The 46,158-nt window shown below is 68.9% G+C and carries 41 protein-coding genes (1 of these 41 running past the window's edge); 20 read left to right on the top strand and 21 right to left on the bottom strand.

Annotation, left to right across the window (positions count from 1 at the left end):
- From CDO46_RS17400 to recR, 3 genes are all read left to right on the top strand, one after another.
- The coding region (locus CDO46_RS17400; protein ID WP_303395836.1) for a DNA polymerase III subunit gamma/tau C-terminal domain-containing protein at window positions 1-702 on the top strand (702 nt) is incomplete at its 5' end.
- Window positions 699-1,025, top strand: a complete 327-nt coding sequence (locus CDO46_RS17395) for a YbaB/EbfC family nucleoid-associated protein (protein ID WP_087839737.1) — start codon at window positions 699-701, stop codon at window positions 1,023-1,025. The genes CDO46_RS17400 and CDO46_RS17395, both read left to right, overlap by 4 nt.
- Window positions 1,026-1,036: 11 nt before the next feature.
- Window positions 1,037-1,648: a recombination mediator RecR gene (gene recR / locus CDO46_RS17390; RefSeq protein ID WP_087839736.1), complete on the top strand. Its 612-nt coding sequence runs from the start codon at window positions 1,037-1,039 to the stop codon at window positions 1,646-1,648.
- Between the two features lie 19 nt (window positions 1,649-1,667).
- On the opposite strand, the gene CDO46_RS17385 is transcribed toward recR, so the two are convergent.
- The 3 genes from CDO46_RS17385 to CDO46_RS17375 are packed head-to-tail and all read right to left on the bottom strand — an operon-like array spanning window position 1,668 to window position 4,084.
- A complete protein-coding gene (locus CDO46_RS17385; protein WP_087839735.1) occupies window positions 1,668-1,880 on the bottom strand; it encodes a SlyX family protein in 213 nt (70 codons plus the stop codon).
- Window positions 1,881-1,891: 11 nt separating this feature from the next.
- Window positions 1,892-3,283 (bottom strand): undecaprenyl-phosphate glucose phosphotransferase, encoded by a 1,392-nt coding sequence (locus tag CDO46_RS17380; protein ID WP_254914623.1) that lies wholly within the window; start codon window positions 3,281-3,283, stop codon window positions 1,892-1,894.
- Window positions 3,284-3,295: 12 nt separating this feature from the next.
- Complete coding sequence (locus tag CDO46_RS17375; protein ID WP_087839734.1) at window positions 3,296-4,084, bottom strand: WecB/TagA/CpsF family glycosyltransferase; 789 nt, start codon at window positions 4,082-4,084, stop codon at window positions 3,296-3,298.
- 214 nt (window positions 4,085-4,298) lie between these two features.
- On the opposite strand from CDO46_RS17375, the gene CDO46_RS17370 reads away from it, so the two are divergent.
- From CDO46_RS17370 to CDO46_RS17350, 5 genes are read left to right on the top strand one after another with little or no spacing between them, the layout of a single operon-like run.
- On the top strand, window positions 4,299-5,180 hold the full coding sequence (locus tag CDO46_RS17370) for an SLBB domain-containing protein (protein ID WP_132979357.1): 882 nt from the start codon (window positions 4,299-4,301) through the stop codon (window positions 5,178-5,180).
- Between the two features lie 11 nt (window positions 5,181-5,191).
- The gene (locus CDO46_RS17365; protein ID WP_087839732.1) at window positions 5,192-6,670 is read left to right on the top strand and encodes a hypothetical protein; all 1,479 of its coding nucleotides are present in this window, start codon (window positions 5,192-5,194) and stop codon (window positions 6,668-6,670) included.
- A gap of 25 nt (window positions 6,671-6,695) precedes the next feature.
- Complete coding sequence (locus CDO46_RS17360; protein ID WP_087839731.1) at window positions 6,696-8,381, top strand: FAD-dependent oxidoreductase; 1,686 nt, start codon at window positions 6,696-6,698, stop codon at window positions 8,379-8,381.
- Window positions 8,378-9,346, top strand: a complete 969-nt coding sequence (locus CDO46_RS17355; protein WP_087839730.1) for an NAD(P)-dependent oxidoreductase — start codon at window positions 8,378-8,380, stop codon at window positions 9,344-9,346. Before CDO46_RS17360 ends, CDO46_RS17355 begins: the two co-directional genes overlap by 4 nt.
- Before the next feature lies 1 nt (window position 9,347).
- On the top strand, window positions 9,348-10,361 hold the full coding sequence (locus tag CDO46_RS17350) for a capsular biosynthesis protein (protein ID WP_087839729.1): 1,014 nt from the start codon (window positions 9,348-9,350) through the stop codon (window positions 10,359-10,361).
- Here the strand turns inward: CDO46_RS17350 and CDO46_RS17345 are convergent.
- From CDO46_RS17345 to tal, 12 genes are all read right to left on the bottom strand, one after another.
- A complete protein-coding gene (locus tag CDO46_RS17345) occupies window positions 10,348-11,388 on the bottom strand; it encodes an acyltransferase (RefSeq protein WP_087839728.1) in 1,041 nt (346 codons plus the stop codon). The genes CDO46_RS17350 and CDO46_RS17345 overlap by 14 nt on opposite strands.
- Before the next feature lie 2 nt (window positions 11,389-11,390).
- A complete protein-coding gene (locus tag CDO46_RS17340; protein ID WP_087839727.1) occupies window positions 11,391-12,464 on the bottom strand; it encodes an acyltransferase family protein in 1,074 nt (357 codons plus the stop codon).
- Window positions 12,457-13,224, bottom strand: a complete 768-nt coding sequence (locus CDO46_RS17335) for a polysaccharide deacetylase family protein (RefSeq protein ID WP_243724437.1) — start codon at window positions 13,222-13,224, stop codon at window positions 12,457-12,459. The genes CDO46_RS17340 and CDO46_RS17335 overlap by 8 nt, the downstream gene beginning before the upstream one ends.
- A complete protein-coding gene (locus CDO46_RS17330) occupies window positions 13,221-14,507 on the bottom strand; it encodes a lipopolysaccharide biosynthesis protein (RefSeq protein WP_176400774.1) in 1,287 nt (428 codons plus the stop codon). Before CDO46_RS17330 ends, CDO46_RS17335 begins: the two co-directional genes overlap by 4 nt.
- Window positions 14,504-15,685 (bottom strand): glycosyltransferase, encoded by a 1,182-nt coding sequence (locus tag CDO46_RS17325; protein ID WP_243724436.1) that lies wholly within the window; start codon window positions 15,683-15,685, stop codon window positions 14,504-14,506. Before CDO46_RS17325 ends, CDO46_RS17330 begins: the two co-directional genes overlap by 4 nt.
- 10 nt (window positions 15,686-15,695) lie before the next feature.
- A complete protein-coding gene (locus CDO46_RS17320) occupies window positions 15,696-16,619 on the bottom strand; it encodes a glycosyltransferase family 2 protein (protein ID WP_087839725.1) in 924 nt (307 codons plus the stop codon).
- Entirely contained in the window at window positions 16,612-17,655 is a 1,044-nt protein-coding gene (locus tag CDO46_RS17315) for an acyltransferase family protein (protein ID WP_087839724.1), read from the bottom strand. Before CDO46_RS17315 ends, CDO46_RS17320 begins: the two co-directional genes overlap by 8 nt.
- Entirely contained in the window at window positions 17,652-19,994 is a 2,343-nt protein-coding gene (locus CDO46_RS17310; protein ID WP_243724435.1) for a beta-galactosidase, read from the bottom strand. Before CDO46_RS17310 ends, CDO46_RS17315 begins: the two co-directional genes overlap by 4 nt.
- The gene (locus tag CDO46_RS17305; protein WP_087839723.1) at window positions 19,988-21,286 is read right to left on the bottom strand and encodes an O-antigen ligase; all 1,299 of its coding nucleotides are present in this window, start codon (window positions 21,284-21,286) and stop codon (window positions 19,988-19,990) included. Before CDO46_RS17305 ends, CDO46_RS17310 begins: the two co-directional genes overlap by 7 nt.
- A 1-nt stretch (window position 21,287) precedes the next feature.
- Window positions 21,288-22,190 carry a polysaccharide biosynthesis tyrosine autokinase gene (locus tag CDO46_RS17300; RefSeq protein WP_087839722.1) on the bottom strand — a complete coding sequence of 301 codons (903 nt, stop codon included), beginning with the start codon at window positions 22,188-22,190 and terminating at the stop codon, window positions 21,288-21,290.
- On the bottom strand, window positions 22,187-23,584 hold the full coding sequence (locus CDO46_RS17295; RefSeq protein WP_165963082.1) for a GumC family protein: 1,398 nt from the start codon (window positions 23,582-23,584) through the stop codon (window positions 22,187-22,189). Before CDO46_RS17295 ends, CDO46_RS17300 begins: the two co-directional genes overlap by 4 nt.
- A gap of 128 nt (window positions 23,585-23,712) precedes the next feature.
- On the bottom strand, window positions 23,713-24,657 hold the full coding sequence (tal, locus tag CDO46_RS17290; RefSeq protein WP_087839720.1) for a transaldolase: 945 nt from the start codon (window positions 24,655-24,657) through the stop codon (window positions 23,713-23,715).
- Window positions 24,658-25,003: 346 nt separating this feature from the next.
- On the opposite strand from tal, the gene carA reads away from it, so the two are divergent.
- Window positions 25,004-26,155, top strand: coding sequence for a glutamine-hydrolyzing carbamoyl-phosphate synthase small subunit (carA, locus tag CDO46_RS17285; RefSeq protein WP_087839719.1), 1,152 nt, complete (start codon window positions 25,004-25,006; stop codon window positions 26,153-26,155).
- Window positions 26,156-26,163: 8 nt separating this feature from the next.
- On the top strand, window positions 26,164-29,400 hold the full coding sequence (gene carB / locus CDO46_RS17280) for a carbamoyl-phosphate synthase large subunit (RefSeq protein WP_087839718.1): 3,237 nt from the start codon (window positions 26,164-26,166) through the stop codon (window positions 29,398-29,400).
- 102 nt (window positions 29,401-29,502) lie between these two features.
- Here carB and CDO46_RS17275 read toward each other — a convergent pair whose 3' ends face one another.
- On the bottom strand, window positions 29,503-29,916 hold the full coding sequence (locus CDO46_RS17275) for a MarR family winged helix-turn-helix transcriptional regulator (RefSeq protein ID WP_087839717.1): 414 nt from the start codon (window positions 29,914-29,916) through the stop codon (window positions 29,503-29,505).
- Here CDO46_RS17275 and CDO46_RS17270 point away from each other — a divergent pair.
- The 3 genes from CDO46_RS17270 (at window position 29,915) to CDO46_RS17260 (ending at window position 31,569) form a co-directional block, all read left to right on the top strand.
- Window positions 29,915-30,307 carry a hypothetical protein gene (locus CDO46_RS17270; RefSeq protein ID WP_087839716.1) on the top strand — a complete coding sequence of 131 codons (393 nt, stop codon included), beginning with the start codon at window positions 29,915-29,917 and terminating at the stop codon, window positions 30,305-30,307. The two genes, CDO46_RS17275 and CDO46_RS17270, sit on opposite strands and share 2 nt — an antisense overlap.
- Window positions 30,308-30,514: 207 nt before the next feature.
- Complete coding sequence (greA, locus tag CDO46_RS17265; protein ID WP_087839715.1) at window positions 30,515-30,991, top strand: transcription elongation factor GreA; 477 nt, start codon at window positions 30,515-30,517, stop codon at window positions 30,989-30,991.
- Window positions 30,992-31,143: 152 nt separating this feature from the next.
- Window positions 31,144-31,569, top strand: coding sequence for a DUF4149 domain-containing protein (locus CDO46_RS17260; protein ID WP_087839714.1), 426 nt, complete (start codon window positions 31,144-31,146; stop codon window positions 31,567-31,569).
- Here the strand turns inward: CDO46_RS17260 and CDO46_RS17255 are convergent.
- On the bottom strand, window positions 31,518-32,267 hold the full coding sequence (locus CDO46_RS17255; protein ID WP_087839713.1) for a YhbY family RNA-binding protein: 750 nt from the start codon (window positions 32,265-32,267) through the stop codon (window positions 31,518-31,520). The two genes, CDO46_RS17260 and CDO46_RS17255, sit on opposite strands and share 52 nt — an antisense overlap.
- A 117-nt stretch (window positions 32,268-32,384) precedes the next feature.
- Here CDO46_RS17255 and CDO46_RS17250 point away from each other — a divergent pair, with 117 nt between their 5' ends.
- From CDO46_RS17250 to CDO46_RS17225, 6 genes are all read left to right on the top strand, one after another.
- The gene (locus tag CDO46_RS17250) at window positions 32,385-33,035 is read left to right on the top strand and encodes an RlmE family RNA methyltransferase (RefSeq protein ID WP_087839712.1); all 651 of its coding nucleotides are present in this window, start codon (window positions 32,385-32,387) and stop codon (window positions 33,033-33,035) included.
- 79 nt (window positions 33,036-33,114) lie between these two features.
- Entirely contained in the window at window positions 33,115-35,001 is a 1,887-nt protein-coding gene (gene ftsH / locus CDO46_RS17245; RefSeq protein ID WP_087839711.1) for an ATP-dependent zinc metalloprotease FtsH, read from the top strand.
- A 138-nt stretch (window positions 35,002-35,139) separates the two neighbouring features.
- Window positions 35,140-36,006 carry a dihydropteroate synthase gene (gene folP, locus CDO46_RS17240; protein WP_087839710.1) on the top strand — a complete coding sequence of 289 codons (867 nt, stop codon included), beginning with the start codon at window positions 35,140-35,142 and terminating at the stop codon, window positions 36,004-36,006.
- 51 nt (window positions 36,007-36,057) lie between these two features.
- Entirely contained in the window at window positions 36,058-37,398 is a 1,341-nt protein-coding gene (gene glmM, locus CDO46_RS17235; protein WP_087839709.1) for a phosphoglucosamine mutase, read from the top strand.
- 72 nt (window positions 37,399-37,470) lie between these two features.
- Window positions 37,471-37,923: a histidine phosphatase family protein gene (locus CDO46_RS17230; RefSeq protein ID WP_087839708.1), complete on the top strand. Its 453-nt coding sequence runs from the start codon at window positions 37,471-37,473 to the stop codon at window positions 37,921-37,923.
- A 353-nt stretch (window positions 37,924-38,276) separates the two neighbouring features.
- Window positions 38,277-39,080, top strand: a complete 804-nt coding sequence (locus tag CDO46_RS17225) for a GNAT family N-acetyltransferase (RefSeq protein WP_087839707.1) — start codon at window positions 38,277-38,279, stop codon at window positions 39,078-39,080.
- A 140-nt stretch (window positions 39,081-39,220) separates the two neighbouring features.
- Here CDO46_RS17225 and ppx read toward each other — a convergent pair whose 3' ends face one another.
- Window positions 39,221-40,711, bottom strand: a complete 1,491-nt coding sequence (ppx, locus tag CDO46_RS17220) for an exopolyphosphatase (RefSeq protein ID WP_087839706.1) — start codon at window positions 40,709-40,711, stop codon at window positions 39,221-39,223.
- 135 nt (window positions 40,712-40,846) lie between these two features.
- Between ppx and ppk1 the strand changes: the two genes are divergently transcribed.
- Complete coding sequence (ppk1, locus tag CDO46_RS17215) at window positions 40,847-42,940, top strand: polyphosphate kinase 1 (protein WP_087839705.1); 2,094 nt, start codon at window positions 40,847-40,849, stop codon at window positions 42,938-42,940.
- On the opposite strand, the gene CDO46_RS17210 is transcribed toward ppk1, so the two are convergent.
- The 3 genes in view from CDO46_RS17210 to CDO46_RS17200 are tightly spaced (at most 1 nt apart) and all read right to left on the bottom strand, a layout consistent with a single transcriptional unit that may run on beyond the window.
- Window positions 42,937-44,178: a RhtX/FptX family siderophore transporter gene (locus CDO46_RS17210; protein ID WP_087839704.1), complete on the bottom strand. Its 1,242-nt coding sequence runs from the start codon at window positions 44,176-44,178 to the stop codon at window positions 42,937-42,939. The genes ppk1 and CDO46_RS17210 overlap by 4 nt on opposite strands.
- A 1-nt stretch (window position 44,179) precedes the next feature.
- Window positions 44,180-44,620, bottom strand: coding sequence for a cupin domain-containing protein (locus tag CDO46_RS17205; RefSeq protein WP_087839703.1), 441 nt, complete (start codon window positions 44,618-44,620; stop codon window positions 44,180-44,182).
- A protein-coding gene (locus CDO46_RS17200) for a PepSY domain-containing protein (RefSeq protein ID WP_087839702.1) crosses the window boundary here: on the bottom strand, window positions 44,617-46,158 show its 3' portion. 138 nt of this gene lie beyond the right edge of the window; the window shows 1,542 of its 1,680 coding nt (coding positions 139-1,680); the start codon falls outside the window, past its right edge — the gene reads right to left on this strand; it ends in the stop codon at window positions 44,617-44,619. Before CDO46_RS17200 ends, CDO46_RS17205 begins: the two co-directional genes overlap by 4 nt.

Genomic DNA, 46,158 nt, shown 5'->3' with positions numbered 1-46,158 from the left:
CTGGCCGCGGCCCGCAACATGTCGATGGCCGGCAACAAGCGTGCGCCGGCCTCGGCGCCTGCCCGGCCGGCCGGCAATACGGCGCGGACCGCGCCGGCGGCTGCTCCGGCCTCGCCCCCGGAAGGGGCGGGGGCCGACGAAGACGGGCCGCCTGCCTGGCACTCGGAGATCGAGGCCGGGCTGCAGGAAGAGGCGCCGCCGGTGGAGCGGGAAGCTCCCGCCGCGCCGGTTCCCACCGTGGCCCGGGCCGAGCCCCCGCGCGGCGAAGACGCCGCGGGCGCGGCCAGCGGCCCGATTGCATTGAACGAGCCGTGGCCCGTGCTGGCGGCTCGGCTGCCCATCAAGGGCATCGCCGCCCAGCTCGCGCAGCAAAGCGAGTGGGTGGGCGTCGAAGGCGGTACCGTGGTGCTGCGGGTCGCGACCCGCGGATTGGCCGAAGGCGCGGGCGTCGAGCGCCTGCGCACAGTGCTCGAGCAGCATTTCGGCGTGCCCGTGCGGCTGCGCTTCGAGATCGGCCAGACCGGCGACGCCACCGCGTTCGCGGTGGCCGAGTCCGAGCGCCAGGCGCGCCAGGCCGAGGCCGAGCGCGCGATCATGGCCGATCCCTTCGTACGCGAATTGCTCGACAGTTTCGGCGGCCAGATCGTACCCGACTCGATCCGCCCGGTATCTTCCGAATCCAAACAAGGAACCCAGCCATGATGAAAGGACAGCTTGCCGGTCTGATGCGCCAGGCGCAGCAGATGCAGGAAAACATGAAGAAGGCCCAGGAAGCGCTGGCCGACATGCTCGTCGAGGGCGCCTCGGGCGGCGGCCTGGTCAAGGTGACCATGTCCTGCCGCAACGACGTCAAGCGCGTCGCCATCGATCCCAGCCTGCTGGCCGACGACAAGGACATGCTGGAGGACCTCGTGGCCGCCGCGTTCAACGACGCGCTGCGCAAGGCCGAGGCCACGAGCCAGGAAAAGATGTCCGCGCTGACCGCCGGCCTGCCCCTGCCTCCGGGCATGAAGCTGCCCTTTTAAGCGGGACGGGAATGGCAGGTGATCGATTCGTCGGGCCGGCGCCGCTGTCGGTGCTGGTCGATGCCCTCAAGCGCCTGCCGGGAGTGGGCGCCAAGTCGGCGCAGCGCATGGCCTACCACCTGCTGCAGCACGACCCGCACGGCGCCCGCATGCTGGGCCAGGCCCTGGGCGACGCCGTCGACCGGCTGCGCCATTGCGCGCGCTGCAATACCTTCACCGAATCCGAGATCTGCGAGACCTGCGCCAGTCCCCGCCGCGATGCCAGCCTGTTGTGCGTGGTCGAGACGCCGGCCGACCAGAACATGATCGAGGCCAGCCACAGCTACAACGGGCTGTATTTCGTCCTGATGGGCAGGCTGTCCCCGCTCGAGGGCGTGGGGCCGCACGAGATCGGCTTCGACCGCCTGCTCGAGCGCGCCGCCGACGGCCAGGTCAAGGAGGTCATCCTGGCCACCAATTTCACGACCGAAGGCGAGACCACCGCCCACTATCTTGCCGAGCTGCTGCGCGCGCAAGGGCTGGGCGTGACCCGGCTGGCGCGCGGGGTGCCCGCCGGCAGCGAGCTGGAATACGTCGATGCCGGCACCATTGCCTGGGCCCTGATGGACCGCCGCGCGCCATAGGCGCGCTTTTCCGTTCCTTTCAGTAGTGCGGAGGGATCTCGTCGCGCAGCGAGGCCGGCGCGGCCGGCCCCTGCGCGCTCTGTTCCCGGACCCTGGCCAGCTCGCGCGCCAGCGCATCAATCTGCTGCTGTTGCCGGAAGACGAGTTCGTTCAACTGCTCCACCAGGTCTTCCATGAAGGCGAGCTTGATCTCGACTTCCATCAGTCGCTGGGTGGCGGGGGTATCGGGCATGGAGGCTGTCGTCAGTAGGCCTTGCTGTCATGGACGACCAGGCGCAAGGTCATGAAAAGAATACGGATGTCCAGCCAGGGCGACCAGTGCTGGATGTAGTAGCGATCGTACTCCACCCGCTTCATCATCTTGTCCAGCGTGTCGGTCTCGCCGCGCAGGCCGTTGACCTGCGCCCAGCCGGTAATGCCCGGCTTGACGGTGTGGCGCAGCATGTAGCCGCGTATCTGCTGCCGGTAGAACTCGTTGTGTTCCGCGGCGTGCGGCCGCGGACCGACCAGGCTCATGCTGCCGTTGAAAACGTTGAACAACTGGGGCAGCTCGTCCAGCGACGTGCGGCGCAGGATCCTCCCCACGGGAGTGATGCGGGGATCGCCGCGCGTGGCCTGGCGGATCTTGCCCGGATCGGGCTGGTGGGTGTACATGGACCGGAACTTCATGACCTGGATCGGCTCGCCGGCCAGGCCGTAGCGCGTCTGGCGGAACAGCACGGGGCCGGGTGAACTCAGCCGCACGAGGGCCGCGATCGCCAGCATGGGGATGCCCGCCGCGAGCAGCATCAGGCTGGCGAACAGCAGGTCCATGCTGCGCTTGATGCCTCGCGCGATGCCCAGGATCTGCGTGTCGTGCAGGCGCAGCAGCGGCACGCCGGCCATGTTGCTGACGCTGACCTCGAAGTCGCCCAGCGCGGGAGATTCCGGGACCAGATAGATGGCCGACGTCGAGTCGCCCAACTGGTTCAGGATGGGCTGCGCGTACGGGGTCTTCATCAGCGTCATGCTGATGAAGGCGACGTTGGATTTCTGTTCCTTCAGGTGTTCGACGGCCTGGGGCAGGTCGCCCAGGTAGGGAAGCGACTCCAGCGGCTCGGGCCGCTCTGTGTCGTCGAAGTATCCATCCACCAGGATGCCCATGGCCGGCGAGCGGCGCAGCCGGATCGCCAGGGTCTGGGCCTGGAAGCCGGGCATGATGAAGATGGCGCGGCGCACGTACTGGCTCGCGCCGTAGAGGTGCTGCGCGCTGAGCCGCATCAGCGCCAGGCCCGGCAGCAGCGCCACCGGGGTCAGGAAGGCCCAGGCCTGCAGGATTTCCCGGCCCAGGTTGCGGTGCTCGATGGGCAGCAGGATGAAGGCGAGCAGCGTCACCATGACCACCTGCGACCAGGTCAGGATGGCGCGCCACAGCATGAAGGCCATGGTGCGGGTGCTGAGCAGTTGCTCGAAGCGGTAGTAGGCGATGCCGGTGGCCACCGCGATGACGAGCAGCAGCGACCCGTCCTCGTTCGAGGGCTGGCGCCCGAAATAGAGGCTGGTGGCGGCATGGCAGAGCAGCGCGATCGCGGCTGCTCCGATGGCGGCCATGCTGTAGAACATGCGCTGGTGGGAGGGAAGGCGGCTGGTGGCCATGGGGGTTTCCTGTCAGCGTCCGCGAACGCCGGAGCGATATTCCCGCCAGCAGATGGCGAAGAACCGGGGGTCTTCCTTCAGATAGCGTCGCCACAGCCGTCCGGGATTGCTGAGCAGCCGCCAAAGCCATTCCATGCCCATCCGCTGGACCAACCGGGGCGCGCGCCGCTGCAGGCCGATGGCGAACTCCATGGCGGCGCCCACGCACAGCACCAGTCCGTGAGGCAGGGTGGCGGCATAGCGGCCGGCCCAGATTTCCTGCTTGGGCATGCCCAGGCAGACGAAGACGAGGTCGGGAGCCAGGGCGCGGATGCGGTCCGCGGCTTCGCGGCCTTCGTCGCCCAGCGGGTCGAACCGCATCGACGGCGTCATCACCGTGACGTCGATGCCGGGGTAGGTGGCCGCGAACCGGCTTTCCAGCATGGGACCGTCCCCCGGCATGCCGCCCAGTATCGCGATCTTCCAGCCATGGGCGACCGCCTGCCGGCAGAGCGCCACGAACAGGTCCGAGCCCGTCACGCGCTCGGGCAGCGGCCGGCCCAGCAGTCGGCTGGCCCAGACGATGGGCATGCCGTCGGCGAACAGGTAGTCGGCCTGGCGGTAGATGGGCTGGAGATCGGGTTGCTTGTCCAGGCGCACCACGTGATCGACGTTGGGAGTCGACACGATGCCCGCCGGTCCGCGCCGGCTGGCGACGGCGTCGGTCAGGATCGCCACGGCCTCGGAAAACGACGCCGCGATGATGTCCAGGTCGAAAAGCCGCATCCGGACGATATCGGGCTGGGCAGGGTGTGTAGGCATGTCGATGTAAGGACGGGAGGTAAGCGCCGGGCTGAAGGGATGCGGGGAGAATGCTACAAAAAATTGCCGGCGTTATTTCCCGGCTTGGAGTTGTTTGCTGTTCCTTTGCCGCGCTGTTCTGCGAGAATGTCGCACCTGCGGTCCGTCCCTTATCCCCCCTCTATAATCGGCATGATGATTTTAGCGGGCGTTTCGCGACTTCAATGGAGTAGTTTTGAGGCAATTTCGTACATGTCTGCCCAAGGTGCTGGGTGCGCTGATGGCTTGGCTGGCGCTTGGCGCCGCCTACGCTGCCGATGAGATGCCTCATCCCGGACGCCTGGCGCCCGCGACCATCGTTCCCTCCGAGGTCGAGGGGGGCGCCGTCGCCACGGTGGGGCCCGGCGACACGCTGTACCTGACCGTGTATGGCCAGCCCGAACTGGCCGCCCAGGTCACCATCGACGTCCAGGGACATATCGTGGTGCCTTTCCTGGGCGACATGGCCGTCGGGGGCGAGGCGCCCTCGGCCATCGCCAAACGGATCGCCGACGGACTGAGGCAGCGTGGATACCTGAACGATCCCCAGGTGGCCATCGAGGTGCTGCGGATCCGCAGCCGGATGGCTTCCATTCTCGGCAGCGTCGCCAAGCCCGGCCGCTATCCCATCGAAGGCAGCCTGACGCTGCTGGAGCTGCTGGCCCAGGCCGGCGGCCTGAAGGACAACGCCGACGACGTGGCGGTCGTCCTGCGCAAGGACAGCCAGGCCCAGGGCGGCCAGCGCCGCATGGAGTTGCTCATCGGCAACAAGAGCCTGCCCGAGCGCCCCGTCGAAGACCTGCCGTTGCAGGCCGGCGACGTCGTTTACGTGCCACAGGCCAAGGTTTTCTACATCTACGGCGAAGTCACGCGGGCGGGCGCCTATCCCATGGAGCGGGGCCTGAACGTGATGCGCGCGCTGTCGCTGGCCGGAGGGCTGACGCAGCGGGCCTCCGAACGGCGCATCAGCATCAGCCGCCCGGATCCCGGCACGGGCGAGCAACGCAAGCAGCGCGTCAACCTGGACGATCCGGTCGCTCCCGGCGACGTCATCTACGTCGACGAACGCTTCTTCTAGCCGGAGCGGGCTTGCGCGCGCACCAGCGTTCCTCTGTCTGGCAACCGGCAATACCGCTGGCGGCGGCCGCGCTGCTGTGCGCCGCCCGGCCCGTGGGAGCGGAGCAGCCCGACGCCGATGCGGTGATCGACGCGGTCATCGCCAAGACCGTGGGCGCCGTGGCGCCCAAGGCGGTCGAGCCGCCCGTCTTGGTGGCGGCGCCGGCGCCTTCCCGCGGCGTGGGCGCGGACGGCGGCCAGGCGCCCTTGACGCGGCGCGGCCTGGGGGCGGGGGCGCCGGTCTTCCCCGAAGGGATCGAATACTCGGTCCAGATCTCGCGCCTGATCCAGCAGGTCAGCAACCCCTATCGCCTGCCTGACACGGCGGGGGACAGGCGGCACGGCGACCTCGCCGTGGGCGATGAAGTGCGCGCGGCCGCGATCATCCCCCTGGCGTCCGAACGCACGCGGCTCCTGGCCTCGGCGGCCTTCGGCAACGTCGACTACCGGGACCAGGGGCAGCTCGACCACCATCCCCACGCGTTCAAGACCACCTTGCAGTGGCGCGCGGGGGACCTGCTCCAGGGCAGCGCCTCGGTTTCCGACCGGGTGCGGCTCAACCGCTACATGGCCAGCAGCTGGCCCGAGCGCGACCTGCTCAAGCAGCGGGTATTCAATGCCGACATCGGCCTGCGCGTGACCGAGTCGCTGACCCTGCCGATCCTGAGCGTGTCGCGCACGTCCTCGCGCAACGAGTTCGCGCTGAACCAGCAGCTGTACAACCGGGACGACAGCCAGGTGCAGATCGCCGCCCACCTCATGGGGCGGGACAATTCCTACGTGATGGCCGGGGTGTCGCGGGTGCGCAGCAGCTATCCCGATCGCACGCCGCTGCAGATACAGCAGCTGGACCGGGCCTACACCGACACCGAGTTCTTCCTGAACAGCATCTATCACTACAGTGCCAGGACCGCCCTCGAAGGCTACGCGGGCTGGCGCCAGCGCCGGTACGCGACGCTGACCGACCGCAACGTGGATTTCGTCACCGCCGAGCTGCGCGGCTACTGGGACTACTCGGCGAAGACCGCGTTCCACGTCCACCTGTGGCACCGGCCGTTCGGCAACGAGGAAGATCCCTCCACGCTGTACTCCACCCTGACCGGCGGCCGGGTGAGCATGCGCTGGCAGGCGGGCGAGAAGACCTGGTTGTCGCTGAACGTCGTGCGCGAGCGGCAGAAGAACTATCGCATCGGCGCGGGCGGCACGTCCGAGACCATGAGCTGGCGCGTGGGACCGCGCCTGGAATGGCAGGTGAACCCGCGGGTCCTGCTGACCCTGGACGGCTGGCGCGAGCGCGTCAGCGGGGCGGGGTATCCGGGCTACGGCGGCACGGTGGTCCGCGCCGGCATCACCCTGATGTACGACAATGGCTCGCCGCGTCCGTCGCGCCTGTACATGCGCGAGGAGTGCGACGCGCCTCGCTATCTGGATACCCGGCTGTGCGACCAATGACGATTTCCTTTCCCTGAGGCCCTCCATGTTGCTCGACGCCAACGCGCTGCCGCAGGACGCCCGGCTGCACGCGGACATCTGTATCGTGGGGGCCGGCGCGGCCGGCATCGCCATGGCCCTGACGCTGGCCGGATCCGGCCTGGACGTGATCGTGCTGGAGGCGGGGGGGCAGGAGCCCGAACCGCGTACGCAGGCCCTGTACGAGGGCACGGTCGAAGACGCCGCGCTGCACAGCCCGCTCGATCGCTATCGCCAGCGGCAACTGGGCGGCTCGACCACGATCTGGGGCGGGCGATGCATGCCCCTGGATCCCATCGACTTCGAGGCCCGGCCGTACATCGTCGGCAGCGGCTGGCCCATTGGCCCCGAGGACCTGGCTCCCTACTATCCCGCGGCCAACGCCTGGTGCGAGGCCGGCGACTATGCCTATACGATCGACGAAGCCTTCGCGGGACCGCGCAAGCCCATGCTGGAGGGCTTCGTCGAAACGCATTTTTCCACTCACACCCTGGAGCGGTTCAGCTGTCCCACGGATTTCGGCGGGCGCTACCTGCAGCGTTTGCGAACGGCGACGGACCTGCGCGTCATCCTGCACGCGAACGTGACCCGGCTGGAGATGGACGAGTCCGGCGAGGCGATCCGGCACGTGGAGGCCAGGGCGCTGGACGGCAAGGCATTCACCGTGGCGGCGGGCAGCGTGGTGCTGGCGGCCGGGGGGCTGGAAGTGGTCCGGCTGCTGCTGAACAGTCCCGGCCGCACGGGGCGCGGCGTGGGCAACGCGCACGACGTCGTGGGCCGCTACTATATGTGCCACCTGGCCGGCACCATAGGGAACATCGTGCTGGCGCCGCCCCGTCGGGCGTGGCACGGCTACGACGTCGCCGACGACGGCACGTATTGCCGGCGGCGGCTGGCCCTGCGGGCCGAGGTCCAGCGCGAGCAGGGCATCGGCAATTTCGTCGCCCGCCTGCATCACCCCAGGATCACCGATCCCGCGCACGGGACCGCCATCCTGTCGCTGCTGTTCCTGGCCCGGGCTTTCGTGCCCTACGAGTACGCCAGGCGCCTGCATGGCGACGAGCGGGTCACCGTGGGCGCCTGGCTGCGGCATGGCCTGAACGTGCTGCGGGGCGTGCCGTCGGTGGCGGGGTTCCTGTGGCATTGGCTGCGCGAGAGGACCCTGGCCGCCCGCAAGTTCCCGTCCATCATCGTCTATCCCCGGTCCCAGCGCTACAGCCTGGATTTCCACGCCGAGCAGGAGCCCAATCCGGAAAGCAGGGTGACGCTGGGCACGTCCGTCGACGAACTCGGCATGCGGCGGCTGCACGTCGACTGGCGCTACACGCGCCAGGACGTGGCGACGGTGCAGAAGTCCCTGGCCTTGCTGGCGGCCGACATCCGCGACTCGGGCATAGGTGAATTCGATTACGATCCCGGCGAGGTCGAGCGGGAGATGACGCGCTACGGCGCCTATGGCGGCCACCACATCGGCACGGCGCGCATGGGCGACGATCCTCGCACCAGCGTGGTCGACAGGAACTGCCGCGTCCACGAAGTACGGAACCTGTACGTGGCCGGAGCGGCGGTATTCCCGACGTCCAGCCAGGCCAACCCCACCCTGACCCTCGTCGCGCTGGCGCTGCGCCTGGCGCGGCACCTGCAGGCAAGGCATGCCGGCGGCGAGCCGGCCGACCCTGGGAGTCCCGCATGAAGACCCGTGTCCTGATCCTGGGCGCCACCGGCTACGTCGGCCGCCGGCTTGCCGCCGCGCTGCATGCCTCCGATTGGGCCGAGCCGGTGGCCGCGACGCGCCGCAAGCCGGCCTCGGGCGACATCGAGACGGTTTTCTGCGAAGCCACGGACACCGGGTCGCTGACCCAGGCGGCGGCCGGCGTGGATGCCGTGGTCAACTGCGTGGCAGGCAGCGCCGACGCCATGGTGGCCACGGCCCGCGCGCTGGCCGAGGTACAGGCGTCGCGCTCGCGGCCGCTGCGCATCGTGCATTTCAGTTCGATGGCGGTCTATGGCGACGCCGTCGGCAGGGTGGACGAGGATCATCCGTTCGCCAGCCTGCCGGACCAGTCCTATGGCGGCGCCAAGATCCGGGCGGAGGCGCTGCTGGCCGGCGTGCCCCAGGTCGGCATCCTGCGGCCCGGCTGCATCTACGGCGCGGGTAGTCCGCAATGGACCGAGCGCATCGTGCGCCTGTTGCGTGCCCGCCGCCTGGGCGATCTCGGGCCGGCCGGCGACGGATGCAGCAACCTCGTCCACGTCGACGACGTCGTGGCCGCGACCGCCTCGATGCTGCGGCGGGGCGCGGAGGGGCCGTTCAACCTCGCGATGGCGCAAGCCCCCAGCTGGAACGTCTATTTCATGCGCCTGGCGCGTGCCATGGGCGCCGTGCCCGTGCGGCGCATTCCCGCGCGGCGGCTCAAGCTGGAGGGCAAGCTGCTGGCGCCGCCCTTGAAGATACTGGAGATCGCCGGCGGCAAGGCCGGCCTGCGCGGGCTGCCGCCCGTGATCTCGCCCGCGCTGCTGCGGTTGTGGCAGCAGGACATCCGCCTGGACGCGCGGCGCGCGGAACAGGTGCTCGGCATGCAATGGACTACCCTCGAGGCCGGCGTGGCGGAATCCCTGGCGAGCCGGCCCGGGCAAACGGAAGAAGCGAGGAACTGACGTGGCCTATCCCTACCGCGTGGCGGTCCAGATCAGCATGTACCCGATGGACGTGCGCCATGCCCGGCACCTGCTGGCCCACCAACTGCGGGTGTGGGGGCCGATGGTCGACCGCTTCGTCGTCAGCATCGACGTCCACCGCAGCCGCGCGGGACGATATCGCGGCGCCGGCTTCGATGAGAACCTGGCGGCCCTGCGTGCCATCGTCGACGAACTGCGGGCCCGGGATCCGCGCGTATCCTGGCACGAGGTCGACTATCGCCCCGCAACCCGCCGGGAAGTGGCCCACACCTACTTCGGTCGGGACGACATTCCGGTCAAGGCCTGGGACGGCGGACCGTTCTATGCCTATTTCCATGGCCTGCTGGAGGCGCGGGCGCGGTACGTGGTCCATTTCGACGGCGACATGCTGTTCGGCGGGGCCAGCCGGCAGTGGGTCGAGGAAGCGGTGCGCCTGCTCGACGGGGATGCCGACGTGCTGCTCGCGGGTCCGCTGCCGGGGCCGCCCCGGGAGGATGGGCGGATCTTCGGCCATGGGGAAGGCGCAGAACGCCTGGACCGGCCCGAGCTGGGCCTGGCCTACCGGTTCCAGCATGCCAGTACCCGAGTGTTCGTGATGGACCAGCAGAAGCTGCGCGACAAGGTGGGCGTCCTGCCGTTGACGCCGCCGGTACTGGCGAACCGGATCAAATCGCATCTGCTGGGCAACCCGCCCATCGCGCGCGAGGCCGAGGTCATCCTGGGCGAAGTGCTGCGCGAACACGGCCTGTACCGGGTGGACTTCCTGGGGACGGCGCCGGGCATGTGGTCGCTGCACCCTCCGTATCGCAGCGACGAGTTCTATCGCCGGCTGCCGGAGCTGATCGCGGCGGTGGAATCGGGCGACGTGCCCGAGGCGCAGCGCGGCGACTACGACATGAATGACAGCATGATCGACTGGAGCGCGCAGCGCCAGGCCAACCGTCGTTCGCGCCGCCTGTGGCGGCTGCTGAAAGACCGCCTCAACCTGTCGTAGCGCGGACTGCCGGTAGTCGCCGGCGCGTGAGCCGCTGTCCCAGCGGCCGTTCGACCAGCCGGTGGCAGGCGAGTCCGGCCAGGGTGGAGACGGCGACCGCGACCAGGCAGAAAGCCGCCATGCCCGCCGTCGTGCCGCCCAGGCCTGCCTTGCGCCAGGCTTGCGACAGCGCGGACAGCACCAGCGGATGGATCAGGTACAGAGAATACGAGGCATCGCCCACGCGATGCAGGAGCGGCCACCCCGGGGTGGCGCCCGCGCGCTCGATCGCCAGGGCGCCGGCCACGATCAGGATCGAGGGCAGCCCCGCCTGCAGCAGGCGCGACGTACCGGCGGGCCAGGCACCCGATCCGGCCAGGAGCGCGAGGCCGGCCAGCATCAGCAGCCACCCCGCCGCGCTGCGCGCCGGCCATCGGCCGCCGGCATAGGCCTGGCCCAGCACCATGCCGGCCAGGAACTCCAGCATGATGTCCGACGTATAGAAGCCCGCCGCGGGCGAGGACGGCCGCAGCCACCAGCCCACCGCCGCGAGCGCCGCCAGCACGAGGCCCGTGGCGGCCAGCCGGCGCCGTTCGGGCAGCAGCAGGGCGAGTCCGAACAGGAGATAGAAGAACATCTCGTAGTTCAGCGTCCACCCCGGGACCAGCACGGGTTCCACATGGCCCGCCGGGGATGGCCAGGCGATGAAGGCATACGAGGCCAGCACGTGGGGCAGGTCGAAGCGCGCGGTCTGCAGCAGGTGGGGCGCCGCCAGCATGATCGCCACGACGAAGGAGGTGATCAGCCAGTACAGCGGCACGATGCGGACGATGCGCCGGCGGTAGAAGTCCATGGGCGTGACCGCGCGGCCGGCCGTCGTGGTCCACATGATGAAGCCGCTGATCACGAAGAAGATGTCCACGCCGTTGGACAGCCAGTCGGGCCAGGCGCCCTCGTAGCCCATGCGGGCCAGTTGCGGATGCAGGTGGAAGACGACGACCATCAGCGCCGCGATCGCCCGCAAGTGCTGGATGGAGCGGATTTCCATGTTCAGTTCCTTTGCGCGTCCGGCCCGGCGGTGCGCGGGGCGGGCAGCAGCAGGGCGCGCAGCGGGGCGATGCGGCCCGCCGCGGCGAAAAACAGGGTCGGGACCGCCAGGCCGGCCAGCCAGGCCAGCAGGGCCGCGCCCGGGGTGCCCAGCGATGGATGAAGCGCTTGCCAGGCGGCGGCCTGCACGGGCTGATGGAAGATCAGGATAAACAGCGAAGCCTTGCCCAGGTAGCCGAGCATCGGACCCAGCCCGGGCGCCCGGGCCAGGGCGCGAGCCGCGGCCAGCGTGCCGGCGATGCCGACCAGGGCCGCCACCGTGGACAGCAGCGGATCGTCGTAGCGCCGCAGGTTCAGGTCGAGCGAGGCGGGCACCAGGGCATGCCAGGCCAGGAACATGGCGGGGGCTGCCCAGCACGCGATGCGCACCCACCGGCCGGTGTCGGCCAGCACGTAGACGCGCAAGGCGTAGCCCAGCAGCATGAAGAAGCAGCCTATGGGCACCAGGTCGACGCTGAAGGGCAGGCCGCGCACGACGATCTCCTGGCCGAACAGCGATACCGGCAGGTCCCAGGCCAGGGGGACGGCCAGCGCGCCGCCCCAGGCCAGCGCCAGCAGCAGCGCCGTGCGCACCGCCGCGTGCCCGGTCACCGCACGCCGCTGGATCAGCCAGTAGGTCGCCAGCATGACCAGCCACGTGTACGGCAGGAACCACATCGGGATCCAGGTCAGCGTCTCGCCGTTGCCGTAGAGCATGGCGGCGGCGCGGTCGGCGAAGCGCTGGCCGCGCAGCGCCACCGCCGCCACGGCCAGCGCCAGCAGCACCGTGAAATACGGCTTGAGCAGGGCCTGGGCCCGGCCCGCCGCGAACGTCGCCCACGAGCGCCCCGGGCGCAGCAGGACACCCGACAGGAACAGGAAGATGGGCAGGTGGAACGAGGTGATGACATCGAGCAACCGGGGGCGCGAGTCGAACAGCCACCAGCCGTGGCCCAGGACCACCAGCGCGATGCCTATCCCCTTGGCGACGTCGATGTGCGCGTGGCGCGGTGCCGGAAGCACGGTCGGGTCAGCCATGCGCACGTGTCCTTGCCTGCTTGAACCGTTGCCAGCCCGCCCGCCAGTCTTCGTAGGGCGTCAGCATCTGCGCCAGGAAGGCCGCTACGCCGGCCGTGCCGTCCACCGTGATCCGGGGCAGTTGCCAGGCGTCGCCTCCCGGCCGCGCGCGCCCGCGCCGGATGGTGGTCGCATTGCGATAGCCGGCCTCGCGCGCCAGGTCGACGTGGCGCTCGTCGTAGCGCCCATAGGGGAAGCAGAAGGCATCGACGGCCTGACCCGTCAGGGCCTGCAGCCGCTGGCGGGATCCGGCGATCTGCGCGCGCGCCTGCTCCGGCTCCTGCCGGGTCAGGTCCACGTGGTCGGTCGTATGCGAGCCGATCTCCTGGCCCGCCTCGATCCATTGCCGCAGCTCGTCGGCCGACATCAGCGGGACCTGCCGGATGCCGTGCGCGGCATCCCAGTCGTTGGTCCCGCCCACGCGGCTGGCCACCACGTAGTTGGTCGCGGTGAACCCGGCTTCGCGCAGCACGGGCAGCGCGTGGCGCAGCACGTTCAGATAGCCGTCGTCGAAGGTGATCCCGAACACCCGGCCCAGTCGTTCGCCCGACAGGTAGGGCTGCAAGTCCCGCATCGACAGGCCGCGATAGCCCAGGCGCCGCATCCAGCGCATCTGCGCGGCGAAGGCGCCGGGCGTGACCGTAAGATGCCGGAAGGGCGTGCCCGCCGGCGGCATCGCGTCGATCTGGTGGTACATCAGGATGGGGATGGCCCGGTTCACGGCAGGACCTCCTTCGTGCCGGCCACGGGTTCGGCGCGGCGCATCTCGGCGCGCGTGCAGGCCAGGACGGCGGCGATATAGAACAGCTCGCCGCACAGCACGCCGAAGGGGGCGCCGGTGGCGCCCCAGCGCAGCATCGCCGCATGGCAGATCGCCAGCGACAGCAGTGCCGATCCCAGCGTGATGGCGGTCAGCGTGCGCAGCCGCTGCCGCAGCAGCAACAGGAGCATCAGCGGGTCCCGCAGCGACATGACCAGGAACACGGCGGCCCAGAGCTGGAACAGCACGTCGCGCTGCGCGAAATCCTTGCGCATCAGATCGATGAAGATCCAGTCGCGCAGCAGCCAGGCGGTGCCCAGGTAGACCAGCGTCATCGCCCCCAGGATGGCGGAGAACAGCGCGAGGCGGCGGAAGGTCGCGCGTGGCCCGAGCTGGTGCAGCCAGCCCGAGGCGACGGGCGTCAATTGCTTCTGCACGCCGGCCGTAACCAGGTTCACCGGCATCATGACGAGCCGGGACGCGGCCAGCGCGGCCACGGCCGCCAGGTCCAGCGTGGCCGCGGCCAGGAAGCTGTAGCCCTGGTTGAACAGCCAATAGATGACGCCGCCCGAGGCCGCCCAGAATCCGACGCGGGCGATCTCGCGCATGCGGCCCGGGGGGGCGTCGGCATCCATGTCCTGGCGCAGCGCGCGGCGCAGCAACCGGCCGCACGCCAGCGCGGACAGCGCGGCGCCGCCCAGCGCGATCGTCGCGGCGATGGGCTGGTGCATGGCCAGCAGTCCTGCCGCGATCAGGCCTACCACATAGACCGTATCGGCGGCCAGGACCGCGTGCGGCCGCTGGTAGACGAGCAGGATGCCGCGGAAATATTCCCGGTAGGTCGCGGCGGCCAGCAGGGCGACCGCCGCGATGCAGACGGGCAGGGCGTCGGGCTGCAGCGCGCCCGTCGCCCACGCCAGTGCGATGGCGGCCAGCGCCACGGCGCTGCCGGCCGCGGTCCAGCGCCGCTGGTCCCGCCACAGGCCGCCTATCCATGACCGGCGCGCATCGGCGTCCAGGCCGGGCAGGCGTATCACCAGTGGCGTCGAGATGAACGTGCCTTGCAGCGTGGTGGCCAGCATCATGCCGTTGAAGGCCAGCACGTAGTATCCGTATTGGGTTTCGCTGGCGTAGCGGATCAGGATCAGTCCGACCAGGAAATTGGCGCCGGACAGCAGTGCCTGGTCGACGATCGAACTGCCGAACAGCCGTACCAGCCGGGATGAGAACGGCGCGCCCGTCATTGCCCGTCGCGCCGGGTCTTGACCCAGCCCTGTTCCCCACGCCGGCGCAGCAGCGCATGGAGTTTCCACAACACGAAGAAAGGCGCCCGCGCCAGGTCGAGCAGCGCCCGGGGGCCCAGCGGTCCCAGTTGCCAGCCGCGCAGGATGTGCGCGCCCAGGATTATGCCCATCAGGATCGCCCAGCCCACCCAGGCCCAGGCGGCCGGCGTGACCAGCGCGGCCAGCAGCGCGAGCGCGAGCAGGGCGCCGATTTCCAGCGCGACGTAGCCGATGGGCAGGGTCAGCAGGTCCAGCGCGAGGTCCAGGCAGATGCGGTCCGGCCGCGTCAGTCCGGCGCGCAGCAGCCTGCCGGTATAGATCCGGATGACCGCGAAGCGGCCGCCTTCCCAGCGCTGGCGTTGCGAGACGGAGGCCGATCCCGTGGCCACCAGTTCGGCATCGGCGTGGGCCTCGTCCACGTACCAGACGCGGATACCTTCCAGGCCCAGGACGATGCCCTGTTCCAGGTCCTCGGTCAGCGAGACCGAGCGGAACGGATGGTCGCGCAGCAGTTCGTGGGTGAAGCCCATGCCGTTGCCGCGCAGGCCGCAGGAGACGCGCAGCCGTTCTCGGGCGCGGCCGCGGACCGCGTGGAAGGCGCCGTAGGCGATGGTGATGATGCGCGTGCGCCAGGAGTCGTCGGGATTCAGCACGCCGTAGTTGGCCTGCAGGGCCTGTGCCCCGCGTTCGATGCGGGCGGCGAAGGCCGACAGGAAGTTGGGCGAGACCACGGTATCGGCATCGACCACGGCGATGGCATCCGCCCATTGTCCGGCGGCGCTGTGGGCGATGCCGTGGGCCAGCGCATAGCCCTTGCCGCGCAGCGTGTCGTCGCGGCGCTCGATCACCGTGGCGCCCGCGGCGGCGGCCAGCCGCGCGGTATCGTCGGAGCAGTTGTCGGCGATCACGACGACGCGCATGCGGTCGGCCGGCCAGTCGATCTGCAGCAGGCTGGCGACCGTGCGCTCGATCACGGCGGCCTCGTTGTGGGCGGGGACCAGGATGTCGAAACGCAGCGAGCGCGACGCCGGCTGCGGTATGGGCGCCCGCCACGACAGCAGCGTCATCAGGCCCAGGTAGAGGCAGGAAACGGTGGCGGGAACCGCCGCCAGGCAAAGAAGCAGATAGATCAGTCCCACGAATGGATCCTCAGGCATATTCGCGATAATGCCAGCCCGCGAGCACGGACAGTTTGCCGGCGTTGGCGCAGGCGCGTGCGAGCCAGTGCGCGCTGCGATGCATGCCGGCAGGCAGCGTGACCAGGGCGAGCAGCAGCGCGGCCAGCGCCTGCGCCAGCGCGCGGGCGAAGAACAGCAGCTTGTGCGCCGGCCCGAGGCCACCCAGCTTGCCTTCCAGGAAGTGGCGGGCGTAGTCCTGGCCCCCGCGCAAGGCGCGCGCCAGGATCCATTTCAGGCGCAGGCGGGACGGCACCACGTCCTCGGTGGCCACCGCCTCGTCGCACCAGACGATCCGCGCGCCCTGGCCCACCAGCCGCATCAGCAGATCGCCGTCCTCGCCGCCGGTGAGCCCGAACGAGGGGTCGAACGGCCCCGTCGCCTCCTGGCCGGCCAGCCACCGCGCGGCGATCAGGGCGTTGCCTATGCGCATGACGTTCAGCGGCACGACCGAGCCCGTCGCCATCCGGGGGCCGTCGTAGAACCCGCCACGCCGGATCCAGGCCGGTGCGTCCGTGGGTACGACCGGCACCACGGGGGCCAGCACGCCGTCGGCAGCATGGTCCCGGGCGGCGGCGTGCAGCGTCTGCAGCCACGTCGCACCCACGCGTTCATCGTCGTCGACGAAGGCCAGCCAGTCCGCGCGCGCATGGGCGACGCAGCGGTTGCGGGTCAGCGAGATGTTCTTTTCCGGTTGGACGTCGTAGACCAGGGGCGCCGGAAACGTCGCCCGGCGCGCTTCGACCACGGCCCGGGCGCTGCCGGCCGGATCGTTGTCCACTACGACCACCTGGACCGGCGCGAGCGTCTGGCCGGCCAGATCGCCCAGCAGCGCGTCCAGGCGCTCGGCGCGCCGGTAGGTGGCGATGCAGACCGCGATGCGGGGCGGCTCATTCATGCTGGACTCCGGTGCGGTGGGCGGAGCCGCCGCGGACATAGGCCTTGCCCAGGAACAGCAGCCGGGTGATGCCCCAGCGGTCGAGCACGGTCTCCAGCAGGATCGGCAGCAGGATGCCGGAGGCCAGGCCGCAGGCGAACAGTACCACCGGTTCGTGCACGTTCAGGTGGGTGAGCAGGATGCGGCAGCCGGCGGTGCCGAACACATGGAACAGGTAGATGGAATAGGAGTAGCCGCCTATGCGCACCAGCGGTTTCCATTGCCAGGCGATCGCATACAGGAAGGCGATGCTGACGGCCGAGTACAACTGCCCCGACAGGGCGTCGGCCGACAGGTGCGGAACGTTCCAGCCGGCCAGGCTGGCCTGGTGCCAGACGAGGCAGACGAGCAGGGCGGCGGCCGCGCAGGGCAGCCAGTAGCGCGGCAGCGAGGCGGGCGCGTCCAGGCCCGGCGTGCGCCGCAGCGCGACGCCCAGCAGGAAGTAGGGCAGCAGGTAGAACGCGCCGTTGATCGAGAACGGATCAGCGGCGAACCTGATGTGCGGCAGAACCAGGAAGGCCAGCAGCGTGGCCGTCCAGAGCCAGCGGCGATTGCGGCCGGCCCCGGAGACGTCCAGGACGTAGATGATGATGAAGATCAGGAACAGCGCCTGGAGGAACCAGAAGTGGTCGTAGGCGTAGAACATGAACCGGAACCACGAGCCACCGTGTTCGACGTTGACTTCGCCGACATGGCGCTGCACGTACTGGTAGACCTGTCCCACCATCAGCAGCGGCAGCAGCAGCCGCCGCACCTTGCCGCGGAAGAAGGGCACGAAATCGCCGGCCTGGGCGGGCCGGCGCATGGCATAGACGTAGCCGGACAGGAAGGTGAACAGCGGCATGCGCAGGTACACCAGGCTGTCGGAGAACCACCGCAGCCACGCGTCATCCGGCAGGCGCAGGCCGCGTACGTCGTCGCCGATCACGTGGTAGGCGACCAGCAGGATGCAGGCCAGGCCGCGCAAGGTCTCGATGCGCAGATCGCGTGAGTTCATGGACGGGTCTCCTGTCCGGCGGTGCCACGGACGATCTCGAACCACGGGCTGGATTGCTCGGACACGGCGTACAGGCGCACGCGCACGGCCTGGTCTCCGGATGCCTCCGTGGGCAGGGGCGCCATGCGCCGCCCCGCGCCGTCCAGTGGGTGGACGGCGACCGGGCGGCCCAGCGTGGCGATCTCGAGTTCCAGTGGATGGCGGGCAAGCCAGGTGGGGCCTGGAGTGGCGCGGGGCGCCGACGGGCCCGCCGCGCCCGCATCGGGTTCGAGTGTGATCCACCCCGGCTTGCCGGGATAAGGGATCACGCGCTTGGGACGCGCAGGCTGGGAGCCCGGCTGCCTGCCGGCGGTGGCGCTGCCCACGGTCAGCAGCATGTGGCCGGACTCGGCCAGGGCGCGTCCATCCAGGGGCGTCAGCAGCAGCGACAGGGGGGCCGCGGGACTGGTGGGCCGAATTGAATTGCCCGCCGCGGAAAGGCGGCCGGCCAGCGGGCCGAACACCCCCCACGCCTGGGGGGCATCGACGATGACGAGTTCTTGCGCCGGATCGTGGCGCACCTGTCCATCGGGCGTGGTCTGCCCCGGAGGCGGGGGAGGCGTCCAGGACGCATCGTCGGTGCCCTGCGCCTGGGCCAGCCGGAACGACCACGCGTGCGCGGGAACGACGGACAGCCGGCGCTCGACGCTGCGTTCGAGCGCGTCGGCCGCGGTCGACTGCGCGATGTCGAGCGCGGCGGATTCGGGCAGGGGAAGATCGAGGCTGCGCGCCAGGGGACGGACGTACGCCGAGCGGAACAGCAGGGCGCTTTGTCCGGCCAGGGCCAGCTTGCCCCAGTCCCCCGCCAGCGAGAAGCGCGTCGGCCCCTCCGGCGGCGGCCATTGGTCGGCGTAGTCGAAGAAGAACAGCCCGTCCCAGTCCTGCAGCGAAGCGAGGGTCGCCATGATGGGGAGTATCGCGGAGCCGCCGGGGTTGGGATAAGGCTGATTGTATTCGCTGACGACGAAGGGTTTGTTGGCGTCGCGCCGCAGCGACAGGGCCAGCAGGCGGGACAGCTCGGACGAGCCCGACGCGCTCGCGGCCGTCATGCGCCAGTCGTCCGCCCGGTCTTGCGCGCCGCCGGCGACAGGGTGGGCGACGTACACGTGCTCGTCCACGTAGTCCATGTCCCGCTGCGAGAAGAGATTCATGATGCCGCCGAACGCCATCTGCGTGCCGGTGACGGGCACGCGCGGATCGGTTTCCTCGTGCACTACGCGACGCAGCCGGGAAAAATAGGCCGCGTCGGTGTCGGCCAGGAATTGGACGAAATCGCGCTTCTTGCGAGGGGCTTCGACGCGTCCCGGCGCGCGGTCGACGCCCAGCCGCTGCAGCATCCGGTCCATGCGCTGGGCAGCGAGATCCAGCGGCCCATTGGGGCCGTCCTCATCCTCCGGCGCTGGCAGGGCGCCGGCCCAGGCGGCACCCGGGCAATGGATCCAGGCGCGGCACGCGTCCTCGATCGAGCCGTGGCGTTCCGCCAGCCATGCCTGCCAGCGGCGCTCCAGTTCGGGCGCGTAGTGGCGCTGCCTGGCCTCGGCCCAGGCGCCGCGCCGGGTCCACGACCACAGCAGCGAGGCCTCGTTGTTGATCTCCACCATGGCCAGGCCGGGATGGCCTTTCAGGCCCAGCCGCCGGATCAACTGGCGGGCGTAGGCCTCCTGGCGGTCGACCAGGGCGGAGGCATACACGTGCAGCGGCGAGGCGATCGAGGTCGAGTCCCGGCCGGCATCCAGGCGCGGCAGTCCATCCACGGCGGGCCGGAACCGGTAGCCTACGTGCAGGTTCAGGTTCACGTACAGTCCCTCGCGGGCCAGGGCGTCGATCAAAGCCCGCAGCCGCGCTATCGCCTCGGCGTGGAAGGTGGGGTAGGGACCGTCGGTCAGGATGCCGATGGGGGCTGCGCCGGGGCTGGACGGCAGCGAATCCAGATGGTGCAGGCGGACCGCGTTGAATCCCAGCTTGCGCAGCCGCCGCGCCAGCGCGGGGGCTTGGTCGGCGGGAGGAAAGTTGGCGCCGAAGCTCAGGTTGATGCCGAACAGGCGGACCCGGCGATCGTCCGCCGTTCCCGGGATGCCGTCGGCGCCGACGGCATAGAAGTGGCCTTGCCGGGCGACGATGCGGTCGGCGGGGGAAAGCGGGCGGTCGAGGGCGGACTGGTCGGGCGGCCCGCCCAGGCGATCCTCGTCGATTGCGTAGGGATACGGTGCCGGGGCCGCTTCCCGGGCCGCGATGGGGGCCGGCGCGAGCGTGCACAGGCCGGCGGCGACCATCCAGGCCCCCAGGCGCGGTATCAGCATGGCGCGTCCCGGCGGGCAAGCCGCAGCCGGGCCGACACGGTGACGGACGAGAAGACCAACACCATGTTCTGCAGCGATACGTCGCGCAGGAACTGGCTTTCCGAAAAGTTGCTGATGACCATCAGCACCAGGATGGACAGATGCAGGGCCGCCTCGTCGCGATCGATGCGCATCAGCAGGAACAGCGACGCCAGGTGCCACAGCAGCAGCCCGATGAAAAGCACGAGGCCGACGATGCCCAGCTCGTTCAGCAAGTCGATGTAGCCGTTGTGTCCGTGCGACGGCATCCAGCCGAACTCGTCCGCGATGAACTGGGCCGGTCCGCCTTCCCCGATCCAGAAGGCGCCGTAGCCGATGCCGAAGGTCAGGTGCTGCCTGGCGGCGGCCAGCACCAGCCGCCAGATCTCGGTGCGGCCGGTCAGGTCGGGGCTTTTGTTGAGCAGCGTGGCGATCGGCGCGATCACGTCCTGCCAGGTGGGCAGGCGCCCGGTCGCGATGTAGAAGAGATAGGTCAGGGCCAGCAGCAGCGACAGCCCCACCAGCGAGGCGATCAGTCCCGCATGGCTGTTTCGTACCCATCGCTGGCGCAGCGCGAGATAGACGGCGATGCCGACCGCGGTCACGAGCATGGAGGTCGTGCTCTTGGACATGTACAGCACGAAGATGCTGAACAGCGTGGCCGCCGCCGTGCGGCCCAGGGGCAGGCGCCTTTCCATGCACTCGCGCAGCCACAGCATCACGCACAGCCCGGCCACCGCGCCCAGCAGGTTTTTCTGCCACATGATGCCGCGCCAGGCGCCGTCCAGGAACAGATCGACGCCGATGTGCGGCAGCGCCACCGCGACGAAGGCGGACACCGCGACCAGCGCCGACAACGTGCCCAGCAGGGCGTGAGAGAACTGGCGGGGTGTCGCGATCGGCGGCGAGATGACGATGCCCGTCAGCAGCAGTCCGCCCAGCAGCACGACGCGCTTGATGGTGACGTTCGGGGCCGGCGACCAGGCGATCGAGGCCGCGCAATAGATCAGCAGCAGGATCAGGAACGGGTTCATGCGCCGGAAGATGCCCAGCGCTTCCGCGGGATGGCGGTAGGCCAGCCAGCCGGCCGTGAGGAAAATGGTGCCGAACTGCACCTGCCTGAGCAGCGAGCCTTCCGCGATCTGGTGCCCCGCCTCGGGGCCGAGCTCGCCCATTTGGAACGTCGTCGGCACCAGCGAACAGATGAAGCAGAGCGCGACCAGCGCGCCGATCAGGAAGTGATCGAGGCGCTGCGCCGGGGCCGGACCGTCCAAGTCATGCACTCCGCGAACGAAGCCCCGGTTTTCGTGCCGAAGCCCCCCGGGCGCCCCCGAATTCGTTGTAGACCGCGCCCAGGATCTCGACGCCGGCGCTGCGCAGCTGGCCGGTGGCTTCGCGCATGGCCTTGAGCGAACTGCGGTGCTGGCGTGCCACCAGCACGCAGGCTCCTACCTGTCCCGCGATGATCTGCGCGTCGGCGGAAAGGATGGCCGAGGGCGTGTCGACGACGAAGGCGTCGATGTGCTGCTCGAGTTCGCGCATCAGTTGCCGCAGGCCCGTGGTGCCCAGGATCTCGGTGGGGTTGGGCGGGCGCGGCCCGCGGTCGATGACCTGCAGGAGCGGGAAGTCGGGCAGGGGCGGGCTGGCTGCGGCATGCGCGCGGCCGGCCAGCATGGTCGACAGTCCCGTCGCCTGGCGCACGCCCAGCAGGCTGGGCCGGTCCGGTCCCCGCATGTCGGCGTCGATGTAGAGCGTGCGCAGGCCGGCCTGGGAAAAGGCGATGGCCAGGCTCGCGGCCAGATAACTCTTGCCTTCGCCGTCATCCGGGCTGACCACGGCGAAGGCGATCCGGCGCTGCTCGCCGAAGCGCAGCGACAACTGGGTGCGGATCCGCCGGATGGCCTCGGCCTCGGAGTCGAAGGGCGCATGGGCGATGGACAGCGTCGACGATACGCCCGATTGCGGCGAAGCCGAGATCGCGTAGCGGAACTGCTGCGCCAGCACGGTCCGTATCTGTTCCTCGGTCAGCAGGCCGAGCCGGATCGCGGCTTCGCCGAAACGCAGCCCCTGTTCGGCCTGGGCCGCGGCGATGCGCGTCACCTGTTCCGGCGTAAGCATGCCGGCCTGCTGGAGGAGTTCTCCCAGGCGGCCGTGGTCGTTGGAAATGGGGGGCGTCATGCTTTTGCTCCGACGGCGCCGATGGTGCCGAGCACGGGCAGCCCGAGATCATGCGTGAGGTCGTCCTCGCAGCGCACGCGGCGGAACGCCAGTTCCAGCGCCAGTGCCAACATCAGGCCCAGGACCAGGCCGACGGGTACCCCCAGCGCCATGGACCGCAGCAGGCCCGGATTGGACGGCGCGCTGGGCGCCTCGGCCTGGCGCAATACGGTCGCGCCGGGCAAGGTGATGCTGCTGGCCATCAGCAGCGAGTCGTACTTCTGCACGGCGGCGTTGTAGACCTGCTGGGCGCCCGCCAGTTGTTGACGGTACGACGCCAGCCGGTCGCGGTATTGCATCAGGTCGAAGACTTTCTTGCGCTGTTCCTCGATGGCGCTTTGCAGCGAGGCTTCCTGCAGGGCCACCCGCGAGGCGTCGCTGGCCTGGCGGTCCACCGCCGCCCGGGATTCGCGGGCCAGTTGGCCGTTCAGGTTCTGCTGCTCCTGGCGCAGGCTCTTGACCGTGGGGTGGTTGGCGCCCAGGGTGGCCTGCACTTCCAGCAACCGCTGGTTGACGGCGTTCAGGCGATCCTTCAGCGCGTTGATGACCGGCAGGCTGCCGATCTCGGGAATTTCGTCGGGACGCAGGCCGTTGCGGATCATGGCCTGCGTGGTCTGGCGCTGCGCCGTGGCCTGCTGCCGCTGGGCCTGGTACTCGGCCAGTTCGCTCTGCATCTGCCGCAGCCGCTGTTCCTCCAGGCTTTCCGAATTCGGCAGGTCGATGACGCCGGTCTCGCGCTGGTAGGCGCTGAGCTTTTCCTGGATCGCATCGACCTGTCCGCGCAGCTGCTCGAGCTGCGCGGTGTATTGCTCGGTGCGCGCGCGAGCGGCCTGGTTGGCGATGCTCTGGCTCAGGGCGATGTAGGCGTCGACCACGGCCTGGGCGTGGGCGCGGGCCGATTCCGCGTTGCGGTCGGTGTACGAGACTTCCAGCACCCGGCTGCCGCGCTTGTTGGCGACTTCGGTGTTCTTGATGATCCGGGTGATGAGGCCGTCCCGCGCCCGGGCCTCGCCCACCTTGCTGGCCGCTTCACGGAAATCGGCGCTTTCGTCCAGATGCAGCTGGTCCACCACCTTCTCGGCGATGGCCCGGCTCTTGAGCATGTCGATCTGGGTCTGGAGATAGCTGTCGTCGAGCAGCGCGGAGAAGTTGCGGCCGGCGATGGGGTCGTTTTCGCGGTAGTCGACATAGATGCTGGCCGTGGCCGACCACTTGGAGGCCTGCAGCAGCGAGATCGCCGCCGCGGCCACCAGGCAGGTGGCGGTGATGGCCGCGACCAGGGGCGCGCGGGCGCGCAGCATCGCGGCGATCTGCCGGACGGACAGGAGGGGAGGAGAGGCGGATGGCGAGGTCAAGTATGTCCCTGGATAGCATGCGGCCGGGATGCCTGGCTGGCGCCGGCCATACGGCTGGCCGCCGAATTGTGCCATCGAAGTCCGCTGGACGGCATCCGGCGTTTATCCTTGTTTGACGGCCGGCCCGTTCAGGCCGCTTCCAGCAGCCCGTCCAGCTTGCGCGCATCCGCGACGAACGCCCGTATGCCCTCGGCCAGCTTGTCAGTGGCCATCGCGTTCTCGTTCAGCGCGAAGCGGAAATCGGCCTCGCCCAGTTGCGCCCCGGGCGGCACGGTGCTGCCGGGGGGCGTCAATTGGCGGGGCACCGCGCCGTCGGCCGCCTGCAGCTGGCCCAGCAGCTCGGGGCTGATCGTCAGCAGGTCGCATCCGGCCAGCGCCAGGATCTGCCCGACATTGCGGAAGCTGGCGCCCATGATCTCGGTCGGGACGCCGGCGCGCTTGTAGTGGTCGTAGATGCGCCGGACCGACTGCACGCCCGGATCGGCGCTGCCGGCGTTGGCCGCCTCGTCCCAGGCCGCGCCCTGGTTCTTCTTGTGCCAGTCGTAGATGCGGCCGACGAAGGGCGAGATCAGCTGCACCCGGGCCTCGGCGCAGGCGATGGCCTGCTCCAGCGAGAACAGCAGGGTCATGTTGCAGCGCACCCCCTCGCTTTGCAGCACGCGCGCGGCCTGGATGCCTTCCCAGGTCGAGGCGATCTTGATCAGCACCCGTTCCCTGGGGATGCCCGCGGCGGCGTACAGCGCCATGATGGCGCGGGCGCGCTCGACCGTGGCGCGGGTGTCGAAGGACAGGCGGGCGTCCACCTCGGTGGAGACCCGGCCCGGCACGATGTCCAGGATGGCCTGGCCGAAGGCCACCAGCAGGCGGTCCATCCGCTCGGCCGTGGAAGCGCCCGCGTGGTCCCGCACCACCCGGTCCAGCAGGGGCCGGTATTCGCTCTTCTGGACCGCCTTCAGGATCAGGGAAGGGTTGGTCGTGGCGTCGGTGGGACGGAACGCCCGCATGGCTTCGAAGTCGCCCGTGTCGGCGACGACGGCGGAATGCTGGCGCAGGGCTTCGAGCTGGTTGGACACGGTTCCTCCGTATAACAGGTTCTATAAGCTATAATTGTAAGGTTTGACGTTCAAATTCCACGTCCTCCCCTTAGCGCGTACCCCGATCCCCGCTGCTGATTCGTACAACCGCGTGCTGCAGATCATCTGTTGCAGCCGTAGCCGTCGAAGGCCTGGTGCCGCCATGCGATTCGCCGTCCCGTGCCCGTTTCCGGTGCCGCAGGACGGCGGCGAGTGGCGAGTTGGCACCGCGCCAGGCCCGCGCAGGAAGCTGCGCAAGAATGGCTGAGCCGGGTTGTGCCGCCCGACACCTTGCGGCGCCTGTTGGCGTACCCTCGGGAGGAGGACTCCATTCGGAGATTCTCTCTTGTTGCCGTCTCTCTTTCCCGAGACTACCCCCGCAATACTGGCGCTTGCCGACGGCACGATCTTTCGTGGCACGTCCATCGGGGCGCCTGGCCATGCAGTGGGCGAGGTCGTGTTCAATACCGCCATCACAGGGTACCAGGAGATCGTTACCGATCCCAGCTACAGCCGCCAGATCGTAACGCTCACCTATCCCCACATCGGCAATACCGGCATCAACGACGAGGACCGCGAGGCCGCCAAGGTCCACGTGGCGGGCCTGGTCGTGCGCGACTACTCGCTGGTCGTGTCGAATTTCCGCTCGCAGCGTTCGCTGTCCGACTATCTCGTCCAGCAGAACGTCGTGGGCATCGCCGGCATCGACACCCGCAAGCTTACCCGGATCCTGCGCGACAAGGGCGCCCAGAACGGCTGCGTGTACGCCGGCAGCGACGAACAGGAAGCCCTGCGCCTGGCGCGCGAATTCCCCGGCATGTCGGGCCTGGACCTGGCCAAGGTCGTGTCCGTGGACAAGGCCGCCGAGTGGACCGAAGGCATCTGGCGCCTGGGCGCCGGCCACGCGCCCAAGGGCGATGGCCGCTTCCACGTCGTCGCCTATGACTTCGGCGTGAAGTGGAACATCCTGCGCCTGCTGGTGGACCGCGGCTGCCGCGTCACCCTGGTGCCGGCGCAGACCCCGGCGGCCGAGGTGCTGGCCCTGAATCCCGACGGCGTGTTCCTGTCGAACGGCCCTGGCGATCCCGAGCCCTGCGACTACGCCATCGAGGCCACCCGCGCCTTCTTCGAGCGCCGGATCCCGGTGTTCGGCATCTGCCTGGGACACCAGATCATGGGCCTGGCGCTGAACGCCAAGACGCTGAAGATGAAGCTGGGCCACCACGGCGCCAACCATCCGGTCAAGGACGTCGCCACCGGCCGGGTCTTCATCACCAGCCAGAACCACGGCTTCGCCGTCGACCCCGAGACCCTGCCGGCCAATACGCGCGTCACGCACGTGTCGCTGTTCGACGGCTCGCTGCAGGGCTTCGAGCTGACCGACCGGCCGGCGTTCTGCTTCCAAGGCCATCCCGAGGCCAGCCCGGGACCCCACGACATCGTCGTCCTGTTCGATCGGTTCACCCAACTGATGCAACAGAGCAAGCAACAAGGTTAAGCCGCGTCATGCCCAAGCGTACAGATATCCAAAGCATCCTCATCATCGGCGCCGGCCCGATCGTCATCGGCCAGGCGTGCGAGTTCGACTACTCGGGCGCGCAGGCCTGCAAGGCGCTGAAGGCCGAGGGTTACAAGGTGATCCTGGTCAACAGCAACCCCGCCACGATCATGACGGACCCGGAAACGGCCGACGTCACCTACATCGAGCCCATCACCTGGCAGGTGGTCGAGAAGATCATCGAGAAAGAGCGCCCCGACGCGCTGCTGCCCACCATGGGCGGGCAGACCGCGCTGAACTGCGCGCTGGACCTCGACAAGCAGGGCGTGCTGGCCAAGTACGGCGTGGAGCTGATCGGCGCCAACGCCCATGCGATCGAGAAGGCCGAGGACCGCCAGAAGTTCAAGGACGCGATGACCAGCATCGGCCTGGAGTCGGCCAAGTCGGGCGTCGCCCACTCCATGGACGAAGCCTGGGACATGCAGCGCCGCATCGCCGAGCAGACCGGCACCAGCGGTTTCCCGGTCGTGATCCGGCCCAGCTTCACGCTGGGCGGCACGGGCGGCGGCATCGCCTACAACGCCGAGGAATTCGAGACCATCTGCCGCCGCGGCCTGGAGGCCTCGCCCACCAGCGAACTGCTGATCGAGGAATCGCTGGTCGGATGGAAGGAATTCGAGATGGAAGTCGTGCGCGACAAGGCCGACAACTGCATCATCGTCTGCTCCATCGAGAACCTGGATCCCATGGGCATCCACACCGGCGACTCGATCACGGTCGCCCCGGCGCAGACGCTGACCGACAAGGAATACCAGTTGATGCGCAACGCCTCGATCGCGGTGCTGCGCGAGATCGGCGTGGACACCGGCGGTTCGAACGTGCAGTTCGCGGTCAACCCGGCCAACGGCCGCATGATCGTGATCGAGATGAACCCGCGCGTGTCGCGGTCGTCGGCGCTGGCCTCGAAGGCCACGGGCTTCCCCATCGCCAAGGTGGCGGCCCGGCTGGCGGTCGGCTACACGCTGGATGAACTGCGCAACGACATCACCGGCGGCGCGACGCCCGCCTCGTTCGAGCCCACCATCGATTACGTGGTCACCAAGGTGCCGCGTTTCGCGTTCGAGAAGTTCCCGCAGACCGACGCCCACCTGACCACGCAGATGAAGTCCGTGGGCGAGGTGATGGCCATCGGCCGTACCTTTCAGGAGTCGTTCCAGAAGGCGCTGCGCGGCCTGGAAGTGGGCGTGGACGGCTTGAACCAGAAGACCACCGATCGCGAGCGCATCGAGGTCGAGCTGGGCGAGCCCGGTCCCGAGCGCATCTGGTTCGTGGGCGACGCCTTCGCGCAGGGCTTTTCGCTCGAGGAAGTGCACCAGCTGACCCACATCGATCCGTGGTTCCTGGCGCAGATCAAGGAAATCGTCGATATCGAGCTGGCGCTCGAGAAGAAGACGCTGGCCGATCTCGACCGCAACACTTTCTGGCAGCTCAAGCGCAAGGGTTTCTCCGATCGCCGCCTGGCCTATCTGCTGGACACCACCGAGACCGAGGTGCGCAAGCTGCGCCACCAGTACGACGTGCGTCCGGTCTACAAGCGCGTCGACACCTGCGCGGCCGAGTTCGCCACGCATACCGCCTACATGTACTCGACCTACGAGGAAGAGTGCGAGGCCAACCCCACCGACAAGAAGAAGATCATCGTGCTGGGCGGCGGACCGAACCGCATCGGCCAGGGCATCGAGTTCGACTATTGCTGCGTGCATGCCGCCATGGCGCTGCGCGAGGACGGGTTCGAGACCATCATGGTCAATTGCAACCCGGAAACCGTCTCGACCGACTACGACACTTCCGACCGGCTGTATTTCGAGCCGCTTACGCTGGAGGACGTGCTCGAGATCGTCGACAAGGAAAAGCCGGTCGGCATGATCGTCCAGTACGGCGGCCAGACTCCGCTGAAGCTGGCCAAGGCGCTGGAAGCCAACGGCGTGCCCATCATCGGCACCAGCCCGGAATCCATCGACATCGCCGAGGACCGCGAGCGCTTCCAGAAGCTGCTGCACAAGCTCGGCCTGCGCCAGCCGCCCAACCGCACGGCGCGCACCGAAGCCGAGGCCCTGGCGCATGCCCAGGACATCGGCTATCCGCTGGTGGTGCGCCCCAGCTACGTGCTGGGCGGCCGCGCGATGGAAATCGTGCACGAGCAGAAGGACCTCGAGCGCTACATGCGCGAGGCGGTCAAGGTCAGCAATGACTCGCCCGTGCTGCTGGACCGCTTCCTGAACGACGCCATCGAAGTCGACGTGGACTGCCTGTCCGACGGCAAGCGCGTCTTCATCGGCGGCGTGATGGAACACATCGAGCAGGCCGGCGTGCACTCGGGCGATTCGGCCTGCTGCCTGCCGCCGTACTCGCTGTCGGCCGAGCTGATCGAGGAAATCAAGCGCCAGACCGGCCTGATGGCGCGCGCGCTGAACGTGGTCGGCCTGATGAACGTGCAGTTCGCGATCCAGCAGGGCACCGTCTACGTGCTGGAAGTGAATCCGCGCGCCTCGCGCACCGCGCCGTACGTGTCCAAGGCGACCTCGCTGCCGCTGGCCAAGATCGGCGCCCGCGCCATGGCCGGCCGTTCGCTCGACGACCAGGGCCTGGGCGAGGAAATCGTGCCCAGGTATTTCTCGGTCAAGGAAGCGGTGTTCCCGTTCGTGAAGTTCCCGGGCGTGGACACCATCCTCGGACCCGAGATGAAGTCCACCGGCGAAGTGATGGGCGTGGGCGAGAGCTTCGGCGAGGCCTTCGTGAAGTCGCAGCTCGCGGCCAGCGTGCGCCTGCCTGAAAGCGGCACCGCCTTCATCAGCGTCAAGAACGAGGACAAGGGCAAGGTCATCGCGGTTGCGCGCGGCTTGCACGGCCTGGGCTTCTCGCTGGTCGCCACGCGCGGCACGGCGGCCGCCATCGAGGCCGCGGGCATCCCGGTGAAGGTCGTCAACAAGGTCACCGAGGGCCGGCCCAACATCGTCGACATGGTCAAGAACGGCGAGATCGCGCTGGTGATCAACACCGTGGAAGAGCGCCGCAACGCGATCGCCGATTCGCGGGCCATCCGGACCTCGGCGCTGGCCTCGCGCGTCACCTACTACACGACGGTGGCGGGCGCCTGGGCGGCGGTCGAGGGCATGCAGTACATGCGCCAGGGCGCCGGCCTGCAGGTGTATTCGCTGCAGGAACTGCACCGCTCGGTGGCCTGACGGCTTCCCGCCGGAACGTTCCCGGCGAGGGCGCTTCCCCGCAAGGGGGAGCGCCCTTTGTCTTGGCGCGCCGCCAGATGCGAAGGCAAGGGAAGGGCGCCGTCAGGCGTCCTTGCGCAGCTTGCCCAGGATGCCGACCAGCGCCGCCAATTCGTCCCGTGACAGGCGTGACATCTCCGCGGGCGGGCGCTGATAGGCGGCCATCAGGTCCTGCAGGGTCTCCGTACCCCTGCGCGTCACACGCACCAGCTTGACCCGCCGGTCGTCGGGCGAGGGTACCCGCTCGGCCAGCCCTGCGCGTTCGAGGCGGTCCACCAGCCAGGTCGCCGTGGATGGATCGCACCCCCACTCACGCGCCAGCGTGCCCACCGGCTTCCCCGCCTTGTCCAGCGAGAAGAGCGCGCGCGAATCGTTGGGCGTGAGGCCATGCTTCTGCTGGCTCTCCAGGCGCTGGGGGGCCGACTTCATCAGGAAATCGAACATCAGTTTCCAGGCGTCGGCGGCGCTGGAAGCCATGAATGCCTTACGCAACGAGACGAGCATCCGCCCGAAAGTCGCCTGTTTCCTGGCGGCCGAGGCCGCGCTGTTCGCCGCCGCCAGCCTGGTCCATGCCGGCGTCCTGGGCCATGCCTACGGGCATGCGAGGGCGGCCACGGCCGAAGGGATCATCGCCGGGGTGCTGATTCTGGGTTTGCTTGCGGGGCGGCGGTGGGCCGGCGCGGCCCGCCGCATTGCGCTGGGGGTCCAGGCATTCGCCCTGCTGGGGACGCTGGTGGGCGTTTTCACCATCGTGATCGGAGTGGGGCCGCAGACCTGGCCGGACCTCGTGTTCCACATCGTCCTGCTGGGGGTGCTGGTGCTGGGAATAGCCATGGCGGCGCGGCCGGCCGGTTGTTCCAAGGGTTAACCCTTGGTTTTCAAACGGTAAAGTTTGCCCGAGGGCGCTTGCGCGTTCTCGCCAGTTTTCGGACAATCTACATTGATCGCCCCGGTTCCTGATCGAGCCGGGGTTTTATTTTTCACCATCGCCATTCCCGGCCGCGCCCGTAGCGCGGCAGGCGCCAGCTTGCGCCTTCGCGGGGATGCGAAATCCACAGACGCAAAGGAAGTACACATGGCTGCCATTCCGCTGACCTTGCGCGGGGCCGAGCGCCTGAAGCAGGAACTGCATCGACTCAAGACGGTGGAGCGACCCGCCGTGATCACCGCGATCGCCGATGCCCGCGCCCAGGGAGACCTGTCCGAGAACGCCGAATACGATGCCGCCAAGGAAAAACAGGGCTTCATCGAAGGGCGCATCCAGGAGCTCGAGGCCAAGCTGTCGAATGCGCAGATCATCGATCCGGTCGAACTGGACGCGGGCGGCCGCATCGTGTTCGGCGCCACGGTCGACCTGGAGGATCTGGAGTCCAGCGAGCGTGTCACCTACCAGGTGGTGGGCGACGACGAGGCGGACATCCGGTCCAACCTGATCTCGGTATCCAGCCCCATCGCGCGCGCGCTGATCGGCAAATCGGTCGGCGACGTGGCCGAGGTGCAGGCGCCGTCCGGCATCCGGGAGTACGAGGTTCTGGACGTCCGGTATATATAGTCCCCCCCTACGCGCTGACGCGCGCCCCCCAGGGGGCGATGCGGGTGGACCGGCGGAGCCGGATCCACCGCATCCTGGACTTGAGGGGGTGGGGTTCTTTTGCCCTATTTTTGTCCTGATTCAATGTGTTGGTCTGCCCTGGAGGCTGATTGATGGCTACGGTGGTGCGGCTGTTGGCGGCGCTGTGGTGTGGGGCGCTCTGGACGATCGGGCTGGTGGTGGCGCCGTTGTTGTTTTCCCAGCTCGAGCCCATGCGCGCGGCGGCGACGGCGGGATCGCTGTTCCGGTTGCTGGCGTATGGCGGGCTGGTGGTGGCGTTGTCGATGCTGCTGCTGGACCGGCTGGGGCGCGGGCTGCCGCTGGGGGCGGCGGGGCGCCGCGCCGTGCTGCTCATGGCGGTGGGAGTGGGGTTGGGGTATTTCGGCACCCGGCCCGTGCTGGACTACGGACGAGCCCTGATCGCCGCCGGCCAGGCCGTTCCCGCCTGGGCGGATTTCGGGACCTGGCACGGGGTGTCGAGCGTGCTTTACTTCTTGGTGGCGGTCCTGGGCTTGCGGCTGGTGGCGGTCGTGCGTTGACCGCCTTCGGCCGGCCGGCCACGGGCGCCGGCGCGCAACGACAGCGCGCTGCCCGCCCGCTTGGCCGCGGGCTTGCCGGCTGCGGTCTTGCGGGCGGCGCCCAGCGTCGAACCAAGGCCCGAGGGCCGGCGGGCCGGCGTGGTGCGCGCGGCGCCCCGGCGCGAACCGGTTTCCTCGTGGATGGACGGCCGTTGGCGCTTGTCCGTGCCCAGGTAGCGTTCCCGCGCGGTCATGGCGCCGCCGTCGCGCTCGGCCCGGTCCGGGCGTTCCGCCCTGGTGCGGGCCGGTGCGGCGGGCTTGCCGGCCACCGCCAGCTTCTTGGGCAGGTGGGCTTCGTTGGCCTTGCGCGCGCCGGTACCCAGCGTGGACACGTCCGGCTTGGGCTTGCGGGCGCCCAGCAGGTCGGCCGCGTCGGGATCGCGTTCGGTGGGACGGTACAGGATGAAGATCTTGCCCAGGTGATGGACGGGCGCGCAGGACAGCTCGCCGCAGATCTTGTAGAGCAGTTCGTCTCGCGTGGCGCGGTCCTCGCCGCCGGCGCGGACCTTGATCAGGCCGTGCGCCGAGAGGTTGCGGTCGATTTCCTGCAGGACGGCGTCGCTCAGGCCCTTGTCGCCGATGAGGACGACCGGCTTGAGCGGGTGGGCAGCGGCCCGGAGGGCGCTGCGCAATGTCGAATTGATGTCTAGGACTGGCATGACGAGATTGTACGGGAGCCGGGCCAACGGCGCGATGGCCAGTCCGCAGTATGCTCCCGATAGCGCGGCGATGCCGCATTGATTTGAATCGATACCGACCCGGGCGACCGGGCAGATATGGCCAAGAACAAGTTTTCGAAGAACTGGTTGCACCAGCACATCAACGACCCCTATGTGAAGCTCGCGCAGCAGAAGGGATACCGTGCCCGGGCCGCCTTCAAACTGACCGAGATCCTGGATACCGAGAAGCTCATGAGGCCCGGCGACGTGGTGATCGACCTCGGTTCGGCGCCCGGCAGCTGGTCCCAGGTCGCCCGCGAGCGCCTGGCCGGCCCGCAGGGTACGATACGGGGACGGATCATCGCCCTGGACCTGCTTCCCATGGAGCCGGTGGCCGGCGTGGAATTCATCCAGGGCGATTTTCGCGAGGAAGCCGTGCTGCATCAGCTCGAGGCCCTGCTGGGAAGCCAGCCGGTGGACCTTGTGATTTCCGACATGGCCCCCAATCTATCGGGAGTCGGGGCTGCGGACTCGGCGCGTATCCAGCACGTGTGCGATCTGGCACGGGAGTTCGCGCAGGAGCACCTCAAGCCCGACGGGGCGCTGATCGTGAAGGCTTTTCACGGCAGCGGCTTTTCCCAGATCGTGCAGAGTTTCAAGCAGACTTTCCGCCGAGTGGTGGAACGCAAGCCCAAGGCGTCGCGGGACAAATCCTCCGAGACCTTTCTCGTGGGGGTGGGGCTGAAGAATCCCGGCGGCCGACAATAGTAGAATCGGACTTAGTGTCCGATCGGGCCGGATATTTTCCGGCAGGTCGACCGATCGGCAATCAAGTAGGAGATCGACCTTGAACAACATGTTCTCCAAAGTCGCGGTCTGGATGGTGATCGCATTCGTCCTGTTTACGGTCTTCAAGCAGTTCGAGGGCCGTACCCGTCCGCAGGACACCGTGTCCTACTCCCAGTTCATGGAAGAGGCCAAGGCCGGGCGCATCCAGAAAGTGGACATCCAGGGCGATGTGCTGAGCGTCACGCCCACCGACGGCCGTCCCTACAGCATCACGTCCCCCGGCGATCTCTGGCTGGTCAGCGACCTGATGAAGTACGGCGTCCAGGTATCGGGCAAGGCCAAGGAAGAGCCCTCGCTCTTCATGAGCATCTTCGTCTCGTGGTTCCCGATGCTGCTGCTGATCGGCGTCTGGATATTCTTCATGCGCCAGATGCAGGGCGGCGGACGCGGCGGCGCGTTCAACTTCGGCAAGTCGCGTGCGCGCATGCTGGACGAGAATTCGAACACGGTCACCTTCGCCGACGTCGCGGGCTGCGACGAGGCCAAGGAAGACGTCCAGGAACTGGTCGACTTCCTGCGCGACCCCTCGAAATTCCAGAAGCTGGGCGGCCGCATTCCGCGCGGCGTGCTGATGGTGGGCTCGCCGGGTACCGGCAAGACCCTGCTGGCGCGCGCCATCGCCGGCGAGGCCAAGGTGCCGTTCTTCAGCATCTCCGGCTCGGACTTCGTCGAGATGTTCGTCGGCGTGGGCGCGGCCCGCGTGCGCGACATGTTCGAGAACGCCAAGAAGCATGCCCCCTGCATCATCTTCATCGATGAAATCGACGCTGTCGGCCGCCAGCGCGGCGCCGGCCTGGGCGGCGGCAACGACGAGCGCGAGCAGACCCTGAACCAGATGCTGGTGGAAATGGACGGCTTCGAGACCGGCCAGGGCATCATCGTGATCGCCGCCACCAACCGGCCCGACGTGCTCGACCCGGCGCTGCTGCGCCCGGGCCGCTTCGACCGCCAGGTCGTGGTGCCGCTGCCCGACATCCGCGGCCGCGAGCAGATCCTGAAGGTCCACATGCGCAAGGTGCCGGTGTCGTCCGACGTCGACGCCACCATCCTGGCCCGCGGCACGCCCGGTTTCTCGGGCGCGGACCTCGCCAACCTCGTGAACGAGGCCGCGCTGTTCGCCGCCCGCCGCAACGGCCGCACGGTGGACATGCTGGACTTCGAGAAGGCCAAGGACAAGATCATCATGGGCGCCGAGCGCCGCTCCATCGTCATGCCCGAGGAAGAGCGCCGCAACACCGCGTACCACGAGTCCGGCCACGCCATCGTCGCCAAGATGCTGCCCAAGACCGACCCGGTGCACAAGGTCACCATCATCCCGCGCGGCCGCGCGCTGGGCGTGACCATGCAGTTGCCCGAGGGCGATCGCTACAGCATGGACAAGGACCGCATGCTGAACACCATCGCGGTGCTGTTCGGCGGCCGTATCGCCGAAGAGGTCTTCATGAACCAGATGACCACCGGCGCCTCGAACGACTTCGAGCGGGCGACCCAGATCGCGCGCGACATGGTCACCCGCTACGGCATGACCGACTCGCTGGGCCCCATGGTCTATGCCGAGAACGAAGGCGAGGTGTTCCTGGGCCGCAGCATCACCAAGACGACCCAGGTGTCCGAGGCGACCATGCAGAAGGTCGATGGCGAGATCCGCCGCATCATCGATGAGCAGTACGCGGTGGCGCGCAAGATCCTGGAGGACAACCGCGACAAGGTCGAATCCATGACCCGCGCGCTGCTCGAGTGGGAAACCATCGACGCGGACCAGATCAACGACATCATCGACGGACGTCCGCCGCGGCCGCCCAAGGCCTCGGATTCGGCCGGCGCGCCGCCCAACACGCCGCCCAGCACCGGCGGCGTCGCGCAGAACGCAACAGCGGTGGCTTAGCGGTCCCCCTACGCGCTTGGCGCGGCCCCCAGGGGCGGCACTGGCGGACCGGCGGAGCCGGATCCGCCCTGGGAGGGCAACTGGCTGGTGGAGGGCGGCGTTTTTGCCGCCCTTTGTTGTTTCGTGGCGTAAGCATGCATGCAGGGTTCCGTGCCAATTCATTCTGATAGTCCGCTTCGGCTTCAGTGCGGTCGCTTTTCTCTTGAGTTTTCCCGGCCGCTGGTCATGGGGGTCATCAACGTCACGCCGGATTCGTTTTCCGATGGGGGGAAGAGTCTGGCGCTGGATGCGGGGATCGCGCATGCGCGGCAACTGGTCGCCGAAGGGGCCGACATGCTGGATATCGGCGGCGAGTCGACGCGGCCGGGGGCCGCGCCGGTGTCGTTGGAGGACGAGCTGGCAAGGCTGTTGCCGTTGATCGAGGCGCTGCGGGATTGCGGGGTGCCGTTGTCGGTGGACACCTTCAAGCCGGCGGTGATGCGGGCGGCGCTGGATGCGGGCGCCGACATGATCAACGATATCTACGGATTCCGGCAGCCGGGGGCCATCGAGGCGGTGGCGCGGGGGGCGAGCGGTTTGTGCGTGATGCACATGCAGGGCGAACCGCGCACCATGCAGCAGGCGCCGGTCTACGGTAACGTGGCCGGCGAGGTGGCCGCCTTCCTGCGCCAGCAGGCGCAGCGCCTGCTGGCGGCAGGCGTGGCACGCGAGCGGATCTGCCTGGACCCGGGATTCGGGTTCGGCAAGACTACCGCCCACAACTACCAGCTCATGCGTAGTTTGCCCACTATCGGTGCGCTGGGATATCCGCTACTAATCGGAGTGTCCCGCAAGACCATGATCGGGGCGGTGACCGGCAAGCCCGTGGGGGAACGGGTGGCGGGCAGCGTCGCGGCGGCCCTGGCCGCGGTGGATCGCGGGGCGGCCATCGTCCGCGTCCACGACGTCGCGGCCACCGTGGACGCCCTGAAGGTCTGGCAAGCGGTGCAGGCCTGGGACGAATGATGGCCGCGCGCTCTCGCGCGGACAAGAACAACAAGCAGGGGGCCATCCAAGATGGTTGGACGACGCAAGTATTTCGGAACCGACGGCATTCGGGGCAAGGTCGGATCAAAGGTCATCAACGCGGAATTCGCGCTGCGCCTGGGGTATGCGGCCGGTCGGGTCCTGACGGCCGAACATCGCGAGGGAGGGAAGCCGGTCGTCCTGATCGGCAAGGACACGCGCATCTCCGGCTACATGCTGGAATCGGCGCTCGAGGCCGGGCTGTCCGCGGCGGGCATCGACGTGCTGCTGGCCGGTCCCATGCCCACGCCGGCCATCGCATACCTGACCAGGGCGCTGCGCCTGTCGGCCGGCATCGTGATCAGCGCTTCGCACAATCCCTATTTCGACAACGGCATCAAATTCTTCTCGGCCACGGGCATGAAGCTGGCCGACGAGGTCGAGCTGCGCATCGAGGCGGCGCTGGGCGAACCGGTCGGATGCGTGCCGTCCGGCAAGCTGGGCCGCGCCAAGCGCCTGACGGATGCCGCGGGCCGCTACATCGAATTCTGCAAGAGCGGATTCCCCAACGATCTCGACCTGACCGACATGCGGCTGGTGATCGACGCGGCCCATGGCGCGGCCTATCACGTGGCGCCTGCCGTGTTCGAGGAGCTGGGGGCCACCGTCAGCTGTATAGGCTGCGCGCCCAACGGCATGAACATCAACGACGGCGTCGGCGCCACGCACCTGGATGCGCTGGCCGAGGCGGTGGGAGCGCAGAAGGCCGACCTGGGCATCGCGCTCGACGGCGATGCCGACCGCGTGTTGATGGTCGATGGCGACGGCAGGCGCTACAACGGCGACGAGCTGCTGTATGCCATCGTGACCGACCGCCTGCTGGCCGGACCGGTCGCGGGCGTGGTCGGCACGCAGATGACCAATCTTGCCTTCGAGCACCGGATGCGCGACCTGAACGTGCCGTTCGCGCGCGCCGCCGTGGGCGACCGCTACGTGCTGGCGATGCTGCGCAAGAAAGGCTGGCTGTATGGTGGCGAGAGTTCCGGCCACGTGCTGTGCCTGGACCGGCATACGACCGGGGACGGCACCATGGCCGGGCTCCAGGTCCTGGCGGCGATGCGCCGCCAGGGCAAGTCGCTGGCCGAGCTGTTGGAGCCGCTGCGGCTGTATCCTCAGAAGCTGGTGAACGTTCCGCTCGCGCCGGGCCTGGACTGGCACGAGCACGCCGGGCTGGCCCATGCCAGGGAAGAGGTCGAGCGGCGCCTGGACGGCCAGGGACGGGTACTGATCCGTGCCTCGGGTACGGAGCCCAAGCTGCGCCTGATGGTCGAGGCGGCCGAGGAGGCCCTGGTCGACGAGTGCCTGGGACTCCTGTCCGCCAGCCTGGCCTAGGGTCTGTCAAGCCTCAGTCATGCCCGGCAGGCAAAATCGGGAGCTTCGATCATGACCATGCAAGCAGCATCCATGAACCTGATTCTCTGGCGCCACGCCGAGGCTGAAGACGGCCCGAACGACCTGCAGCGCGCCCTGACGCGGCGCGGGCACAAGCAGGCCGAGGCCGTCGCCGCGTGGCTCCGGGCCCATGGCCCTTCCGACCTGATGGTCATGGCCAGCCCCGCGGTGCGCACGCGCCAGACCGCCGACGCCCTGGGCTGCGACTACACCGTCGTGCCGGAACTGGCGCCCGAGGCCGCGCCCGCCCACGTCCTGGCCGCCTCCGGCTGGCCCCTGTCGCCGCGATCGGTGCTGGTGGTGGGCCACCAGCCCACGCTGGGGCGTGTGGCCAGCACCCTGCTGGCCGGCGAAGACCTGCCCTGGAGCCTGAAGAAGGGCGGCCTGTGGTGGCTGGCCCGCCGCCAGCGCGACGAAGACTTCCAGGTCGTCGTCCGCGCGGTCATCAATCCCGAGTTTGTCTAGGGAAGCCCACCCTCTACCCGCTTCCGCGGGCCCCCTCAAGGGGGCGATGCGGGTGGACCGGCGGAGCCGGATCCACCGCATCCTGGGTCTAGTACCCGTTTCTCGGGTTGTGGCGCCGGTGCTTCAGTCCAAGACAGTTTCCCTAGACCCAGGAAACCGCGGATCCGGCTTTGCCGGTCCGCCGGTTTCGCCCCCTGGGGGGCGCGCGTAAGCGCGTAGGGGGGGGCTCCATTCGTAAGCAGGCGTTTCAACAAGGGCACGAATTGTGACCGATTCATGGTACCGTCATTATTCTGTCAATGACGTGAAACGCTAAGCACCGACACTCGACTTACCTGTCAAGGAGTGTGCATATGCTCGAATTCACCCGCATCGAAGCGCGTCGCGGCCTGGCCGACGAACTTCAAGGCGGTGTCCAGACCCCCGGCCTGGCTGTGGGGCTGGCGCGTTCCTGGGAAGAGGTCCGGCAAGCCCAGCGCCTGCGCTACGAGGTGTTCACCGAAGACATGGGGGCCGTGTTCCCGACCGCCATCGACGGCATCGACGAGGACCGGTTCGATGCATGGTGCGAACACCTCATCGTGCGCGAACTGGATACCGGCCGGGTCGTGGGCACCTACCGCATCCTGGGGCCCGATCAGGCCCGCCAGGCCGGCGGCTACTATTCCGAATCCGAGTTCGACCTGTCCGGCCTGGGCGCCATCCGCAGCGAGCTGGTCGAGTTCGGACGTTCCTGCACCCATCGCGACTACCGCAGCGGCGCCGTCATCATGCTGCTGTGGTCGGGGCTGGCCGAGTTCCTGCGCCGCACCGGAAAGCGCTACGTGTTCGGTTGCGCCAGCGTCAGCCTGCGCGACGACGGCGCGACCGCGGCCGGGGTGTACCGCTCGGTGGCGGCCGACATCGAACAGGCCCGCGACCTGCGCGTGCAGCCGCTGCACCGCCTTCCCGTCGAGCGCCTGGACTGCAACCTGCCGACCCGCGTGCCGCCGCTGATCAAGGGCTACCTGAAGGTGGGGGCCCGCGTCTGCGGCGAACCGGCCTGGGACGCCGATTTCAACACGGCCGATTTCCCCATGCTGCTGTCCATCGACGCGCTGGACGATCGCTATCGCCGGCACTTCGGGCTGGAATCCCAGGTCTCGAGGCGTTCGTGAGGTCCGTGGCGTCGCCTGGCCGCCGCCTGGCGGCCGCGTTCCCGCGTCCGTCGGCAACGCGGCGCAGGCGCTTGCGGTTGACGCGGCGGCTGCGCCGCACCGGGGTGAAGGTATTGCGCCGGCTGACCCGGCGCCTGCGTTCAGAGCTCAAGCAGCTCGAACGTGAATCCCACCTTGCGCCATTCTGATTCCTCGGCGCGCAGCGTGAAGTCGGTCAGCGGGTGCGCACTCATCCAGGCCGCGTCGGTCTTGACGATGATGGACGATCCCTTGACCGAGACCTTGATGGGCGGCGCGGCGATGTCCTCGCGCCGGCGGTAGAGAATGGCCGCCAGGCGCAGGCACAGGATGGCGATCCATTGCTCGTGGTGGTTGACCAGGTGCTGGAGCTTGGCCAGCTTGCCCTGGTGGCCCAGCGCCAGGAGCGCGAGCAGCGCCTGGTCCTGGCGCGAGAAGCCCGGCATGTCGGCGTGTTCGAGGATGTAGGCCGAGTGCCGGTGATAGGTGTTGTGGGCGATGGACAGGCCGATCTCGTGCAGGTCGGCGGCCCAGCCCAGCACCCGGGTCAATTCCTGGTGCTCGTCGGCGGGCATGGGCACCAGTTGCTTGAACAGTTCCAGCGCCGTCTGGCGCACGCGCGTGGCCTGGGCGCGGTCCACCTTGTAGCGGCTCATGAACTGGCGCACCGTGTCGTCGCGCTTGTCCAGCGAGGCGTCGCGGCCGGCCAGGTCGTACAGCACCCCCACGCGCAGCGCGCCGTCGGCCGTGCGCATCACGTCCAGGCCCAGCTCGTCGAAGATCGCGCTCATGATGGCCAGGCCCCCGGGCAGCACCGAGATGCGGTCCGGCTTGATGCCCGCCAGCTGCGCGCGTTCGACCGTACCGGCCTTGATCAGCTTGTCCTTGAGCTTGTCCATGCCGCGGCGCGTGATGCCGGATTCCGAAAAGCCGGACTCGGTCAGGATCGCGCCCAGCGCCTTGCTCGTTCCCGACGAGCCGTAGGCTTCCTGCCATCCCGCCTTGCGATACTGCTTGGCGATGACCTCGATCTCGCGGCGGGCGGCCATTTCGGCCTGCTTCATGGCGTGGGCGTCGATGATGCCGTCGGGGAAGTAGGCGCGGCTGAAGCTCACGCATCCCATGTACAGCGATTCCATCAGCTCGGGCTCGAAGCGCCGTCCGACGATGAACTCGGTCGAGCCGCCGCCGATGTCGACCACGAGCCGCTTGGCGGGGGAAGGGGGCAGGGAGTGCGAGACGCCCGAGAAAATGAGGCGCGCTTCCTCGCGCCCGGCGATGACCTCGATGGGAAAGCCCAGGGCCTCTTCCGCCAGCGGCAGGAACTCGGCGACGTTGCGCGCCACGCGGAACGTGTTGGTGGCCACTGCCCGCACGCGTTCCGGATGGAAGCTGCGCAGGCGTTCGCCGAAACGGCGCAGCACCTGCAGCGCGAAATCGGTGGTCGAGGTATCCAGCGTCTTGTCCGCCCGCAGGCCCGCCGCCAGCCGCACGGTTTCCTTGAGCCGGTCGACCGGGTAGATCTGGATGGTCCCGCCTTCGTCGACCACGCGGCCGATCACCAGGCGGAAACTGTTGGAGCCGAGATCGACGGCGGCGAGCAATTGGTTCATGGAATGGAAAGAAGGAATGCGAACTGCAAGAATAAGGCGCTTCGATGACAGAATGGTTGCACTGTCATAAGGTAGTCATCATTTTGACGCAAAAATAACCGTCTCAGCTTCGTCGCCCATTTTTGCGGATATTCCATGGTTGCCAGATTGCCTGCCAAAGACCTGTTCCTGAATCGCGAGCTTGCCTTGCTCAAGTTCAACGAACGAGTGCTGGCCCTGGCCGAGGACGACCGGGCGCCCCTGCTCGAGAGATTGCGGTTCCTGTGCATCGTCGCATCGAACCTGGACGAGTTCTTCGAGATCCGCGTGGCCAGCCTGCATGAACAGGTGCGGCAGAATCCCGGTGCGCGCGGGTTGGATGGCCGCACGCCGGCCGAGGTCGTGCAGCGTGTATCCGAGGCCGCCCATGCGCTGGTCGAGCGCCAATATGCCTTGCTGAACCGCGAGGTGCTGCCGCGGCTGCAGGCCGAGGGCATCGTGCTGCACATGGCGCAGAGCTGGACCCCGGCGCAGCGGGCGTGGGCGCACGAGGTCTTCCGGCTGGACGTCATGCCGCTGTTGACGCCCATCGGCCTCGACCCGGCCCATCCTTTCCCGCGGGTATTCAACAAGAGCCTGAACTTCGCCGTCCAGCTGTCGGGACGCGACGCCTTCGGCCGCAATGCCGCCATCGCCATCGTGCAGGCGCCCCGCGCCTTGCCGCGCCTGACGCAGATGCCGCCCGAGCTGTCCGGCCACCCTCACGGCTACGTCATGCTGACCTCGTTCATGCAGGCCTTCGTGGGCGACCTGTTCCCCGGCATGACGGTGGACGGCTGCTACCAGTGGCGCCTGACGCGCAACAGCGACCTGTTCGTCGATGACGAGGAAATCACCAACTTGCGCCAGGCCCTGCAAGGCGAGCTGACGCAGCGGCATTTCGGCGACGGCGTCCGGCTGGAGCTGGCCGACTCCAGCCCGGTGGAGCTCGAGAACTTCCTGCTCAAGGAATTCTCCCTGACGCCCGCCGACGCCTACCGGGTGGACGGGCCGGTCAACCTGGCGCGGCTGATGCAGCTGGTGAACGGCATCAACCGGCCGGAGCTGAAATTCCCGCCGTTCCGCGCGGCCATTCCGTCCCCCTTCGACCGCAACAACCTGACGCCGGACGAGCTGTTCAAGGCCATCGCCACGCAGGACCGGCTGCTGCACCATCCCTACCAGTCGTTCCAGCCGGTCATCGATTTCCTGACGGCGGCGGCGGCCGATCCCGGCGTGGTCGCCATCAAGCAGACCATCTACCGCACCGGCGAGGACTCCGAGCTGATGCGCCTGCTGCTGGCGGCCGCCCGTTCGGGCAAGGAAGTGACCGTGGTGGTGGAACTGATGGCACGCTTCGACGAGCAGACCAACATCAACTGGGCCGCCCGGCTGGAAGAGGTGGGCGCGCACGTGGTCTACGGCGTGGTGGGGCACAAGACCCACGCCAAGATGGCCCTGGTGCTGCGTCATGAGCGCGGCCGCATCCGCCGCTACGGCCACCTGGGCACCGGCAACTACCATCCCAGCACCGCGCGCCTCTACACCGACTTCGGCCTGTTCACCGCCGATGCGCGCATGTGCGAGGACATGGAGCAAATCTTCTCGCAACTGACCGGACTGGGCGCGCGCCGCCACCTGAAATGCCTGCTGCAGGCGCCGTTCTCGCTGCACGAGACCATGGTGGCGCTGGTCCGCCGCGAGGCACGCCATGCGCGGGCGGGCAAGCCGGCGCGGATCATGGCCAAGATGAACTCGCTGCTCGAGCCCTCGGTAATCGAGGAGTTGTACAAGGCCAGCCGCGCCGGCGTGCGCATCGATCTGGTGGTGCGGGGCGTATGCACCCTGCGCGCGGGCGTCCCCGGGCTGTCGGAGAACATCACCGTGCGGTCCATCGTCGGCCGCTTCCTGGAGCATTCGCGGGTGTTCTACTTCCTGAACGGCGGCCAGGAGATGGTCTACCTGGCGTCCGCCGACTGGATGGACCGCAATTTCTTCCGCCGGGTCGAGGTCGCTTTCCCCATATTCGACCCGGCCCTGAAGAAGCGGGTGATCGATGAATCCTTCACCTTCGCCCTGTGCGACAACCAGCTGGCCTGGCAGCAGCAGCCCTCGGGGGATTACGTCCGGGTGCGATCGCGCCGCCGGCCGTTCAACCTCCATGCGCACCTGATGAAGGCGCTGGGCGGTTTCGACGAAACAGCCGGTTAGGCCCGGCGCGACCGCAGCAGCGCGGGCGTCAGTACCAGCGTGGCCAGCGCCAGCCCGACGCCCACCATGAAGCTGCCGCCGTAGCCCGCCAGCGCGGCCAGGGCCATCAGCGACGAGGACGCGGCCATCTCGCCCAGGTCACGCATGCTCTGCACGGCGGTCATGTCGGTGCCGGCCTGGTCGCGCGCGTGGGCGAAGCGCATGGCGGCGGTCATCATCGCGACGGATGCGCTGCCGGCGCCGAAGCTGGTCAGCAGCGTCGCCACCCAGACCGCGTAGGCGGGCAGCGCGGGCGAGGTCCACGCCAGCGCGGTCCAGACCGCGGCCGCCACGCCCGCCGAGGCGATGCCGGTGAAAAACACCGGCCAGGTGCCCAGCCGCGACACCAGCCAGGCGCCGCCTCCGCATCCCAGGACGATGGTGACTGCGCCGCCGACCATGCCCACCTGCCCGATCTTCTCGAGCGCCCAGCCGGCATCGACCAGCAGCAGCTTGGACAGTCCGTGGCAGGCCACCACGGTCACGGCGGACAGGAAGGCGGCGGCGACCAGGGCCCAGGCATGCCGGCCTGACCGCAGGAAGCGCCACAGGCTGGCCTGCCGCGGGCGCGGCCATCGATCGGAGAGGGACGCGGGCTCGCGCCAGGCGGCGACCAGCGCCAGGCTGAGCGCGATGGGCAGGGCCAGGAGCAGCAGCGCGCCCGTCAGGCCGACGCGCGCATAGGCCATCAGGAACACCGGGCCGCCGTAGAAGAAGCCGATCATGGTGCCGGCGACCTGGACCGCGTTGGCGGTGCCGAGCACATGGGGTTCGAACCGTTCGGCGACCAGGCCGTCGGTGGCGATGTCCTGCGTGGCGCTGGCCAGCGACGCGGCCACCGACAGCGCCAGCAGATAGGGCAGGGTGGCCTGCGTGACACCGATCGCCATGACGCCCAGCAGCAGCGCCAGGACCAGCGCCTGCATGGGCAGGATCCAGCTGCGCCGGCGTCCCAGGCGTGGCGACCAGTGGTTGTCCACGATGGGTGCCCAGCCGCATTTCAGTACCCAGGGCAGGCTTACCAGGGGTAGGTAGGCCAGGGCCCCGAGGCTGGCGCCCTGGCCGCGCAGGATGGCCGGCAGCGCTTCCATCGCGAGCCCGAAGGGGATGCCCTGGGAAGCGTACAGGCAGGCGATCATGGGCCATTGCAGCAGCGTGGCGCCGCGCCGTGTAGTGGAGGCGGGGGAATGGGTGTGCATGTCAGTCTTCCTGGTCGTGGGGGCGGTGCAGGCGGTGCTCGCTGCCGGTGGCGGGAGTGACGAACATCAGGCGGCCCGGCTGGCCTACCTCCAGCCGGTGCCACCATCCCTGGGGAACGACGAGGGATTCGCCCGCGACGACTTTCAGTTCGCATTCGGCGCCCGCGTCCGCGGCCAGGACGACACGCAGCGATCCCTCCAGCAGCGTCAGGATTTCGTCGCCGCGCGGATGCCGCTCCCAGTGGTTGCCGTGGACCGAGGCGGTATCGGAAATGGGTTTGATGCCCATGATCCAGCCGGCCCGCGGCAGGCCATTCCGCTGGAAGGGCATCAGATGGACGGTCGCGTCGGCCTGGAGGACGGCCAGCGAAGAGGACAGCGCGAAAAGCCGGGGCTGGCGCGAGGCGTCGCCGGCGGGGGCGGGGAGTTTGTGTCGGGTCATGATGGATGGCGAAAGGAAAAACGGGCGAGCCGCCACGTCAGGGTGCCCGCCAGGATCAGCAGGAGGTCGAAGGCCAGCGCCGGCAGTTGGGCGGCCAGCGGGTGGCCGGCCTGGCGCGCCAGGTCGGCGATGGCCGCCAGCCAGAGCAGCAGGCCGGCAAGCCGCAGCGCGGCCGTGGTGCGCCGGCCGCCGTGTCCGGGCCAGGCGAAGCCGGCGGCCGACGCCAGCCAGGAGCCCCAGAAGGCCCACGCTTGCAGCGCCGGCCGGTCCGGCATGGCGTCCGGCGTCAGGCAGGTCATGGCCAGGAGCACGCTGCACGAGAGCGTCAACCCCAGGCAGACGCCTTGTGCGATCCGCCTCGGCCAGGCCAGGGGACGCTCCGGCGTTGCCCGCCGCCGCAGCCAGAGCCAGGTGCCGGAGGCGGCCAGCAGCGCGGCGGCCAGGCCGCCCGCCGCATGCAGCCAGCGGCTGGCCGTGCCGCCGTACTGCGCGAAGTGCAGGGGCTGGATGGCGATGAACGCCTGGGTCCAGGGCCCACGCTGCGCCGCGCTGTCGTGGCGCAGCAGCGCGCCGTCGCGCAGGCGGTAGTGGAAGCGCTCGAACACGCCGGTGCTCAACTGGCCGGCGCCGTGGCCGCGCAGGGTGGCGTAGGCCTGTGCATCGCCCCAGTGCCGGATGGCGACGCTTTCCACCTGGAATCCGGGATGGGCCTGCCGGTGCCTGTCGACCAGGGCGTTCAGGCTGGACATGGCGGCGGGCTGCCCCAGCGCGGGGAAGGAAGCATTGTCCATCAGCGCCTGCATGGCCCGGCGCGGGTCGTCGGGGAAGGCGTGGGGCGCCAGGTTGACGGTCGCCAGCGCGCCCAGGCCCGAGAAGATGCCCGTCACCGCGATCAGCAGCAGGAGCGGCGACAGCCAGAGTCCCAGCAGCTTGTGGACGTCCAGCGCCAGCGTCCGGACATCCGCGCCGATGCGCAGGCGCAGCAGTCCGGGGGACCGGCGGGGATGGTTGGCCACACCGCCCACGACCAGGAAGGCCAGCGCGAAGCCGAACAGGCTGACGACCACCCGCCCCGGAAAGCCCGCGTGCAGGGTGTTGTGCAGCGTGACCAGCAGCTCCGCCGCGCCGCCACGGGTGGCGGGCATGGGACGGGCATCGTCGGCGCGCAGGACCAGCGCGGCCTGGCCGGCGGCCGGCCGGCCGCCGGCGGAGGCCACGATGGCATGGCGCCGCAGGCCGTCCGGCAACTGGATCATCAGCGACGCGGCATCGCCGAATCGCGCCTGGCCCGCATGCAGCAGGGCGTCCAGGTCGGGTCGCGGGGCGGGGGCCTGCCGCTCGGATGGCATCTCCCAATAGCGGACTTCCTGCTTGAGCACGGCGAACACGCCGGTGAGGCAGACCACGAACAGCACGAGGCCCACGATCATGCCGGCCCACGCGTGGGTGACGGCCACGGCGCGGCGCATGGGCACGGCTGCGCGTGTGCCCAGGAGCAGGCTGCCGCCCAGCAACAGCAACTGCGCCAGCACGCCGAT

Source organism: Pigmentiphaga sp. NML030171 (assembly GCF_002188635.1).
GTDB classification, from domain to species: Bacteria; Pseudomonadota; Gammaproteobacteria; order Burkholderiales; family Burkholderiaceae_B; genus Pigmentiphaga; species Pigmentiphaga daeguensis.
The sequence above is the reverse complement of the archived record's forward strand: the minus strand, read 5'-3'. Positions and strand labels throughout refer to the sequence as shown.

What these genes read in the sequence shown, in the direction of transcription:
- CDO46_RS17320 (WP_087839725.1), bottom strand. Translation starts at nt 16,619, where the DNA reads ATGAATGAGCCGCCCCGCATCGCGGTCTGCATCGCCACCTACCGGCGC.
- CDO46_RS17315 (WP_087839724.1), bottom strand. Translation starts at nt 17,655, where the DNA reads ATGAACTCACGCGATCTGCGCATCGAGACCTTGCGCGGCCTGGCCTGC.
- CDO46_RS17345 (WP_087839728.1), bottom strand. Translation starts at nt 11,388, where the DNA reads ATGGAAATCCGCTCCATCCAGCACTTGCGGGCGATCGCGGCGCTGATG.
- CDO46_RS17340 (WP_087839727.1), bottom strand. Translation starts at nt 12,464, where the DNA reads ATGGCTGACCCGACCGTGCTTCCGGCACCGCGCCACGCGCACATCGAC.
- CDO46_RS17225 (WP_087839707.1), top strand. Translation starts at nt 38,277, where the DNA reads ATGCTCGAATTCACCCGCATCGAAGCGCGTCGCGGCCTGGCCGACGAA.
- folP (WP_087839710.1), top strand. Translation starts at nt 35,140, where the DNA reads ATGCAGGGTTCCGTGCCAATTCATTCTGATAGTCCGCTTCGGCTTCAG.
- CDO46_RS17255 (WP_087839713.1), bottom strand. Translation starts at nt 32,267, where the DNA reads ATGCCAGTCCTAGACATCAATTCGACATTGCGCAGCGCCCTCCGGGCC.
- carB (WP_087839718.1), top strand. Translation starts at nt 26,164, where the DNA reads ATGCCCAAGCGTACAGATATCCAAAGCATCCTCATCATCGGCGCCGGC.
- CDO46_RS17355 (WP_087839730.1), top strand. Translation starts at nt 8,378, where the DNA reads ATGAAGACCCGTGTCCTGATCCTGGGCGCCACCGGCTACGTCGGCCGC.
- CDO46_RS17300 (WP_087839722.1), bottom strand. Translation starts at nt 22,190, where the DNA reads ATGACGCCCCCCATTTCCAACGACCACGGCCGCCTGGGAGAACTCCTC.
- CDO46_RS17375 (WP_087839734.1), bottom strand. Translation starts at nt 4,084, where the DNA reads ATGCCTACACACCCTGCCCAGCCCGATATCGTCCGGATGCGGCTTTTC.
- CDO46_RS17385 (WP_087839735.1), bottom strand. Translation starts at nt 1,880, where the DNA reads ATGCCCGATACCCCCGCCACCCAGCGACTGATGGAAGTCGAGATCAAG.
- CDO46_RS17360 (WP_087839731.1), top strand. Translation starts at nt 6,696, where the DNA reads ATGTTGCTCGACGCCAACGCGCTGCCGCAGGACGCCCGGCTGCACGCG.
- CDO46_RS17210 (WP_087839704.1), bottom strand. Translation starts at nt 44,178, where the DNA reads ATGCACACCCATTCCCCCGCCTCCACTACACGGCGCGGCGCCACGCTG.
- CDO46_RS17205 (WP_087839703.1), bottom strand. Translation starts at nt 44,620, where the DNA reads ATGACCCGACACAAACTCCCCGCCCCCGCCGGCGACGCCTCGCGCCAG.
- ppk1 (WP_087839705.1), top strand. Translation starts at nt 40,847, where the DNA reads ATGGTTGCCAGATTGCCTGCCAAAGACCTGTTCCTGAATCGCGAGCTT.
- CDO46_RS17250 (WP_087839712.1), top strand. Translation starts at nt 32,385, where the DNA reads ATGGCCAAGAACAAGTTTTCGAAGAACTGGTTGCACCAGCACATCAAC.
- recR (WP_087839736.1), top strand. Translation starts at nt 1,037, where the DNA reads ATGGCAGGTGATCGATTCGTCGGGCCGGCGCCGCTGTCGGTGCTGGTC.
- CDO46_RS17270 (WP_087839716.1), top strand. Translation starts at nt 29,915, where the DNA reads ATGAATGCCTTACGCAACGAGACGAGCATCCGCCCGAAAGTCGCCTGT.
- greA (WP_087839715.1), top strand. Translation starts at nt 30,515, where the DNA reads ATGGCTGCCATTCCGCTGACCTTGCGCGGGGCCGAGCGCCTGAAGCAG.
- CDO46_RS17310 (WP_243724435.1), bottom strand. Translation starts at nt 19,994, where the DNA reads ATGCTGATACCGCGCCTGGGGGCCTGGATGGTCGCCGCCGGCCTGTGC.
- CDO46_RS17380 (WP_254914623.1), bottom strand. Translation starts at nt 3,283, where the DNA reads ATGGCCACCAGCCGCCTTCCCTCCCACCAGCGCATGTTCTACAGCATG.
- CDO46_RS17260 (WP_087839714.1), top strand. Translation starts at nt 31,144, where the DNA reads ATGGCTACGGTGGTGCGGCTGTTGGCGGCGCTGTGGTGTGGGGCGCTC.
- CDO46_RS17275 (WP_087839717.1), bottom strand. Translation starts at nt 29,916, where the DNA reads ATGGCTTCCAGCGCCGCCGACGCCTGGAAACTGATGTTCGATTTCCTG.
- CDO46_RS17330 (WP_176400774.1), bottom strand. Translation starts at nt 14,507, where the DNA reads ATGACGGGCGCGCCGTTCTCATCCCGGCTGGTACGGCTGTTCGGCAGT.
- CDO46_RS17230 (WP_087839708.1), top strand. Translation starts at nt 37,471, where the DNA reads ATGAACCTGATTCTCTGGCGCCACGCCGAGGCTGAAGACGGCCCGAAC.
- ppx (WP_087839706.1), bottom strand. Translation starts at nt 40,711, where the DNA reads ATGAACCAATTGCTCGCCGCCGTCGATCTCGGCTCCAACAGTTTCCGC.
- glmM (WP_087839709.1), top strand. Translation starts at nt 36,058, where the DNA reads ATGGTTGGACGACGCAAGTATTTCGGAACCGACGGCATTCGGGGCAAG.
- CDO46_RS17395 (WP_087839737.1), top strand. Translation starts at nt 699, where the DNA reads ATGATGAAAGGACAGCTTGCCGGTCTGATGCGCCAGGCGCAGCAGATG.